Origin of the sequence: Micromonospora sp. NPDC023737 (assembly GCF_040639715.1) — a bacterium.
Lineage (GTDB): Bacteria > Actinomycetota > Actinomycetes > Mycobacteriales > Micromonosporaceae > Micromonospora.
Genome location: NZ_JBFAAL010000012.1, coordinates 113,670 through 169,000 on the forward strand (window position 1 = coordinate 113,670; position 55,331 = coordinate 169,000).

The following is a 55,331-nucleotide window of genomic DNA, read 5'->3' on the forward strand; positions in this document are numbered from 1 at the left end:
CCGCCGCCACCGCGAAGATCTCGGCCGAGTTGCGGTAGTTGGTGGTGAGGGTGAAGTTCTGCCGACGACGCCGGCCCAGCGCCTGGTCCCGGGCGCGCGTCAACTCCGCCGGATCACCGGTCCACGCCGTCTGCGCCGGGTCGCCGACCACCGTCCAGGACGCCAGACGGCCACGGCGGCCGATCATCCGCCACTGCATCGGCGACACGTCCTGCGCCTCGTCCACCACCACGTGCGCGTACTCCCGGTAGTCGGCCGGGCGCTCCCGGGCCGCCTCCCGGGCGGCCCGTTGCCGGTCCGCGTACGTGCTCAGCTCACGTACGCCACCCGCCAGCTGGAACGGATCCCGTTTCCGCCGGGCCGGCTGCACGGGCTTGCCGAGCAGCGCGTCGAGCTCGTCGAGGAGCGCGATGTCGGCGATCGTCAACCCCTCGCTGTCCAGCGTCCGGTACGCGCTCGCCAGCAGCCGGATCTCCGCTCCGGAGAGAACGCCGCCCGCGTACTGGCGCAGCCGCTCGGGGCGCGCCAGCCAACCCAGCACGTGCCGGGGGTGCAGCCTCGGCCACCAGGCCTTGAGGAACTCCCGGAATTCCGGCCGGTCGGCGATCTCGTCCTCGAAGGCGCGCTGCTCCGGCAACCTGCTGATGTTCAGGCGGCGGGCCTGGGCCCAGAGCGCCGCGAAGACCCCGTCGAAGCCGGCCCGGCGCACCTCGTTGCGGCGGGCGCCCCGCGGCAGCGCGCGATCCCGGATCCCGTCCAGGTCCCGCCGGTCCAGCCGCAGCAGTTCGCCGCGGTAGAGCAGACGCAGCTCCGTCGGACCGTCCGGCACGGCGTCCCGGACCGCGCGCTCCAGCACCCGGCGCATACGCAGGGAGCCCTTCACGGCGGCGACCTCGGGCGCGTCTGTCCGGGTCGCGCTCATCCCCGGGAACAGCGTGCCCAGCGAGTGCAGCGTGGCGGTCTCCTCGCCGAGGGAGGGCAGCACCGAGGCGATGTACTCGACGAAGACCGAGGAGGGTCCGACGACCAGGATGCCGCCGCCGGCGTACCGGCTGCGGTCGGAGTAGAGCAGGTACGCGGCCCGGTGCAGGGCGACGGCCGTCTTGCCGGTGCCGGGCCCGCCCGAGACGATCGTGACGCCGGAGCCGGGGGAGCGGATCGCCTCGTCCTGTTCGCGCTGGATCGTGGCCACGATGTCCCGCATGCCCCGCCCGGTCGCGCGGGAGAGCGTGGCGAGCAACGCGCCGTCGCCGACCACTGCCATGTCCGGCGGAGCGGCACCCGGGTCGAGCAGGTCGTCCTCGATCCGTACGACCCGCTCCCGGCTCGACTGGATGGTCCGTCGGCGTACCACGCCGAGCGGCTGGGCCGGAGTCGCCTGGTAGAACGCGGCGGCGGCCGGCGCCCGCCAGTCGACCACGAGACTGACCGCGTTCTCGTCCCGGATGCCGAGCCGGCCGATGTGCAGCACCTGGCGGTCGCGCAGGTCGAGCCGGCCGAAGACCAGTCCCTCGTGCTCGGCGTCCAGGGCGTGCCGCCGCTGTGCCGCGTGGAAGACCATGGCGTCCCGCTCGACCAGCGCGCCGAAGTTCCCGACCCGGGCGAGCCGGTAGCCGTCCCGTTCGGCGCGGACCGCCGACTGCCGCAGCTCGGCGAGTCGGGAGTACACCCGGTCGAGATGCCGCTGCTCGACGGCCATCTCCTGCTCCAGGGTGGTCTGGTCGGTCACGCGTGCTCCTGATCCCTCACCGGCGACGGGCACCGCGGTACGCCGCGGGCCGCACGCCGGGCCAACCGAACGAGGGTACGGCCCCGGCCGGTGGTACCGCTTCGCCAGGTACGGCGTAGCGCCTCGTCAGGCCGGCGAAGCGGGCGTGAGCGGACCGGCGGACAGCGGTCGGCCGAGCACCTGGTGGAGCACTCCGAGCAGGGCGGAGTTCACCTCGTCGGGCCGTTCCATCATGAGCATGTGCCCGGCGCCGGGACAGACGGTCAACTCGGCGGTCGGCAGCGCGGCGGCGATCGACTCGGCGCACGGCGGCGGGGTGAGCCGATCCCGGTCGCCGACGAGGGCGGCGGCCGGTAGGTGGGCCAGTTCGGCGACGGTCGCCAGGCGGTGCTGCGCCCCGATCGAGGCGCGGAACCCGCCGATCGAGCGGAGCGAGGCGCGGGCCACCGCCGACGTGACCAGCCGGATGTCGGCCGGGTCGCACCGGTCGCCGAAGAGCAGCCACCGGATGCTCGGGCGCAGTGCGCGTAGCAGCGCCAGCGGCGGCCGCCATGAGCCGCAGCGGGCGAGTACGCCGGCGCCGGTGGTCTCGGCGAGCCGGATCAGCCGGGTGATGCGGGAGGAGAGCCCGTAGGCGGTGTGCGTGTGCCCCTCGGCGGTGGTCGAGATGAAGGCGAGGCCGGCCGTACGTGCCGAGAAGTGCTCGGGATGCCGGTGCGCGTACTCCATGATCGTCATTCCGCCCAGGGAGTGCCCGACCAGGACGATCCGGCCCGTCGGGGCCAGCGCGTCGACCACTGCGTGGAGATCGTCGCCGAGTTGCGCCAGGGTGGCCGTACGCAGTGGCATGCAGCTGGAGCGTCCGTGACCGCGGGCGTCGTACGCGACCAGTCGCACCGTCGTGCCGACCGTCTCGCTCAGCGTCGTGAGTTGCCGGTGCCAGCTCCGCGCGTCCAGCGTCCAGCCGTGCAGCAGGATCATGGTGACCTCGGCGTCGGCCGGGCCGGACGTCTCGACGTGCAGGCGCACTCCGTCGGCCAGGCGTACCTCCGACTGCTCCGGCATCGCCGCCTCCCCGGGCCGCCCGGATCTTCCCACCGGCGTACCCGGTGGTAACACCGGCTACCCGCCATGACACCACGCCAACCCTGGCGGTGAAAAGATCCCCGCCACAGCCCCGCATCTGCCGATCATGAGGTTTCGGCGATGTCGCTTGCGGCCGATCTCATGATCACGGGGGTGGGGTGGGCCGGGCCGGTTCGGGGTGGGAACGCAGAACCGCCCGCCGGGATGTCCCGGCGGGCGGTTACGTGTTGCTCAGAGAGAGGGCTCAGCCCTCGAAGACGCCGGCCTCGACCAGGCGCTTCTCGGTCGCGTCCCAGCCGTCACCGGGGTGCGCCTCGGCCAGCGTGTTCAGCTCGGCGCGAATCTTGGCGGCGTGCCCGGCGGCGGCCAGCACCCGGATCTCCTCGACGAAGGCCTCGGAGTCGGTGCGCAGGTGCGCGGTCTTGCCGTTGGTCAGGTTCCGCACGTAGGCGTGCTTGCCGCCGTTGAGCGGGATGAGGTACTTAAACTCGCCCAGCACGCTGAGGGCGCCACCCTGGCCAGCCTGGCCGGCCCGGACGGACGCGCGCGCGGTCTTAGAGGTGTTGCTCGCCACGGAGGTACTCCTTGCAAGACGTACGGGAGGACTTGAACGTCCGGGGGCTGTTGCGGACGACTCCGGATGGATAGCCCGCGAAAGACGTGCGCGGCACAAGCCGCCGATGGAACTGTACACGACCACGATCCCTGGCTGGTCATCGCGCCGTCGTGGGTTCCAACGGCGGCCACCCTTCCGGCTATTCCGGCGGTTCTACCCGGTGAATTTTCCGATTCTCTGGCGCACCGTCCGTCACACCAGTCATCATGTGTCGCAGGAGCCACTCGGGTGGTCGAGGTCGTAGGGGAAGACGCACCTCGCTCTCCGGGAGGTCACCGTGCCAACGCGTGGCGTCGTATACGTCCACTCGACCCCGCTCGCCGTGTGCTCGCACGTCGAGTGGGCGATCGCGCGCGTCCTCGCCGCGCCGGTCAACCTGCAGTGGACCGCACAGCCCGTCGACCCCGGCGCACGCCGGGCCGAGTGCGGGTGGACCGGCCGTCCGGGAACGGGCGCCGATCTGGCTGCTGCCCTCCGGCAGTGGCCCATGATCCGTTTCGAGGTGACCGAGGAGCCGAGTCCCGGGGCCGACGGCGAGCGCTTCATGCACGTCCCGGGGCGCGGCCTGTTCCGGGCCACCGTCGGTGCGGCCGGTGACATCCAGCTGGGCGAGGACCGGCTGCGCAGCATCCTGGCGACCGCCCGCGCCCCGGAAGCGATCGCGCACGCTGTCGAGAAGGCCCTCGGCACCGCGTGGGACGCGGAACTGGAGCCGTACCGTTACGCCGGCGACGGCGCCCCGGTGACCCTGCTCACCCGGGTCGGCTGAGCGGAGACGTCGCGGCGTGTCGATCCTCACCGGCGGTCGCGCGGCGCCGACCGGCCGAGTTGCCCCGATACGCGGTGAACTGGTGGGATGGGCGGTGTGTCGATTCGCCCCCACCGCGCCATCGTCGCCGTCGTAGCCCTGACCGCCCTGCTCGCCTCCGGTTGCTCAGGAGCCGAGGAGCGCCCGTCGCCGCCATCGCCGTCGGCCCCGCCGTCCCCGTCGACCGCGCCGTCGGCCAGTGACCCGGCGGCCCGCGCCGCCGCCCTGGTCGGCACGCTCACGGACGAGGACCTCGCCGGCCAGGTGCTGATGCCGTACGCCTACGGCAGCTCGGCGTCCGAGGTCTCATCCGGCTCGGCGGCCGGCAACCAGGCGCTCGCCGGGGTCGACACCCCCGCCGAGATGATCGCCAAGTACCACCTGGGCGGACTGATCCTGGTCGGCTTCAGCGCCGACGACCCGACCCAGGGCAACCAGGAGACCACGAACGTGGACAGCGCGGAGCAGGTCCGTGAGCTGACCACCGGGCTGCGCGACGCCGCGGCCAAGCTGCCCACCGGCGCCGCTCCGTTCCTGATCGGCACCGACCAGGAGTACGGCGTGGTGACCCGGATCACCGACGGGGTGACCGCGCTGCCCAGCGCCCTGGCCGCCGGGGCGGCAGGTGACCCGGCGCTGACCGAGGCGGCCTGGCGGGCCGCCGGCGCCGAGCTGGCCGCGCTGGGGATCAACCTGGACTTCGCGCCCGTCGCCGACGTGCTCGCCACCCGCAGCACGGTGATCGGTTCCCGGTCCTTCGGCTCCGACCAGAAGCGCGTCTCGCCGCAGGTGGGCGCTGCCGTCCGTGGCCTGCAGGGCGCCGGGGTGGCGGCCACCCTCAAGCACTTCCCCGGGCACGGGCACAGCGCGGACGACTCCCACAAGGAGTTGCCGGCCCTGACCCAGTCCCGGGCGACGCTGGAGGCCGACGCCTGGCCGTCCTTCAAGGCGGGCATCGACGCGGGCACCATGGCGGTCATGTCCGCCCACCTCGACGTACGGTCGGTCGACCCGGGCACCCCCGCGACCTTCTCGCACAAGCTCCTCACCGACGTGCTCCGCGGCCAGCTCGGCTTCCAGGGCGTCGTGATCACCGACGGCATGAACATGGAACCGGCCAAGCGCTGGTCGCCGGGGGAGGCTGCCGTGCGCGCGCTGAACGCCGGCAACGACCTCATCCTGATGACCCCCAACGTCAGCCAGGCGTACGACGGACTGCTCGCCGCGCTGCGCGACGGATCGCTGCCCCGGGCCCGGCTCGTCGACGCGGTGACCCGGGTGCTCACCATGAAGTTCCGGCTGGCCGGCACGACCGCCCCGGACATGTCGACGTTGAACGACCCGGAGCACCGCAAGGCGGCGGACGCGCTCGCCGCCGCGGCGGTGACGGTGCTGCGCGGCTCCTGCGACACCGCCCCGATCCCGGGACCGGTGACGGTCACCTCCTCGGACGGGCGGGACAAGACGCGAGCCCTGCTGGCCGACGCCCTGAAGGCAGCCGGGGTGCGGGTGGTGCCCAGCGGCGGAACCGTGGTGCACCTGGTCGGCTACGGCGACGGCACCGGCGACCTGCGCGCCGACGCTGCCGTGACGGTCGCCATGGACACCCCGTACGTGCTGGCCAAGGCCAAGTCGCCGACGTTGCTGGCCACCTACTCGTCCAGCCGGGCGGCCATGAACGGGCTGGCCGCCGTGCTGGCCGGCAAGGCCCGTCCCGGCGGCCGGTCCCCGGTCAAGGTGACCGGCCTGCCCGCCACCACCTGCGACAGCTGACCCGCTCAGGGCTGCGTACGGCCCGGGGCGTCCGGATCGAACTGCTTCGCCGGTACGCCCCGGGCCCGCGGGTCGGGCAGGCACAGCGGCGGTGGCCCGGCCAACCCGGGGGATCGGCGCTGGACGCCGCCCGACCGCGCGTCGCAGGCGGAGGGCGCGACCCCGACGGGGGTCAGCGGTCAGCGCGCAGAGCGGCGATCAGCCACTCCACCGCCGGGACGGCGGGCGGGAACGGCTCCCGGCCGTTGAGCACCCCGATCAGCTGCCAGTACCGCTCGACCCGCCGGTCGGTGAAGGTGTCGAGGGAGTCGGCCAACGCCCGGCGCTGATCCGGGGTGAGCGTGGGACTCACCATCTCGTCGAGCACCGCCCGCCCCTCCGGCGAGGCCGGGTCGGTTCCGGCGGTCACCGCCGCGCGTGCCAGCTCGAGTTTCGCCATCGGCTCCGGCGAGGGTGCCGGCTCGTCGGTCGTACCGGCCACGGCCATCTGGCGTACCCGTCGGCGGAACTCCGGGTCGGCCACCAGTTCGGCCAGCTCCAGCCAGGCGTTCACCTCCTCGTCGGTGGGCTCGTCGGGCAGTTCCGCAGGCAGTGCCCGCATGGCTTGCGCCAGTCCGGCCGGAGGGCCCTCGACGCCGGCGAACACCTCGGCGACGAAACCGTCGATGATCTGCTGCCGCTCCCGTGCGGAGAGGCGGGCCAGGTCGTTCATGAGTCTCAACTCCTCGGTCGTGCTGCCACGTCGTGTGATCGACCGCAGCACCGCCCGGCGCAGCCGCAGCGTACGGATCTCCGCGTCCAGCGCCAGCAGGTGCGCCCGCGCCACGTCCTGCACGTTCGCCTGCCGGTCCAGGATCCGGCGTACGTCGTCCAGGCCGAAGCCCAGTTCACGCAGGCTGCTCAGCAGCTCAAGCCGGGCCACCGCGGCCGCGTCGTAGCGCCGGTAGCCGGCGGCCGAGCGGGCCGTCGGCGGCAGCAGCCCCAGGTCCGACCAGAACCGGATGGTCCGCACGGTGAGGCCGGTCCGGCGGGCGAGCTGCCCGATGCCGAACAGGTCGGTGCTGTCGTTCACAGCGGTGAGCCTCCCGTCTCCAGCCACTGGAGAGTCAACCCGATCGGCGGAGAATCCGGTCGCGCCGTCCCGGGCCGCCCTGACACCCTCGACCACATGGCGAAGGCGGAGGGGTTCGGGTATGTCGAACGGGCCGACGGCACCGTGGTGATCCGGCACCACGGGCGGGCCGCCGTCACCCTGCGCGGTGATCGAGCCGCGAGGTTCCTCACCGAGGTCGACGACGACCCGCAACTGGTGATGGCGCGATGGACCGGCAACTACCGCCGCGGCACCGAGCGGACGGCGCAGCGACACCCGCGCAACCGGGGCTGACAAGCGAAAGGGCCCGCGCTCACGAGCGCGGGCCCTTGTGTGTCAGTCGTTACCGGGGGAGGTTGCCGTGGGCGTTCCGGCCAACCGGGACGGCGGTGGTCACCTGCGCCGCCCGGACTGTGCTCAGGGCCGCGTGAAGACGAGCGCCACGTTGTGCCCACCGAAGCCGAACGCGTTGTTCAGCGCGGCGGGGATCTCCATGTTGCGCGCCTTGTGGGCGGCCACGTCCAGGGTGAGGGCCTCGTCCGGGTCGTCGAGGTTGATCGTCGGCGGAACGACACCATCACGGATGGCGAGGATGGTGGCGATCGACTCGAGCGCGCCGGCCGCGCCGAGCAGGTGCCCGGTCATCGACTTGGTCGCGGAGAGCACCGGGTGGTCGCCGAGCGCCTTGTGCAGCGCGCCGATCTCCAGCATGTCGCCGATCGGGGTGGACGTGGCGTGCGCGTTGACGTGCACGATGTCCTGCTTCGCGACACCCGAGTCGGCGATCGCCTTCGTGATCGCCCGGATCGCACCCTCGCCCTCGTTGTGCGGCTGCACGATGTCGAACGCGTCGGAGGTGATGCCGGCGCCCGCCACCCGTGCGTACACGCGGGCTCCACGCGCGGCCGCGTGATCGGCCCGCTCCAGGATGAGGACACCCGCACCCTCGCCGAGGACGAAGCCGTCCCGGCCCTTGTCCCACGGCCGAGAGGCCTTCTCCGGCTCGTCGTTGCGGGTGGACATCGCCCGCATCGAGGCGAAGCCGGCGATCGGCAGCGGGTGGACGACCGCCTCGGTGCCACCGGCGACCACCACATCGGCCCGGCCGGACCGGATGATGTCCAGGCCGAGCGCGATCGCCTCCGCACCGGTCGCGCAGGCGCTGGCCATCGAGTGCACACCGGCCTTGGCGCCGACCTCGATGCCGACCCAGGCGGCCGGGCCGTTCGGCATCAGCATCGGCACGGTGTGCGGAGACACCCGGCGTGGCCCTGATGCCTCGAGGATGTCGTCCTGGGCGAGAAGGGTGGTCGCGCCGCCGATGCCGGAGCCCAAGCTCACCGCCAGCCGCTCCGGGTCCAGCCCGGAGTCGGCCAGTCCGGCGTCCGCCCATGCCTGCTGCGCCGCGATGAGGGCGATGGCCTCGGAGCGGTCGAGCCGGCGCAGCCGGACGCGGTCCAGCACCTCCGAAGGTTCGACGGCGAGCTGCGCGGCGATCTGGACCGGCAGTTGCGCCGCCCACTCCTGGGTGAGCGGACTCACCCCGGAGCGGCCGGCGACCATGGCGTCCCAGGTCGACGCGACGTCCCCGCCGAGCGGGGTCGTCGCGCCGAGCCCGGTGACGACGACGTCGGGGCGAGTCATGATCAGGACTGCGCCTCGATGTAGCTGACCGCGTCACCGACGGTCTTGAGGTTCTGCACCTCGTTGTCCGGGATCTTGACGCCGAACTTCTCCTCGGCCGCCACGACGACCTCCACCATGGAGAGCGAGTCGACGTCCAGGTCGTCGGTGAACGACTTCCCCTCGGCCACGTCGTCCGGGCTCACCCCGGCAACCTCTTCGAGGATCTCGGCGAGGCCGGCGGTGATCTCGTCACGGGTCATTACGGTTGGTTCCTCTCATCGGGTTGATCTCGTCGGACGGCCTCGCCGCCGACGTACGCCTCGACGCTGCGCGTCGAGTCGGGTCTCAGGGGCAGCGGACGACCTGACCCGCGTAGGTCAGGCCACCGCCGAAGCCGAAGAGCAGCACCGGGGCCCCGGAGGGGATCTCCCGCCGCTCGACGAGCTTGGACAGCGCCAGCGGCACGCTCGCCGCCGAAGTGTTGCCGGACTCGACGATGTCCTTGGCGATGATCGCGTCGGGGATGTCGAGCCGCTTCGCGATGCCGTCGATGATCCGTGCGTTCGCCTGGTGCGGCACGAACGCGGCCAGCTCGGACGGGGCCACCCCGGCCCGCTCGCAGGCCTGGAGGGCCAGCGGGGCGAGCGCGGTGGTCGCCCAGCGGAACACCGTCTGGCCCTCCTGCTGCACGTACGCGCGCCAGCCCTCGATCCGCACCGCGTCGCTCTTCTCGGGCACCGAGCCCCAGAGCACCGGCCCGACCCCGGCGGGCTCGTCCTCGCCGCTGGCGGTGACTACCGCGGCACCCGCGCCGTCGCCGAAGATGATGCAGGTCGAGCGGTCGGTCCAGTCGGTGAAGTCGGAGAGCTTCTCCGCGCCGATGACGATCGCGTTGCGCGCCGCACCGGCCCGGATCGCGTGGTCGACGGTGCCCAGCGCGTACGAGAAGCCCGAGCAGGCGGTGTTGATGTCGTACGCCCCGGGCGCGTTGATGCCGAGCTTGGCCGCCACCCGGCAGGCCACGTTGGGGCTGCGGTCCACCGAGGTGCAAGTGGCGACCACGACCAGGTCGATGTCGGCGGCGGTGAGGCCGGAGTTGGCCAGTGCCTTGCCGGCGGCGGCAGCGGCCATGTCGGCCACCGTCTCGTCACCGGCGATCCGGCGGGTGACGATGCCGACCCGGTCACGGATCCACTCGTCGTTCGTGTCGACCATCCGGGCCAGGTCGTCGTTGGTGACGATCCGGGAGGGCTGGTAGTGCCCCAGGGCGACGATCCGGCTTCCGGCCATCAGTTCATGCCTTTCGTTCGCGACTGCGGGGCCCGCAGGACCGTCTCGTTCCTCGCGCTCACCGTGGTGTCGTTCGTTCGTGACTGCGGGATCTGCAGCCCCGTATCGCTCCTCGCGCTCACCGCTTCCCGCCGACGCGGGCGATCAGGTCGCGCGCGGCCGGAAGGTCGTCCGGGGTGTTCAGGGTGACGATCTCCGGGACGTTGCCGCCCTTGAACTCCCGCTTGACCAGTCCGGCCAGCGTGCCGGCCGGCGGCAGCTCGATCACGCCGGTGACGCCGAGGTCGGCGAGCGTACGCATGCAGAGGTCCCAACGGACCGGGGCGGTGACCTGGCGGACCAGGCGCTGCACCAGCTCGCCGCCGTGGTCGACCGCCGCGCCGTCGAGGTTCGACAGCAGGACGCGGGCCGGATCGCTCGGCGTGATCGCGCCGGCCGCCGCGGCGAGCGCGCTCTCCGCCGGCGCCATGTACGGGGTGTGGAACGCGCCGGCCACCTGGAGGCGGATGATCCGGGCCTTCGTCGGTGGCTCGGCGGCGAGCTTGTCGAGGTTGTCCAGCGCGCCGGCGGCGACGATCTGGCCCGTGCCGTTGCGGTTGGCGGGGTACAGGCCGTGCGCCTCGATCGCGGCGACCACCTCGTCGGGGTCGCCGCCCAGCACGGCGGCCATCCCGGTCGGCTCCAGCGCGCAGGCGGCGGCCATCTCGCGACCGCGTACGCCGGCCAGCGTGATCGCGTCCTCGGGGGTGAGCACGCCGGCCAGGGCGGCCGCGCCCAGTTCGCCGACGCTGTGGCCGGCGGTGACCGACACTTCCTGCATCGGCAGGTGCTCGCCGGCGAGCAGCGCGGCGGCGACCAGCAGCGGCTGGGTGCGGGCGGTGTCCTTGATCTCGTCGGCGTCCGCGGCCGTGCCGAGGTGCACCAGATCGACCCCGGCGAGTGCGGACCACGAACGCAGCCGCGCCTCAGCGCCGGCCAGGTCGAGCCAGGGGGTCAGGAAGCCGGGCTTCTGCGAACCCTGCCCGGGAGAAAGTACGGCGAGCACGACTACGACTCTTCCGGATACGCGCGGGTAGCGCTGTGCCGCCCCCGACCAAACCACACTAGAACCTTTGGAGAGATCCTACAAAGATCGGCGGTGATCATCGCCCGTCTGTGACGTTTTGCCCGCAGCTGGACCCAATGTCTGGGCCGGGACTGGCGGGACCACTGGGTCGAGCCGGCCGACCGCCAGCGCCACCTGGAGCGCGAACGCGTCCCGCGCGGTGAGCGGCGACAGGCCAGTCACCTCGGCGACCCGGCGCAACCGGTAGCGCACCGTGTTCGGATGGACGAAGAGCGCCCGGGCGGCGCTCTCCAACGTACCGCCCGCGGCGATGAAGGCGTCAAGCGTCTCCAGCAGCTCGCCGCCGGCGCGGATCAGCACCCCGTACACGTCGTGCCGCAGCCGCCGGCGGGCCTCCGCGTCCCCGGCGAGGGCGCGTTCCGGAAGCAGGTCGGTGGCGGGCACCGGCCGGGGAGCGCCCGGCCACGCCGGAGCCGCACGGAAGCCGGCCAGCGCGGCCCGTGCCGACTCGGCCGCCGCGTCCAGGCTCGGCACCGGCGGGCCGACCACCACCGGCCCGTCGCCGAACGCGCTGAGCAGTTTCCGGGTGGCCGTCAGTGGATCGTCGGCGCCACCGAGCACGACGACCAGCCGGTCACCGTGCACGCCGCCGATCACCTCGGCGCCGATCCGTCGAGCCTGCCGGTACACCGTGTGCAGCACGGCGGAGACCTCACCGCCCGGGGACCGGCCGACCGCCACCGCGACCGGCGGGGCGTCCGCCCAGCCCAACGCGGCCGCGCGACTGGCCAGTACGTCCGGCGAGTCGCCCCGCAGCAGCGCGTCCACCAGCAGCGCCTGCAACCGGGCGTCCCAGGCGCCGCGCGACTCGGCGGCGCGGGCGTAGACCCGGGCGGCGGCGAAGGCGATCTCCCGCGAGAACCGCAGCACCGCGTCACGGAGCTGCTGCTGCTCGCCATCCGCGGCGAGGTGCGGCACCTGCTCCTCGACGACGTCGATGGTCACCTTGATCAGCGCCACCGTCTGCTGGAGGGTGATCGAGCGCGCCAGCGCCTGCGGGGCGGCCGCGAAGACCTCGTCGGAGACCTCCTGGGTGCTGTCGGCGCTGCCGCCGCCGGAGCGCAGCCACTGCACCAGCGACCGGGTGCCGGCCTGGGCGACCAGCATGACCCAGGACCGTTGATCGGCCGGGAGGGTGCGGAACCACGGCAGCGTCTCGTCCATCCGGGCCACGCTCGCCGTCGCCAGAGCCCCCGCCGACCGCTCGATCCGGCGCAGCGTGGCGCTCAACTCTCCGTCGCCCGGCTGATTCCCCACCCCATCAGCCTGACACATGCGCTGACCAGCCCCGCTGCGCCCGGCGACCGGAGGCTCGTTCAGGACGCACCGGACGGTCGGTGCGGCACCGGCCGGGGCGTCAGCCGGGCGACGGCGCGGGCAGCTCCAGTTCCTGGGCCAGGATGGCCGCCTGCACCCGGCTGCGCAGCTCCAGCTTGGCCAGGATCCGGCTGACGTGGGTCTTGGTGGTGCTCTCCGCCATCGCCAATCGCTCCGCGATCTGCTGGTTGGACAGACCGAGCCCCAGGCAGGCCAGCACATCGCGCTCCCGCCGGGTGAGCGCGTCCAGCACCGCCCCGCTCACGACCGGGGCGGCCGGGGCGGACGACGCGAACGCCCGGATCAGTCGCCGGGTCACCGCCGGCGCGATCATTCCCTCGCCCCGGGCCACCGCCCGCACCGCGGCGAGCAGACCGGCCGCGTCGGTGTCCTTGAGCAGGAAGCCGGCCGCCCCGGCCCGCAGCGCGCCGAAGACGTACTCGTCGAGGTCGAAGGTGGTGAGCACCAGCACGTCGGCGAGCTCGTCGGAGACGATCTCCCGGGTCGCCGCCACACCGTCCCGACGCGGCATACGTACGTCGAGCACCGCGACGTCCGGGCGCAGCTCCCGGCAGAGCCGGACCGCCTCGTCGCCGTCGCCGGCCGCACCGACCACGGCGATGTCCGGTGCGGCGGCCAGGATCAGGCTCAGCCCGGCCCGGACCGCCGGCTGGTCGTCGGCGAGCACCACCCGTACCGTCGTTCCTTCGGCCGCCGGCTCGACACCGCGGGCGTTCACGACGGCTGCCGGGCGGTCGGCAGGGCGGCCCGGACGCGCCAGCGGCCCGACCGCGGGCCGGCGGCGAACCGTCCGTCCAGGAGCGCTGCTCGTTCCCGCATGCCGATCAGACCGGCTCCCGCCCCGGGCAGGCCGGCCCGGTCGGTGCGGACGGGATTGTCGACCGTGACCACGACTTCCGCCGGTCGGTACGCGATGTCCAGTTCAGCCTCACCGCTGCCGTGCTTGAGGGCGTTGGTCAGCGACTCCTGCACGATCCGGTAGGCGGCGAGGTCGACGCCGACCGGCAGGTCGTCAGGCGTTCCCGTCGTGCTGACCCGGACGACGAGCCCTGCGGCCCGGGCGTGCTCCACCAGCCGGTCCAGTTCGCCGAGCCGAGGCGGGACTGGCCCGTCGGGGTCACCATCGTCGGCGCCGGACGGCTCCGCCGGGGCGCGCAGCACGCCGATCATTTGCCGCATCTCCTTCAAGCCCTGCACGCTGTTCTCCCGAATCACCCGCAGCGCCGAGTCGACCTGGGCCCGGTCGAGCCCCGGTACGGAGAGCGCCGCGGTGGCGTGGATGGCAACCGCGCTCAGATGGTTGGCGATCACGTCGTGCAGCTCGCGGGCCATCCGGGCACGTTCCCTGGCGACCGCCTGCCGCCGGTCCAGCTCGGCGAGGCGCGCGGTCTGCTCCGCCCGGGCCCGTTCGGCCGCCGCCTGGTCGCGGTGCTGCCGCACACTTATCCCAGTGAGTACGGGCACCACTGCGGCGAGCACGATCGGTGTGCCGAAGCCCACGCCGCGCCAGCTGCCCACCAGTAGCACGCCGAGTGCCGTGGCCAGCACGCTCAGCGCGACGGTGATGCGCAGCAGCCACCGCCAGGTGCGGGGTGAGCCGTACACGCAGGCGTCGTAGAGGACCTGGGTGTAGACGAGCACGGTCCCCAGGGAGGTGCCGAGCAGCAGGTCGGTCAGGACCGCGACGGTGCCGACGAGCAGGCTGGCCCGGGTGGCGACCCGGCGTAACCCGATCGCTACGCACGCCGCCAGCAGCGGCGGCAGGAACAGCCACTCGGGCAGGTCGGGGTGCCAGGACGTCTGCCAGCGGATGTCCAGACCGAACAGGACCAGCCCGCCGACGAGCGACGCGCCGGCCAGGGCGAGGTCGCGGCCCCGGGTGCCCGAACGGAGCCACGGGGGCAGTCGCATGGCTCGATCCCACCACATCCACGGCCCGTCACCGTCCGCCCTCGGGAGGACTCCGGGCCGGTCCGACTCCACCGAAGGTGCTACGCGAGTCGCGTCCATCCGGCGGGCGACCCCGGTACGCCCCGCGCAGCCCGTCGGGGGCGGCCAGTAAGTTGGCAGGGCGCCCCGGCCGACCACCGAGGTGCGATGGCGAGTGTGAGGAGACCGGGATGGCGCAGGGGGAGGCCGATCACGGCTGCGCCCGGGGCGAGCCGTGCCGGCCGGGCAACGACCAGCAGGCGGCCGCGAAGCCGCGCCGGCTGACCGGTGGACTGCCCCCGTTCCCGACGGATCCGGCCGCAGGCCGGTCCGGGCCGGCGGAGCCGGCGCCCGGGCGGGGCGCCGAGCGGCCCGAGGAGGACGTCGCCGTGCCGCGGCAGCGGTCCGGTGAGCCCGTCCCGCCCGCCGAGCCGGAGCCGACCGAGCCCCGTTCGGGCTGCCGCAGCGAGCTGCCCGGCTGGGCGGGCGCGCACCGGCACGGTGCGGTGCGGCCCCCGTTGCGGGACGTCCGTCGGGAGCGGCCGCCGCGCCGCTGGTGCTGACTTGTCGTGATCTTCGATCGTTGCTGGTCCCGCTGCTTCCGGTTAGGACCAGCGGCGGCGGTCAGCGGGTGCGGCGGCGGATCAGCAGCGCGATCCCGGCGAGGCCGGAGGTGATGACCAGCACCACCGCGACGTTCAGCAGCAGCAGGCGCTGAAGGTCGCTGAGGGCCTGGTCGATGTCCTTGGCCGGGTTGAGCGAGTCCTCAGGGATGACCCGTTCGCCGCCGCCGACGCCGCCGCTGACGGTGTCGTACTCCCGCTCCAGCGGGACGCCCGCGGTCCGCAACGTCTCGGACATGGAGAGCCGGCCGAGGAACCATCCGGCCTGAGTCTTGCGGGCGTCCGGCTGCTTGGCCGGCCGGTAGATCCGCGGCCCGCCGACGGCCTTCGGGTACAGGTCGTAGGTCTGCTTCGGCTTGTCCCCGGCGAGCACGACGACCGTGTACTTCGGACCGAGATCGGCCGGCTTCGGCCCGGTGGCCGTGCCCGTACGGCCGAGGAAGTTGACCTGGTCGATCACGGCGGTCACCTGGGCCTGCTGGGTGTTCGCGCGCAGCCGCAACGGCTCGGCCAGCCCCACTCCGGTGATGTCCACCCCGGGCGGTGGCGGTGGCGGCTTCGGGGCGGCGTGCGCCGGGCCGGCGAAACCGACCGACAGGGCCGCCGTGAGCGCGCCGGCCAACATGGCGACCAGTCGCCTCACCTGTCGGACCATCGCCGCCTCCTCGCCCCGTTCGATGGATGGCTTCGCTGCGCCGGACGCCTCATCGGCGGTGGCGACCCGGATCCGCTGGCCGCACGCCACACTTCAAGACTCCGTGAGAAGTTGATTGGTTGCAGCTCGTGGAACAGTAATTGGAACTATTTGCGATCCCGGATCGACCAACGAGCAGCCGTTGATCAGCGGGCGGATCGTACCTTTACGGAGGCCTTCATGTGGGGCAGGGTCGCACGTTTGCTGCGCTTCGTGCTAGCGGTATCGGGCGTGGCGCTCGGTGTGTCGTTGGCTCTGCCGGCGGTGCCGGCCGCCGCGCACAACTCGTTGACCGGCAGCGATCCACGCGACGGTGCCCGGGTCGCGACGGCGCCGGCCCGGATCGAGCTCAGGTTCCTGTCCCGACTGGATCCGGCTACGACGAAGATCACAATCATCGGTCCGGACAATGTGGCCGCCGCCGGCGGCGCGCCGAGCTTCTCGGGCAGCCGGGTGAGTGTGCCGTTCAAGCCGGGCCGGGCGGGGCTCTACATCGTCGGCTACCAGGTGGCGTCCGGAGATGGGCACCCGATCTCCGGAGAGGTGCGGTTCACGCTCACCACCGGCACCCCGGCTGACCCGTCCGCGTCGCCGGGGGAGCCGTCGCCCACACCGTCGTGGACCGGCGGCACCCCGGCCGCTCCCGTGGCCCCCTCGTCCGGCCCGGCCCTCACGGCGGGGCCGGACGCCGCCAGCCCGAGCGCGGCCACCGTGCCCACGGCGAACGAGAGTGACGATGTCAGCGGTTGGCTGTGGGCGGCCGGCGCGCTGGTGCTGCTCGCCGCCCTGGCGGCCGGTCTGCTGTTCCGTCGGCGCTCCGCCCGCGGCCGTCCGTAACCCCGTCTCACCGGCCGACCGCACGTGGGATCGGCGCGCGGCCGGCCGGACGTTCGGTGGCCCGCGCGATGCCGGTCGGCGTAACCGTGCGTGACGACCGATGCAGCCTGCTGCTACGTAACGGTCGGTGACCGGCGAGGGAGGGCTCAGCTCGTTCGCTCACCGGGCCGGCCGATCACCACCGCCTCGACCTGCGGAGTCGCGCCGTACCTGCGGGGAGCCACGGGTACCCCTGGCCGCCTTTGCTCTGCACCCGCATACGCACCGGACACGAAGCGTGGCTGGCGCGGATCGGGGTGCAGAGCAAAGGCGGTGAGTTGAGGTGGGCGGCGGTCGGGCCGCCGTGACAAACAGTTAAGACGATCATCGCGGAGGCGACCACCGCAGGGGCGGCCACGGCAGGGGCGGCCACCGCGGAGGCGACCGCCCGCAGGGGCGAGTCGCGTGGTCAGACCAGGCGGACCCGGGCGGCGCGCAGCCGGGTGAGGGCGCGGTCCCGACCGAGCACCTCCAGCGACTCGAACAGCGGCAGGCCCACGGTCCGACCGGTGACGGCGACGCGTACCGGTGCCTGGGCCTTGCCCAGCTTGAGTCCCCGCTCGGCGCCCACCGCCTCCAGGGTCGCCTTGATCGACTCGGCCTCCCAGGTCGCAAGCGCCTCGAACGCCGAGATCGCCGCGTCCAGCAGCTCCGCCGAGCCCTCCTTCATCGCCTTCGCCCAGGCGGCCTCGTCGATCGCCGGAGTCGCCAGGAACAGGAAGTCGACGTTCGGCACGATCTCGCTGAGCACCGCGATGCGGGTCTGGGCCAGCGGGGCGACCGCGGCGAAGACCGCCGCGTCGAACTCCTCCGGCTGCCAGGGCGGCGGGGCGATCGTGCTGGTGCCGGTCAGCCACGGCTGGCAGGCCGCGACGAAGTCGTCCACCGACAGCGCCCGGATGTACTCCCCGTTGAAGGCGCGCAGCTTCTTCTCGTCGAAGAAGGCGGGCGACGGGTTGACGTTCTCGAGCCGGAACTCCTCCTCGATCACGGACCACGGGACGATCTCCCGGTCGCCGGAGGGCGCCCAGCCGAGCAGCATGAGGTAGTTGCGCATCGCGTCGGCGAGGTAGCCCTCGTCGCGGTACGCCTCCAGGGCGACCTTGTCCCGCCGCTTGGAGAGTTTCTGCCGCTTCTCGTTGACCACCACCGGCACGTGTGCCCAGACCGGCGGCTTGACCCCGAGAGCGTCCCAGAGCAGCTGCTGCTTCGGGGTGTTCGGCAGGTGTTCCTCAGCCCGGATCACGTGCGTGATCCCCATGGTCATGTCGTCCACGACGTTGGCCAGCAGGAAGACCGGCGAGCCGTCGCCGCGAGCGATGACGAAGTCCTCGATCAGCTTGTTCTCGAACGTCGGCTCGCCACGGATCAGGTCGACCACCACGGTCTCGCCCTCGTCCGGGGTGCGGAAGCGCAACGCCCGTCCCTCGCCCGGGCCGAGCCCCAGCTCCCGGTGGTAGCCGTCGTAGCCGGCGTACTGCGAGCCGGTGCGGGCCTGCACGTCCTCCCGGGTGCAGTCGCAGTAGTACGCCCGGCCCGACTCGTAGAGCCGCTGCGCGGCCGCCCGGTGCTCGTGGGCGTTCTCCGACTGGAAGTGCGGGCCCTCGTAGCTGGTGCGCTCGATGCCGATCCAGTCCAGCGCGGAGAGGATGCCCTCGGTCCATTCGGGCTTGTTACGGGCCGCGTCGGTGTCCTCGATGCGGAGCACGAACACCCCGCCCTGCTGCTTGGCGAAGATCCAGTTCTGCAGGGCCGAGCGGGCACCGCCGACGTGGAACATACCGGTCGGGGAAGGGGCGAAGCGTACACGTACCGTCACGCCCCAAGCCTACGGCGCTGTGCCAGCGGATTCGGCCAGGGGTCCGGTCAGGGCACCGAGCGGATCTTCACCACCAGCACGCTGCCGAGCAGGGTGACAGCGGCAGTGACGGCGTAGAGCGTCGGATATCCGCCCAGGTGTACGACGAGCGGCGCGGAGAGCGCCGGGCCGAGCACCTGCGGCGCCGAGTTCGCGATGTTGATCACTCCGAGGTCCTTGGCCCGATCCGTGGCGCGGGGAAGCACCTGGGTGATGAGCGCCGCGTCCACCGAGAGGTAGACCCCGTAACCGGCGCCGAGCAGCAGCGCCGCGACGACCGCCATCGGCCAGGTCGGGGCGACCGTGAGCAGCACCGCCGCCACCGTCATGATCAGCCCGGACACGATCACGAAGACCTTGCGCCGCCCGGACCGGTCGGAGAGCCGACCCGAGACGACCGCGGTGAGCATCATGCCCAACGTGTAGAGCAGGATCAGCACCAGCAGCGACCCCTCCGGGTCCGCCACCCGTACCCCGTCGGCCAGGAAGTACAGCAGGTAGAGGGTGCCCAGAGCGTTGCCGGTCTGGACGAGGAACCGGGTGAGCCAGGCCCAGGCGAAGTCCGGGTGCCGGCGCGGGCTGACCCACATCGAGATCAGTAGGACCCGCAGCCGCAGCGCCGGCCGATGCGTCCGGGGCAGCGGGTCGTCGCCGGTGAGTAGCGCGAACGGCAGCGCCAGCACCAGTACCGCGAGCGCGATCGCCAGGTAGCCGGCGGCGTTGCCGGTGACCACGGCCGTGACCAGCAGCGCACCGACGACGAGCCCGAGCGCCTGCGGGATGCCCACCCAACCGGAGACGCCCCCGCGCTGGGCCACGGGCACCCGGTCCGGGACGGCCGCGCTGAGACTGGCCAGCATCGCGTTGAAGCAGACCTGGGCGGCGACCCAGCCGAGTGTCACGCCGAGCACGGTGCGCTGCTGAGCGAGCAACACCAGGGCGGCTGCGCCGAGCACGGCCCCGCCGACGGTCCAGACGTGCCGGCGGCCGAACTCGCGCCCGGCCAGGCGCAGGCAGGTCCGGTCGGAGAGGGCGCCGGCCAGCGGATTCACGATCACCGCGGCGAGGGCGCCCAGCCCGGTGACCACGGCCAGCATCTCCTCCTTGCCGTCCGGGGAGATCCGCTCGATCTGCTGCGGCAGCAGCACCTGGATCGGGGTGAAGAAGGCCATCCAGACCCCGAGGTTGGCCGCGAAGATCAGCGCGATCCAGCCCCGCCGGACCGGGGCCGTCGGCTCGGCCAGCGCCGCCGGCAGGGCGACGGGCGACGGGTCGACGGTGGTCACCGTTCCGGCTTCCGGCGCGCCGCCGTGACGACGTCCCGCAGCCAGGCGTACGAGGACTTCGGCGTACGCGTCCGGGTGGCGTAGTCGACGTGCACCAGGCCGAAGCGTTTGGTGAAGCCCTCGGCCCACTCCCAGTTGTCCAGCAGCGACCAGACGAAGTACCCGCGTACGTCGACTCCCTCGTCGAGCGCAGCCCGCACCGCGCGCAGGTGCCCGTCCAGGTACGCGATGCGCTCCGGGTCGTGCACCCGCCCGTCGGGGTCGGGCGTGTCGTCGTACGCGCAGCCGCTCTCGGTGATCTCGACGGGCGGAAGCGCGTCGCCGTACGTGCGGTGCAGCCAGCCGAGCAGCTCGTGCAGCCCGTCCGGGGCGACCGGCCAGTCGAACGCGGTCCGCGGGTAGCCGTCCAACGGCACCAGCTCGAACGGCAGCGGCGAACCCTCCTGCGGAGCGCGTACCCCGGTCGGGTTGTAGTAGTTCACCCCGAGCACGTCGATCGGGGCGGCGATGACGGTGAGGTCCCCGTCGCGCACCACCGACGGGTCGCCGACCGTCCCTTCCGGGTAGCCCCGACCGAGCAGCGGGTCGGTGAAGAGCCGGTTGTGCAACGCCTCGTACGCGGCGGCGGCGGCCCGATCCTCGTCCGTGTCGCCGATCGTCCGTACCGGCGAGTAGTTGTTGGCGATCGCGACCGGGCTGCCGCTGCGCGCACGCAGCGCGGCGACCGCCGTCGCGTGCCCGAGCAGTTGATGATGGGCGACCGGGAAGGCGTCGAAGAGCAGGGTCCGTCCGGGCGCGTGCAGGCCGGTGCCGTAGCCGAGGCTCATGTGGACGAACGGTTCGTTCAGGGTGATCCAGAGCTTGACCCGGTCGCCGAGGCGGGCGGCGACCAGGTCGGCGTACGCCGCGAAACGGGCCGCGGTGTCGCGGGTCAGCCAGCCGCCGGCGTCCTCCAGTGGCTGGGGCAGGTCCCAGTGGTACAGGGTCGCCACCGGGTCGATGTCGTGCGCCAGCAGTTCGTCGACCAGCCGATCGTAGAAGTCCAGCCCGTCGGGGTGAGCCGGCCCGGTGCCGGTGGGCTGGACCCGTGGCCAGGCGACGGAGAAGCGGTACGCGGTGACGCCCAGGCCGGCCAGCAGCGCGATGTCCTCGCGGTAGCGGTGGTAGTGGTCACAGGCGACGTCGCCGGTGCTGCCGTCGGCGATCCGGCCGGGGGAGCGGGCGAAGGTGTCCCAGATGGACGTTCCGCGTCCCTCCGCCTCGGCGGCGCCTTCGATCTGGTACGCCGACGTCGAGACGCCCCAGCGGAATCCGGCGGGGAACTGTGGCAGCGGTGCGGTCGGCATGGCGTCCTCCCGGTCAACGCGAAACGTGTTCGGGACTCTAGGACGCGAGCCGGGATTGCGCTATAGGCCGTCATGACTGTCCGCGCAATGCTTTTCGGCGTGTCTTTTTCCGAACCCGTCCAGGTACGTCCGAATTTGCGCATAGAGTGCCGAATATCGCGGATGTCCTCACTGGAGGAAGACGGAAATGATCCTCGTGGAACGCAGTGCGCACGTGGTTGCGCCGGTGGAAGCGGTCTGGGATGTCGTACAGCGGGCCGAGCAGTTGCCGGCCTGGCTGGCGGGGGTCCGTGCGGCCGAGGTGCTCTCGGGTGAGGGCTTCGGGCGGCGGCAACTGGTCCAGGCCGGGCGTGGCTCGGCGCACGAAGCCGAGGTGATCGCCTACCAGGAGCCGACCCTGATCGGGTGGCGCGAGCGCGCCAAGGGTGCCGGCGCCCGGGCAGAGGCGCGCACCGAGATCTACGTACAGCTCACTCCCGACGAGGAGGAGGGCGGAGGCACGGTCGTGCGGCTGATCGTCGTACGCTGGCCGGCCGGTCCGGTCAAGGCCGCTCTGCTCCGCCTCGGTCTGCGTCGGGTCGGCGCCGATCTGGAGGAGTCGTTGGCCCGGCTGACCGACCTGGCCGCCGTCGGCTGACCGGGTCCGTCCCCGGCGTCACCCGCGATGGTGGTGGCCCGGCGTCCCCGCCAGGGGCACCGGGCCATCGCCGGCTCTCCGCCGGTCGCCCGCACGTCGATCACTCGGCGTGGTGGTCGACCGGTACCCGTCCGGCATCAGGTCGATGACCGACCGGATCGGGAAGCTCCCCGACGAACGGCGAAGGGCCCGCGCGGTGTGCGCGGGCCCTCCTTCGATCGGTACCGCTAGCTGTCGCCGCCGGTCTCGCCGACCGGGGCCGCGCTGACGTCGTCGATCGCGTACTTCTTGGCCGCCTCGGCGGGCACGTTGGCCGGCACCACACCACGCAGCGCGAGCTGGCGCAGCGTGGCGACCGCCACCGACTCGGCGTCCACGTTGAAGTGCCGGCGCAACGCGTGCCGGGTGTCCGACATGCCGAAGCCGTCGGTGCCCAGCGAGGTGTAGTCGCCCGGCACCCAACGAGCGATCAGGTCCGGCACGGCGCGCATGAAGTCACTGACCGCGATCTTCGGACCATCCGCGTCGGCCAGCTTCTGCGCCACGTACGGCACCCGCTGCTCGGCACCCGGGTTGAGGAGGTTGTACTCCTCGCACTCCACCGCGTCGCGGCGCAGTTCGGTCCAGGAGGTCACCGACCACACGTCGGCGGCCACCCCCCAGTCCTGGGCCAGCAGCTGCTGCGCCTTGAGCGCCCACTGCATGCCCGTACCGGACGCCAGGATGTTCGCCTTCGGGGCTCCGCCGTCCAGCTTCGGCGCGGCGGCGTAGCGGTAGACGCCCTTGACGATGCCCTCGACGTCCACGCCCTCCGGCTCGACCGGCTGGAAGATCGGCTCGTTGTAGACGGTGAGGTAGTAGAAGACGTTCTCCTGCGCCTCGCCGTACATCCGGTGCAGGCCGCTCTCGACGATGTGCGCGATCTCGAACGCGAACGCCGGGTCGTACGCGACCACCGCCGGGTTGGTGGCGGCGATCAGGTGCGAGTGGCCGTCCTCGTGCTGGAGACCTTCACCGTTGAGCGTGGTCCGGCCGGCGGTGGCGCCGAGCAGGAAGCCCCGCGCCATCTGGTCGGCGGCCGCCCACAGCCCGTCCGCCGTGCGCTGGAACCCGAACATCGAGTAGAAGATGTACATCGGGATCATCGGCTCGTCGTGCGTGGCGTACGACGAACCGGCGGCGGTGAACGACGCGACCGAGCCGACCTCGTTGATGCCCTCGTGCAGGATCTGCCCGGCGGTCGCCTCCTTGTAGGACAGGAACAGCTCCCGGTCCACCGAGGTGTAGCGCTGGCCGTGCGGCGAGTAGATCTTCGCGGTCGGGAAGAGCGAGTCCATGCCGAAGGTCCGGGCCTCGTCCGGGATGATCGGCACCCAGCGCTTGCCGAACTCCTTGTCCTTCATCAGGTCCTTGAGCAGGCGGACGAAGGCCATCGTGGTGGCGACCTTCTGCTTGCCCGAACCCCGCTTGACGTCGGCGAACCGCTCCGGCCCGGGGATGGTGAGGCGCTTCGAGCTGGTCCGCCGCGAGGGCAGGTAGCCGCCGAGCTGCTGCCGCCGCTCGTGCAGGTACGCGATCTCGTCGGACTTCTCACCCGGGTGGAAGTACGGCGGCAGGTAGGGGTTCTCCTCCAGCGCCGAGTCCGGGATGTCCAGGTAGAGCCGGTCGCGGAAGGTCTTCAGATCCTCCAGCGTCAGCTTCTTCATCTGGTGGGTCGCGTTGCGGGCCTCGAAGTGCGAGCCGAGCGTCCAACCCTTGATCGTCTTGGCGAGGATCACGGTCGGCTGGCCGGTGTGCTCCACCGCCGCCTTGTAGGCCGCGTAGAGCTTGCGGTAGTCGTGGCCACCCCGCTTGAGGTTCCAGATCTCGTCGTCGCTGAGGTGCTCGACCATCTTGCGGGTGCGCGGGTCCCGCCCGAAGAAGTGCTCCCGGACGTACGCGCCGGACTCCGCCTTGTAGGTCTGGTAGTCACCGTCGGGCGTGGTGTTCATGAGGTTGACCAGCGCGCCGTCGGTGTCCGCGGCGAGCAGCGGGTCCCACTCGCGGCCCCAGACAACCTTGATCACGTTCCACCCGGCGCCCCGGAAGAACGCCTCCAGCTCCTGCATCACCTTGCCGTTACCGCGAACCGGGCCGTCCAGCCGCTGCAGGTTGCAGTTGATCACGAAGGTGAGGTTGTCCAGCTCCTCGCGGGCGGCCACGCCGATCGCGCCGAGCGTCTCCGCCTCGTCCATCTCACCGTCGCCGAGGAACGCCCAGACGCGCTGGTCGGAGGTGTCCTTGATGCCGCGGTGGTGCAGGTAGCGGTTGAACCGCGCCTGGTAGATCGCGTTCAGGCCGCCGAGCCCCATCGAGACGGTGGGGAACTCCCAGAACTCGGGCATCAGCCGCGGGTGCGGGTACGACGGCAGCGCGCCACCCGGGTGCGACAGCTCCTGCCGGAACCCGTCCAGCTGGTGCTCGCTCAGCCGCCCCTCGAGGAACGCCCGGGCGTACATGCCGGGGGAGGCGTGACCCTGGTAGTAGATGTGGTCGCCACCGCCCGGGTGGTTCTTGCCGCGGAAGAAGTGGTTGAAGCCCACCTCGTAGAGCGACGCCGAGCTGGCGAAGGTGGAGATGTGGCCACCTACGCCGATCTCGGGACGCTGCGCCCGGTGCACGAGCATCGCCGCGTTCCACCGGATGTAGGCCCGGATCCGCCGTTCGATGTGCTCGTCACCCGGGAACCACGGCTCACGCTCCGGGGGGATCGTGTTGATGTAGTCCGTGGTGGTCAGGGACGGAACCCCGACCTGGCGTTCCCGAGCGCGCTCCAACAGGCGCAGCATCACGTAACGGGCGCGTTTGGTTCCGCGCTCGTCGATGACCCCGTCGAGCGACTCGACCCATTCGCTGGTTTCGTCTGGGTCGATGTCCGGGAGCTGGCTCGGCAGGCCGGCGGTGATCACCGGGCGCTTGCGTTCCGTAGCCACAGGCGGTCCCTCGGTTGTGTGTGGGATAGGTCTCTAGCGCCATCCTGCCCCCTGCTGGCACCCGGCGTCACGTCTAGGTCCCCGCGACGCGACGCTCGACACAGGTACCCGTCGGTAACTTTGGGTGCCGATCGATTTGTCCCAGGCCACTTGTCCGGTCTCAATACCATGCCTGGATGAATTACCGATGGACGGTGTGGGGCGGGATTCTCCTGGCCGCCGGAGTGCTCCTGGCGTTCCCGGTGACGTCCGTGCTGCTGAGGGGTGACCTCGCGGTGTTGCCCGTCGCGCTCGTCGCCGGGCTGGCCGTGGTCCTCGGTGTCTTCCTGATCGCCGCCGGGAAGCGGGCGCCGGCGCCGCGACGGCGTCACGGCAAATCCGGGCCCTCTCGGCGGCACGCCGGCACCCCCATTCCGCACCAGGGTCCCCCCGACGCGTACTCGTGGGGTGAGGTGACCGCCCCCCGACAGGACAGCGGTGGCGATTCGGGCGGCGGCGGTTGGTCCGGCGGTGGCGATTCCGGTGGTGGCTGGTCCGGCGGCGGGGGCGGTGACTCCGGCGGTGGCGGGGGATCCTGACCCCCGGGCTGCGGCAGAATGCGACGTATGCGTAGTGACGTGATCACCGTCCAGACCGGCTCCCGCCCCACCGTCCGGGACATCACGGCCGAGGCGCAAAGCTTCGTCTCCGGCGCGGGGGACGGTCTTCTGCACGTGTTCGTCCCGCACGCCACCGCCGGGCTGGCGCTCATCGAGACCGGGTCGGGCTCCGACGACGACCTGCTGGCCGCGCTGGACGAACTGCTGCCGTCGGACGACCGCTGGCGGCACCGACACGGGTCGCGCGGCCACGGCCGGGATCACGTCCTGCCCGCCTTCGTCCCGCCGTACGCCTCGGTGCCGGTGCTCGGCGGTCGCCTCGCGCTCGGCACCTGGCAGTCGATCTGCCTGGTCGACACCAACGGCGACAACCCCACCCGCCAGGTCCGCTTCTCCTTCCTCCCCGCCTGACCCGCACCCCCACCTCCCACCCCCTCCCATCGAGGGGCCTCGTTCACGGAAAGAGTGGCCATTCCGCACAGAATGGCCACTCTTTCCGTGAATTTGCGGCCTGGCGGGAGGGGTGAGGAGGGGCGGGGTTGGGGGCGTGGCGGGGCAGGGAGGTGAGGATGATCAATTTCTCTCACGCTCCGTAGACTGGGTGGCATGACGTTGGCAGCCGTCCCCACCGCCGGCCCGGATCCGGCTGACCGTTCGGGGCTGGCGGGCGACACCGTGCGCCGGATCATGCACGTCGCCGCGGCCATCCGGCACCAGCAGGACGTCGAGATCGCCGAGCTGGGCCTCACCCCGGCGGTCGCCCGCGCCCTGTACGAACTCGACCCGGACCGGCCACTGCCGGCCCGCGACCTCGCCGAGCAGTTGCAGTGCGACCGGTCCAACGTGACCGCCCTCGTCGACAAGCTGGAGCAGGCCGGCCTGGTGCAGCGCCGGGTCGACCCCACCGACCGCCGGCAGAAGACGCTGGTGGTCACCGAAGCCGGTCGGCGGGTCCGGCAACGCGTACACGAGGTGATGTCGGACTCCCGACTGCTCGACGGGCTCAGCACCGGGGAACTCACCGCCCTGCATGAGCTGGTATGGAAGGTCTCCGACGGGGGCTGCGCCCAGCCCTGCGGGACGTAGCGTCCCCGACCGGGTGTTGTGTGTCCGACTGGGCGCGACGGGCGCTCGTCGGTAATGCTGTCCGACGTGACCACCCCGCAAGATCTCGACGACCGGTTCCGGGAGACCCTGGCCGCGCTGGGTACGCCGCCGCACCGGCGTGATCCGGCCGAACCGGTCACCGACGGTGCGACGCTGACCGGCGCGCAGGCCCTCGACCTCTTCGACGCGCAGGTCACCAGCCGGCAGTTGGACCTGGCCGGGCGCTGGCTGCGCAGCTTCGGCGAGGGCTTCTACACCATCGGGTCGGCCGGCCACGAGGCCAACGCCCTGGTCGCCGCCGTGCTGCAGCCGACCGATCCGGCCCTGCTGCACTACCGCTCCGGAGCCTTCTACTGCGTCCGGGCGGCTCAGGCCGCGTCCGGCCCGGCCCAGGCGGTCGCGTCGGAGCCGGCCGAGGTCACTCCGGCGCAGCCGGCCGGCTCGGCCGCCGGCGCGCTCGGCGCCGTCGAACCGGCGTCCCGACCGCCCGGCGTGCGGCACGACCCGGCGTCGGACCCCTCCGACGTGGGAGTGAGCCTTTTCCAGGCCACGGACGACCCGGCGGACGAGCCGCCTGCCACGTCGACGCGCGACGACGCCGCCCCGGCCGCCACCGATCAGGCCGGCGCAGCGGACGAGGCCCGGGGCGACACCCCGGCGGCCGACGCCGGGTGGGCAGCCGCCGGCGGGGCGGCGTGGCCGGAGCGCCCCTGGGCGTACGCCGAGGCGGCCGGGGACGTGCTGCGCGGCATGGTCGCCTCCACCCGGGAGCCGATCGCCGGTGGCCGGCACAAGGTGTTCGGCCACCCCGACCTGGGAATCGTGCCGACCACATCCACCATCGCCTCGCATCTGCCCCGCGCCGTCGGCATGGGGCTCGCCGTCGAGCGGCTCCGCCGGCTGGAGACCCGGCGAGTCGGCGGGGTGCACCTCGGCGACGACACGAACGTAGCCCCGCCCTGGCCGCCGGACTCGATCGTCGTCTGCTCGTTCGGCGACGCCTCGATCAATCACGCCAGTGCCAGCGCCGCGTTCAACACCGCGGGCTGGTACGACCACACGGGCCTACGCATCCCGGTGCTCTTCGTCTGCGAGGACAACGGCCTCGGCATCAGCGTCCGCACCCCACAGGGCTGGGTGGAGGCCACCCTGCGCTCCAAGCCGGGGATCCGCTACTTCGCCGCCGACGGCGGTGACCCGGTGCAGGCGTACGCCGTGGCGGCGGAGGCGGCCGCCTGGGTACGCCGGCACCGGCGGCCGGCGCTCCTGCACCTGCGTACGGTCCGGCTGATGGGGCACGCGGGCGCGGACGCCGAGACGGCGTACCGCAGCCCGGCGGAGATCGCCGCGGATCTCGACCTGGACCCGGTGGCCGCCATGGCCCGCCTGCTGGTCGAGGCGGGCGTGGCCAGCGGCGAGGAACTGCTGGGCCGGTACGACCACATCGGCTGGCAGGTGCGCCGCATCGCCGAGGAGGTGATCGGTGAGCCGAAGCTCACCGCCGCGGCCGACGTGGTCGCCCCGCTGGCACCCAGGCGGCCGGTACGGGTGGCTCGCGCGGTGGCCGAGGCGGCGACCCGGGCCAGCGGGCCGGGCGCGGCGGCCCGCAACGAGATGTTCGGCGGCAAGCCGCCGGAGTTGGCCGGCCCGTTGACGCTGGCGCAGAGCATCAACGCGGCGCTGACCGACGGGATGCTCGACCACCCGGAGATGGCGGTCTTCGGCGAGGACGTGGCCGCGAAGGGCGGCGTGTACGGGGTCACCAAGGGCCTGCGTGACCGATTCGGGCCGGCCCGGGTGTTCGACACCCTGCTCGACGAGACGTCGGTGCTCGGGCTCGGGCTGGGCGCCGGGCTGGCCGGGATGCTGCCGGTGCCCGAGATCCAGTACCTGGCGTACCTGCACAACGCCGAGGACCAACTCCGCGGCGAGGCGGCCACGATGCAGTTCTTCTCCCAGGGGGCGTACCGCAATCCGATGGTGGTGCGCGTCGCCGGCCTGGCGTACCAGGAGGGCTTCGGCGGGCACTTCCACAACGACAACTCGGTGGCCGTACTCCGGGACGTGCCCGGGCTGGTGATCGCGGTGCCGGCGCGGCCGGACGACGCCGCGCCCATGTTGCGTACCTGCCTGGCCAGCGCGGCGGTGGACGGCAGCGTCTGCGTCTTCCTGGAGCCGATCGCGCTCTACCACACCCGGGATCTCTACGTCGATGGCGACGGCGAGTGGCTCGCCGGATACGCGGAGCCAGGGGCCTGGGCGAGCGGGCACGTGCCGATCGGCCGCGCCCGCGTGTACGGGGTGGGGTCCGCAGAGGATCTGACGATCATCACTTTCGGTAACGGCGTACGTCTGTCGCTGCGCGTGGCGTCGGCGCTCGCCGACGAGGGCGTCGGCACCCGAGTGGTGGATCTGCGGTGGCTGGCCCCCCTGCCGGTGGCGGACATCATCCGGGAGGCGTCGGTGACCGGCCGGGTGCTGGTGGTGGACGAGACGCGCCGGTCCGGAGGGGTCGGCGAGGGAGTGATCGCCGCGCTGGTCGATGCCGGATATGTCGGTGCGGCACGGCGAGTAGCCGGAGTTGACTCATTTGTACCATTAGGTCCGGCCGCGCGTCAGGTACTGGTCTCCGAAGAGGCCATTACCCAGGGTGCCCGCACACTCCTGGCACGGTAAATTCCGTTCCACCCGGTGCGCCACTTGCGCGGGGACGCACAACTGTGTGGACTTTGCCTGACGGCGTCGAACCGGCGTCGAGCAGGGACGAGATGAGGAGGCACGCGACAGTGAGCGCGACCGCTGGTCAGGCCGCCGACGGGGTACGCAGCCTGGCGGACCGGTTCGGGATCGAGCCGGGCATGGTCGTCATGGAGATGGGGTACGACGAAGACGTCGACCACGATCTCCGTGACGCACTGACTGACCGCTGTGGAGATCTGGTCGACGAGGACACCGACGAGGTGGTCGACGCGGTACTGGTCTGGTACCGCGACGGCGACGGCGATCTCTTCGAGCTTCTCGTCGACGCCCTCGGCCCGCTGGCCGACAACGGGGTCGTGTGGCTACTCACGCCCAAGGCAGGGCGCGAGGGGCACGTCGAGCCGAGCGAGATCGCCGAGTCCGCTCCAACCGCCGGCCTCCAGCAGACCTCGACGGTCAACGCCGGCCGGGACTGGAGCGCCGCGCGCCTCGTTCTGCGCCGCGGGGCCAAGAGTAAGAAGTAGTCCTCCGGCGGCCGGACGCCCCGGTGACGACGGGGGCAGCCCGGTACCCCGGCGGTTCCGCCGCCGGGGTGGCTCATGTCGTCACGATTCGAGGAGTTGACGCATGCCGTTGGCCGTCGGCGCGGAGGCGCCGGACTTCGTGCTGAAGGACCAGAACAACCAGGAGGTGCGGCTCTCCGGCTTCCGCGGCCGGCGCACGGTGCTGCTGGTCTTCTACCCGCTCGCCTTCACCGGGGTCTGCCAGGGCGAGCTGGCGGAGGTCCGGGACAACCTCGACGAGTACGTCAACGACGATGTCCAGGTTCTCACCGTCAGCGTCGACTCGGTCTACAGCCACAAGATCTGGGCCGACCGCGAGGGCTACCAGTTCCCGCTGCTCGCCGACTTCTGGCCGCACGGCGCGGTCGCCCAGGCGTACGGCGTCTTCAACGAGGTCGCCGGCGTCGCCAACCGGGGCACCTTCGTGATCGACAAGGCCGGCACCGTCCGGTACGCCGAAATGAATATGCCGGGGGAGCCCCGCGACCAGCAGGCCTGGCGAAAGGCGCTGGCCGAGGCCGCCGGCTGACCCGATCCGGCCACGCCGTGCGACCGGGCCGGCAGCGAGCAGGTAAGCTTGCCAGCCACCGGCCCGCCGCACGGGCGTTCCGGGCGCGTAGCTCAGTGGGAGAGCACTCGCCTTACAAGCGAGGGGTCGCAGGTTCGAAACCTGCCGCGCCCACCCATCAGCATCAGCGCGAATGCCGCCGACAAGATCGACCCCGGCGGCAGTCGCCGAGCTGAGGCGATGTGGCGGTCAGGGGTTGTCGGCACCCAGCTTTCGGGCGAGTGCTGTAACCTGCTCGACCTGCGCCGGAGTCAAGCGCGTAGCCGCGGCTACTAAGCTTCCGATCTCCTGACTCGCCCGCCATGGCCCCGGCCGCTCCGGGTCGTAATCCACGGGTAGTCCGGCGATGACCAGCAGGTCGGCGACACTCATCTCCAGTGTCGCAGCGATGTCCTGAAGTACCTCCGTCGTTGGTTGGAGGGTCCCGGCGAGTAGCTGGTTGATAGTTGACTCAGCTCGTCCGGACGCTCGGCTCAGCGCTTGCCGGTCAAGGCGGCGATTGGCCATCAGCCCTTGGAGGATCGCGGCGAAGGGGGCACTCACCCCGGAGACGGTAGCGACCGTTCCAGCCGGCTGGCTGCCGGCGACGCGGTTCGATCGCCGCCATCTGTAACGGATCGGGCGGAGTACGACAGTCGCGGCCGGCGATGTGGCTGACGCCGGACAACACCGTCCCGGGATCGTCGTTAAAGGTTTCGGTACGCCTCGCTCGCTTCCGGTCAGGGCGGGTCGAGGCACGCGGGACGGTTCGGACCAAGTTGCGGTGGCTTCCTAGCCTGGGATCGATACCCGACCGACCCGATGGAGACAGGACTTGACTAGGCGTCATCCTGGCAGGCCGAAGCAGGGTCGACCCGAAACGCTGCGAACCGGCTCGACAGACCCGGCTCCAAGCAGTGCCGTCGTCTCTATTGCGGCGAGGTTGGACGTGCTTGAGAAGGCTCAGAGCACGCCGCAGCGCCTATGGTATCGGGACGCGTCTGTGGTGGTAGCAATTCTGGCGCTGCTCATATCATTGACTGCTTCGTACTTCAGTTGGAAGCAGAACGGCGATCAGCAAGAGTTGGCAGCGCGGTCGGAGCTGTCGCAGCTCATCCAGCGAATGACCGCTCTGCAGCGCGATGGTTCCGAAGATATTACCGACGCGGACGGCCAGCGAATCGGTGTGACGGAACGTGGGGATGCGGTAACCGAGACCTTGGCGTTGGCTGAGCAGGCGGCCGAGATAATGGATCATCTCGACGACGGTGGAACGGCGTCGGAGTGCTATGCGGTGGCGCTCGCCTTCAAATTCGTGAGTGAAGATGGGCGGACGGCAGAGTTCGCGGAAAAAGGTCTGAGGAAAGATCCGCCACATTTGACGTTGCGCATAGGCCTGCTCCACGTGAAAGCGTACAGCAATTTCAAGTTGGGCAACTACGAGGTCGCCAGAGACGCGATGAGGGCGGCGATTGGCACCAGGGACTCTCAATCGGGGCTCATCAGGGCATATGGCGAACTGCATTCGTACACCTATTGGGCGGACCGGGAGCGCACAACCGGAAGCTGCGATGAATGGGAAATGGCTATCGGCAAAGCCAGATCCTTGCTGGAGGAGTTGGCCGCGAACAAGGCCGCGCGGGAGCGAGCATCGCAGTGGATCAGAGCGGTTGACAGCTGCCCCGAGTGAGGGGCTGGTCTAGGAATCTCACCCAGCTCAGTCAGTGCGAGGCGGCGACCAACTCCGGACGGCACGGGGGCGGTTTGAGCGACCGTGACGGGTCGCGTTGTCGAGATCCAGATCCGATCAGCGCAACCCGCGAAGCTCGCCATGCCGGGACCCATGGTCGCGAGCACGACGTCGCGCGCGTAGAGGCGGTGAATCCAGGTGCCTGCGGATCAGTTGCCGACTCAGTCGATGCGGTCGCTCAGGCCCAGCACCTTCGGGTCGTCACTCGGGAAGCTGCTGGGCATGCCCGGCACATCGATGGTGCGCCCGTACACGCCGGCCAGGAACTCGGCGGCACCGACCGGGAACTCCGACCAGTCGCCGTTGGCTCCGCGGACGACCACCGACCAGGCGTCCGGGTCGGGATAGCTCGTCCTCCAGTAGAAGGCGTCCCCCGAATCGGAATTCGCCCAGCAGACCAGGCCGCCCGGCTCCGGGTAGGGAACATAGTTCTCGGTGTCATCCATCTCGTACAGGTCCTGAAGGATCTCGGACGAGTACCGGACCCCGGACGCCCACGCCGCCTCTGCGCCGGGCCGAGGAATGGACACTGTGAGGAAATCGTCGATGATCAACGTCGGGTACGCCTCTGCCAGGGAGCGGTAGTCGGAGGGCAGAGCCGTCCCGAGGTCCGCCCCGAGCGCGGCCCAGTCCACGCTACGCCGCGCGGGCGCACGCCACTGTGTCATCGACGGAAGCGCGGCCTCCAGCTCTTCGACCCTCAGCATTCCGCCTGCCAATCCGTGCTGCTCTCGCCCATCACGCTCTCGGACGCTACTCCGTCCTCGGTGTAGGCAGGTTGATGCCGGTCTCGCCCTGCCTGCCCGGGGCGGGTGTTCAGAGTCAAGCGGATGTGGCGGTCTGTGCGATCAACGCCGTGCCGGACGCGATGAGGGTGGCCGCGACCATCACCAGGACCAAGCGGGTCAGGATCCGGCCGGAACGTGCCCCGACGATGGGGGCGTACAGCTTCTGTTCGGCTCGGACGAACCGGCCGGGCAGCAGCAGGATGGTCACCCCGGCGAGTAGGAGTGCGGCACCGGCGACAAAAGGCATGAGGGACCTCCTCCACCGATCCTAGTTCCCAGCGCGGGGCTCGCTCGTCGTACAGGAGAGCAGCCGAGTGAGCAGCCGAATCGGCGAGCATGAGCGGACGATCGGGGACGGAGACGCCCTGCCCGGCAAGAGGGACCGCTGACATCTGCGACTGACATCAACGAAGCCGGCTGTCGGCGGACTCGTCCGGATGCGTGCGGCGGTCAGTTGGTCGCTCCGTAGCCCGGTGGTTACGGTACACGCATGTCAATGGTTGGCGCAGATTGGTGGTCAACGCTCCGGGCGCTGGACAAGCCAGTTGCGCCACCGGAGAGCATTGGACGGGAGTCGATCCTGCAGGCCATGGTAGCGGGATCCATGCCGGAGCCGACGCTCGCGGCGTTGAGACAGCGGGTGGCGCGAGGTGAAGGCGATGGCCTGGAGGTGCCACGCGACTTCGACCACGCTGGGACCCAGCGCCGGTTTGAGCGACTCACAGAGCGGTTGAGCGAAACCTACGGTTGCCCGTGCGACTCAGCGCTGCCCCAGGACTCCGCCTGTTTCGGCAGCATCCAGATCCCGGCCGAGGCCAGCCGCAGTCACACGAAGCGCACACGGATTCCGCTGCCCTTGGTCGTGAGCGTGAGCGCGGTGGGTGGCCTCGCCACGTACGCAGCGTCCAGTCCGAGCGACCAGAAACCTTACCTGCACCCCGACGACCGGCGGCGGATCGAACAGGCTCTTGCCGGACTCGGTTATCTCGTCGTGCCCGAGCACATCCTCGCCGCGCCATACGACGGGCCCAACGGCTGGGTCTTCGGCCCGGGAGCCGATGCGACTTGGTTCACTCGGTTCTTCGACCATTTATGAATACGCAGGAATCCCGCCGCACGAACGGGGCGCGCACGTCAGAGCCGATTGGTGCCGTGAGACCTGGCGAGCCCCGTCCCGGCTGGCAACCGGTCCTGGCTGGCATTGGTCTGGCTGGGCTCGGTCACCTGCTGGCCATCGCCGCGATGGGCGTCACTGCGCGGTTGGCCGGTGGCGCTCGCGGAAGCGATGTGGAGCTGGACGCCGGCGGTCGCGAGTTTCGTGGTCTAGGCTGCGTCGCCATGGATGAGCCGCGCGGGTCTGGGGTCCTTCGTCACCAGCCGCTGCACGAGGGGTTCGTGCCGGCCCGGGGGCCGCAGCAGACCTTCGCCGAGGCGATCGATCGACACATCGAGGAGCACTTCGGGCCGGTCGAGTTCGTCTATCACGAGATCGCCTCGCACCTGGTCGGTGTGCACGTCCTGGTCGTGGGACCGACCGAGGAACGCCCGTACCGGACCCTGATCACTACCGGGATGAGTGACCTACCGATGACGGTCCCGGACGGTCACGACATCAGCCCGTACGCCGAACTGATGCTCAGCCTGCCGCCCGACTGGCCGCTGACCGAGAGGACCGGGCTGGGCGAGGACTCGACGGGTTGGCCGGTGCGAGTCCTCAAGGAGATCGCTCGACTGCCGCACGAGTACGGGACCTGGATCGGCGAATGGCACTCGGTGCCGAACGGCGATCCCGCGCAGCCGTACACCGCCGGTACCCCGTTCGCCGGTGTCGTCGTCACACCGATGCTGCGCGTAGCCCCCGACGCTCGGACGATCGAGGTCCCCGACGGCAGCCGGATCGCGTTGCTCGCGCTGATCCCGCTGCACCCCGGCGAGGTGGCGGTCAAGGTCGAACGTGGGACTCCTGCCCTCATCGAGGTGCTCGATCGTGGTCGGGTCACCGAGTTGCTGGACCCTGACCGGCCCTCGTACGCCTGAGGAAGCGACCCGCGCGCGGGCCTTGGCAACTCTCACATGAAGTTGCGGGTGTGCAACGCGGAGAGTGCGGCGGCCTCGTCGGGCGGGAAGCCGATGTATTCGAGCCGCCGGCGGCGGCCCTCGTCCATCGCCTGTTGCAGACGGAGCACCTCCTGCCAGCCGCGGCTGATCGCCGCCGGTGTCCAGGATCCGGCGGCGAGGACGACCAGCGCGTCGAAGACCTGCTTGTTGAGCCCAGCGGTGTCGGCGAGCACCGCGTGGCGCCGTTCGACGGCCGTACGCAGCCGATGCAGGAAGGCGCGATCCGTGCGGACCACGTGCGCGGTGTGAGCGACCCCGAAGGCGACGTGACGAGCCTCGTCGCGGGCGGCGAGCCGGGTGACGTCCGCGGTGACCCGGTCCGGTGCGTGACGGTGCAGGAAGTGCAGCAGATCCAGGAAGCTGCCTTCGCCCAGAACGGAGAGCAGGAACGAGGCGAGGGTGAAGTCGGGCTCCTCCAGCAGGGTCTGCAGGGACGCCCGGCCACCGGCTCCGGAGAGCCCGAGCGTGTCCCGGTGGAGCAGGGCACGGCGGGTGAAGATCTCGACGTGCCGGGCCTCGTCCGCGGCCTGCGCGGCGAGCAGTTGCATGACCTCGCGGAAGTGCGGATGCAGCCGGGACAGCAGCCGGGCCGGGATCATCAACGCCGCCTGCTCGTTCTCCACCAGGTAGGTCATCACCTGGACGACCGCGTCCTCGACGCTGTCCGGCAACGACACGCCCGCCGCCCAGCCCACCGCGGTCGCCGGATCCCACTGGTTGGCCGTGGCCTGGGCGTACAGGCGTGGTGCGAGGTCGGCCCAGACCAGGTCACGGTCGACCCAGTCGACCGCCAGGGCAGGGCCGCCGGGCTCCACCAACGCACCCCGGGCGGCCAGCCCCCACCGGCGGTCGGCGTGTGCGACGACGTCGTCGGCCGTCCGCCCGGCCCGCTGCGCGCCCCGCCAGCGGTCCAGGTCGGCCCGGCCCCGGATGACGGTCGGCGTCTCGGCCGCCGTGTCGAACAGGTGCCCTTCGGTGCGGCACCAGGCAGCCAGGTGCACCCCGAGTGCCGGATGACGGCCGCGCACCACCAGCCGGTCACCGGGCGCCAGCCCGGCCAATGCCCGGTCGATCAGCAGGTGACCACCGGCGTCCAGGCTGAGATCCTCAAGGTCGATAGCCGGCAGCACCGAGTGCTCCCTGTGGATCGTAGAAGTTGGTCTCGGTGACCGCCCGTTCCAGCGCGGCGTAGCGGTCGGTCCGGCCCGGCAGCCACTTCTTGAGTCCTTCGAGGTCCAGCAACGGCCGGGCCGTGTCGTCCGCGTAGGACATGCTGAGCAGCAGTTTGCCGAAGTGGTCGACGAGTGCCGGGTCTGCGGCCGGCCCGGCGGTCAGGTTGCAGTGGTCGTACGGTTCGGTCTCGGCGAGGACGCGCACCGATCCCGCCGGTAGCGTGCCCTCCCGCCCGAACAGCAGCAGGCTCGCGTCGATCAGACAGGCGGCCTCGGCGCGTCCGGCCCGCAGCGCCTGCGCCGCGTCGCGCTCCCCACCGATGTGATCACCGTGCAGACCGACTCCCACGTCGAACCGGAGCAGTTCGAGGTCGGCGTCCGGGTCGAGGCCGGCGGCGCGCAGCAGCGCCAGTGGCAGCAGCGTCGCCTGAGGTGAGTCGATCGCGCCGACGGCCACGGTCCGGCCCCGCAGATCCGCCAGAGTGCGGTGCTCCGAATCGGCCCGAACCACGATGACCGAGGTGAGGTCGCGATCCGTGTCGCGCATCGCGACAGCGCGTACGGTCGTGCCCTGCGCGCGGGCCAGCCGCTGGGCGCGCAGCCAGGCCAGTGGGGAGTTCCAAGCCACATCGATCCGGCCGGCGAGGAGGTCCTCCACCTGCCGTTCGTACTGCGAGTACAGGACGAAGTCGAGGTCGAAACCGCGGTCGCGGAACCAGGAGCGGAAGCCGGCCCAGATGGTCACGACCTTCGGGTCGTAGGCGACGGCGCCGAGCAGCAGGGTGTCGCTCATGCCTCGGGTCCGTCCAGCAGCGGCAGGCCGGTCAACGCCCGCCCGACGAAGTCCAGCAACGCCGATGTGGTGGGGGCCATCACCCGGGCGGCCCGGGAATCCCGGAACCGACGTTCGATACCCAACTCCTTGCGGAACGCGGCCCCGCCGCACGCCGTCATCGCCAGGTCGGCGACCTCGGCGGCACTGCCGTCCGCTGCCGCCTTGACCTCCAGGACGAGCAGTTGGGCGTCGGTGCGTCCCTGCTCGACCGCGGTCAGCGTGCCGTCGAGGAGCGCGGCCGTGCGATCGGTCTCGATCCGCATCCGGGCGAGGATCGCCCGGGACTCCGGCCGCTGCGCCAGCGACCGGTCCAGGTGCTGGAGCCGGGTACGGGTCAGGTGGTCCGCCGTCTCCCGGGTCACGGCCTGCATCAGTCCGACGCTCGCGGCGGCGTTGAGCAGGAGGAAACAGGGCAACACCGCGCTGAGCGCGAGGTCCAGGCCCGCGCCGTCGCCGCCGAGCCGGGCGCTGTGCGGCACCATCAGACCGGCGGCGGTGACCGGACGGGAGTCGTTGCCGCGCAGGCCGAGACCGTCGAACTCCGGGCCGATGGACAGCTCTGCCTCGCCGGTCGTGACCAGCCACAGCGTCATCGGTCCCGGGGCGGCGACGGGGCGGCTCGACCAGACGTAGCTGTCCGCCTGGCCGGCCGAGGTGACCCAACTCTTGCGCGCGTCCAGGCGTACCTGGTCGCCCTCGTCGGTGGCTGTGCTCACCGGCGCCCAGAAGTGGCTGCGTGATCCAGCCTCGGAGAAGGCCAGGGTGCTCAGGTGCCGTCCGGCGGCTATCTCGCGCAACACGTCGCCGGATGCCGCGGCAGTCAACGCAGCCACCGCGCTGTAATGCATCATGACGACCATCGCGGTCGACCCGCAGGCCGTCGAGAGCTGCCGGATCACGTCGGTGGCGGCTCGGAGGTCCTGTCCGCCGCCGCCGTACTCGGTCGGCACCGTGAGTGCGAGCAGGCCCGCGTCGGCGAGCGCGTCGACGGCCTTGCGCGGAAAGGTGGCGGACCGGTCGACGTCCCCGGCCTGCGGTACGACGATCTCCTCGATGATCCGGCTCAACGACTCCTGATGTCCCATGTTTGCTCCCCAGATGCAGGCTGAACTGACCTGTGGCGGCGCGGTGCTGGATCCGTGTGGGATGGGGACTACCTTCCACCGATCCGGTGGACGTCTGGCGTGAAAACGGCCCGAACCTGAGAGGCGGCAGGCAGTGCTTCAGGCCGGGCGGCACGTCGGTGTTGCTGGATTGAGCAACAGCGTAGTTACCGAACGCGACGACTGGAAGGGGGCGGATCCAATCGCCCGTGACCTCACGACCGTCCATTCGCGCTGCGCCCACGGTTACCAGGCGTACGAACTGTTCCAGGCCGTCGAGTTGGCCGACGAGCCGTACGACCCGCACGAGGTCGGCGACGCCGTCTGACGGCCGTGCTCCGATGTCGGCGGTTGCCGGTCATTGGTGAATGTCGGTGGTCATTGGTCCCGGAGGGCGTCGTCGACGCCGGTCTCAGGCGGGCCGAGACGGTCCGGGTCCCTGCCGGAGAGCAGGTCCAGCGCCGCCTTCACGCAGGCGCCGTACTCGCGGGTGGAGCTGACGCGCCAGCGCTGGGCGTTCCGCCTGGCGGTTTCGTCACCCACGCCGTTGGCGTCGATGCCGAGGCGCCGGCACAGTGCCACAGCCCGGGGCAGGTGGAACGACTGGGTCACCACCGTGGCGCGCTCCACTCCGAAGATCCGCTTCGCTCGCGCGCACGAGTCGTACGTGTCGAAACCGGCCCGGTCCAGCACCACCTTCCGCGCCGGCACCCCCCGGTCGACCAGCCACCGCCGCATCGCACCGGGCTCGTTGTAGTCGGCGTTCATGTTGTCGCCGGACACCAGGATCGCGCGTACCTTGCCGGCCTCGAAGAGCCGCTGGGCGATCTCCAGCCGGGCGGTGAGGAACGGTGACGGTCTGCCGTGTGCGTCCACCTTGGTACCCAGCACCAGGGCGACCGGCGCATCCGGTACGAGGGCCTCGTCGTAGATGTGGCCCTCCGCGCCGCCACGGATCCACACCACGCTCGCCACCGTCCCGCCGCCCAGCAGCACCGCGGCGGCAATCGCCGAGAGGAGGGCCCGGCGGACGAACCGCCGATGCTTCCCGCACCACCAACCGGCCGTGACGATCCGTCCCCGCATGGCCCGGAATTATTCCGGTGCCGCCGTGCCGCCGTGCCGCCGTGCCGCCGCGTCGCCCGTGCCGGTGGGTCGCCGGGCGGCGGGCGGCGGCGTGATCAGCAGATAATGGCCCGGTGACCACCGAGTTCCCCTCACCCACCGTGCCGGCCGCCGGTCGTGCCGAGGTCTTCCTGCGGTACCTCGACTACTTCCGCGAGAACGTGGTGGCGAAGCTGTCCGCGTTGCCCGCGGACGAGGCCCGCCGCAGCACGCTGCCGTCGGGGTGGACGCCGCTGGAACTGGTCAAGCATTTGCGATTCGTGGAACTCCGCTGGATCGAGTGGGGTTTCCAGGGGCGCGACGTGGGCGATCCGTGGGGCGACCGGCGTGGGGACCGGTGGTACGTCGCGCCGGAGGAGAGTCGCGAGGAGTTGTTGGCCGCGCTGCGTGCCCAGGGCGCGCACACCCGGGCGGTCGTGGAGCGCAGCGAGCTCAGCGCGCACGGGGCGCCGAGTGAACGCTGGGAGGGCAGCGAACCGCCACCGCTGGAGCGGGTGCTCTTCCACCTCATGCAGGAGTACGCCCGACATCTCGGGCACCTCGACATCGTGACGGAACTGGCAGGCGGCCCGATCGGCGAGTAGCCGGCGGAGTGGCCCGTCGGGTGGTGCCGCCGACCGGTCGGATAATCGCTGGCACCGCCGACACCAAGCCGGAAAGCTGTCGCCTGATGCTGCACGAAAACGAGATCCAGGTCGACGAGGACGTCGTCCGGTCCCTGCTGAAGGACCAGCGGCCGGAGTGGGCCGACCTGCCCGTCGTGTTCGCCGGGTCGGGCACGGACAACACCATGTACCGGTTGGGTGACGCGCTGCTGGTGCGGCTGCCGCGTACCGCGGGCAAGGCGAAGGCGTTGCGCAAGGAACGGACGTGGCTTCCCCGACTGGCGCCGCACCTGCCCTGCCGCGTCCCGGAGCCCGTGCACGCCGGGGAGCCGACGTCCACGTTCCCGGCCGCCTGGTCCGTCTACCGCTGGATCGACGGCGAGGTCGCCGGCCCGGCGACCGTCACCGACTGGGCCACGTTCGGTCGGGACCTGGCGGCGGCCGTGCGGAGCCTGCACTCCACCGACCTCATGGGTGCGGCTCGCGAGGGTGAACTCAGCTGGTACCGCGGCGGCACCCTCGAGCCGTGCGACGAGTCGATCAGCAGGAGTTTCGCGGAGTGCCGGGACATCGACGGCCTCGACCTCGACGTCGCGACGCTGCAACAGCTGTGGCGGGACGCGCTCAGCCTGCCCGAGCCGGCCGGCCGGCACGGGTGGCTGCACGGGGATCTGCGGCCCGCCAATCTCCTGGCCCACGAGGGGAGGCTCCACGCGATCATCGACTTCGGTGGTCTCTCGGTCGGCCACCCCGACGCTGAACACGCCCCCGTGTGGGACCTCCCCGGCGAAGCGAGGCAGGCGTACTGGGACAGCGCGAACCTCGATGAGGTGACCTGGCTTCGCGCCCGGGCCTGGGCCATCGGCGTCGGGATCAGCGGCGTCCCGTACTACTGGGACACCTACCCGTCGTTCGTACGGGAGTGCCTGTCCCGGCTGACGGCGATCCTGGACGACGTCCGGCGTCGCTGACCGGCCGATTGTCGGCGGCCGCCCCGGCCCCGCTCAGTCGATGACGGAGCTGCGGCGTTCGATGAGCGTCACGTCGCGCCAGGCGCCGTGGTGGCGGCCGATGCGGCGGCGGATGCCGACGGTGCGGAAGCCGCAAGCTGCGTGCAGGGCGAGGCTGGCGGTGTTCTCGGGGAAGACCCCGGATTGGATGGTCCAGATCCCGGCCTGCTCGGTGGAGGCGATCAGCGTTTCCAGCAGAAGGCGGCCGACCCCCCGACCATGGGCGTCCGGGTGTACGTACACGGAGTGCTCGACGACTCCGGCGTAGACGCACCGGTCGGACACGGGCGAGCAGGCGACCCAGCCCAGGGTCCGGCCGGCCGGATCGACGGCCACCCAGCGGTGCCCGGGGAGGCGCGTGGCGGTGAAGCGTTCCCACGTGGGCGGCTCGGTCTCGAAGGTGGCGTTGCCGGTGGCGATGCCGAGCCGGTAGATGTCGAGCACGGCGTCGGCATGCCGATCGTCCAACGCGGTGATTGCGATCCTGTCGGCGCTCATCGAGCCTCCTCCCACCGAGCGAGGGTACGTCGCCCGGGCGGGCTCCGGCTGGTCCGTCTCGCGTTCCTGGAGCACCCCGCCATCGCGCCCGCCTGACCCGCCGAGCGGTCGGCGCCGGCGGCACTCGGCTCGGCGCCGCGACACCTGCCCGGTGACGGCCGTCATTCGTCGGGCCTGGGCGCGGCGGCGTTCCCGCCGCGCCCAGCCGTCGATCAACTGGTGAAGCCACCGTCCACGTTGACCACCGCGCCGGTCACGTACCCGGCCTCGGGCGCGGCCAGGTGTGCGACGGTGGCCGCGATGTCGGCGGGCCGGGCGAAGCGGCCCAGCGCGGTGAAGCCGGCGATCGTCGCGGCGTTCGGGCCGTCGGCCGGGTTGGCGTCGGTGTCGGTGGGCCCCGGGTTGACCAGGTTGACCGTGATGCCGCGCGGGCCCAGTTCCCTCGCCAGACCCCGGGTCAGCCCGGCCAGGGCGGTCTTGCTCATCGAGTAGAGCGCGAGCCCGGGAAAGACCGCCCGTTCACCCACGTTGCTGCCGATGCTGATGATTCGTCCACCCTCGCCGAGGTGGCGTGCCGCCGCCTGAGCGGCCACGTACGGGCCGCGGACGTTCACGGCGATCGTCTGCTCCAGCTGGTCCGGGCTCAGCTCGTCGACCGCGCCGACCAGGAACACCGCCGCGTTGTTCACCAGGATGTCCAACCTGCCGAGCACGATCGCCGTCCGGTCGACCGCGCCCTGGACGGCCGCCGGGTCGGCGCTGTCCGCCGGAATGGCGAGCGCCCGCCGGCCCAGTGCCTGGATCTCCTTCACCACCGCGGCGGCCTGGTCGGCGTTCCGCCGGTACGTCAGGGCCACGTCCGCGCCGTCCTGGGCGAGGCGTAGCGCGATACCCGCCCCGATGCCCCGGGCGCCGCCGGTGACCAGGGCGACCTTGCCCTCGAGTGTCGTCGTCATGTGAAGATCCTCGGGCTGCGGGAGGGGTCCGGTCTGGCGGCGATCGGACGCCTCGTTCCCCGGCCACCATCAGGTCCGTTCTCCGCCATCGAAGGTGGCCACGCCCTCGATGTTGGCGAGGTGGTTGTCGCTGATGTGCGCGATCCTCACCCCGCCATCATCGTCAGCCTTCGCTGCCCGAGCCGCCCTCCGGCCGGGCGTAGCGCAGGATCACCACTCCACTGTCGAAGGGCTGGGTGTCGACCAGCGACCACCGTCGCGGGTCGAAATTTCGGGTGACGAGCGGGACGCCGCTACCGACGACGACCGGGTTGAGTTTGAGGATCAGCTCGTCGACCTCGGGCATGAGCTGCCCGGCGAGCCGGCCGCCGCCGGCCAGCCAGATGTCCTTGCCGTCCCGCGCCTTGAGCTCGCGGACGAGGGCGACCGGGTCGCCGGCGACGATCTCCACCTCCGGCTCGGCGGCGGGCGGCAGCGAGCGGGAGAAGACGTACTGTCGCAGGTGGGCGTAGGGACTGGTGATGCCGGCCGCGAGCGCCGGGTCGTAGGTGCCCCGGCCCATCACCACGGTGTCGAACCGGCCTTCGGGCCGGTCGATGCCGAACTGCGCGTGGGCGAAGGTGGGCAGCGTCTGGGGGTAGGTGGCCACCAGGTGGGCAGCCACGTCGGGCTCCAGCGGAAGGAAGTCGTACGACCCGTCGGGTGCTGCGATGAAGCCGTCGAGGGTGCTGGCGACGTAGTACACGAGCTTGCGCAAGCGGGATCTCCCTGCAATCACTACTGATGTCGTGGTTCAACCTACAACAGGTGTAGTGGTTTTTGTTAGAGTCCTGTCATGGCGCGAAACGTGGAGCGGCGGGAGGCCCTGGCGGACGCGGGCCTGCGGGTGCTGGCGGCGACCGGTGCGCGGGGACTGACCCACCGCGCGGTGGACGCCGAGGCGGGAGTGCCCGTCGGCACCGCCTCCAACTACTTCCGCTCGCGGGACGCCCTGCTCGGCGCGCTCGGCGAGCGGATCATGGAGCGGTTCGCGCCGGACGACGAGGTGCTCGCCGCGCTCGGCGCGCGGGAGCCGTCGCTGGAGCTGTTCACCGACTACGTCCGCCACATCGTCGAGCGCACCACCCGCCAGCCCGAGCTGACCCGCGCGCTGTTCGAGCTGCGGCTGGAGGCGGTCCGCCGCCCCGACCTGGCCCGGATCCTCGGCGGTACGCTCCGCCGTGGCTACCGCGACGACGTCGCCTTCCATGTCGCCAACGGGTTACCGGGTGGCGCGTTCGAGGTGGCTCTGCTGCACTACGCCATGGACGGGCTCCTGCTCGACCTGCTCACGACCTCCATCGACGCCGGTTTCGACGCCGACGAGGTGGTGTCCGCGTTCGTGTCCCGCCTGGTCGCCGGGGTGACCCACCCGTCCGGCCGGGCCGACCTCGGAAGGGCTCCTACCCCATGACCCTGACCCTCGCCCTGATGACCGACGAGGAGCTCGCGACGCTGCTCGGACCGCTGCAACGGTCGTACGCCGAGGACTTGACCCGGCACCGGGGGATTCCGGCGGACGCGGCGTTGGACCGGGCCGTCACCCAGACGCGGGACCTGTTGCCCGCCGGGGCGGCCACCGAGGGCGTCCTGCTGCGGATCGCCCGGGTCGACGGCGTCCAGGTCGGCTGGATCTGGGTGACCCTGCCCGGCGCCGCCGGGGCATCCGACGCGCCGACCGGCTCCGGGCGGGCCTGGATCCACAACATCGAGGTGGATCCGGAGCACCGGGGACGGGGGTACGCGCGGCGGATGATCCAGCTCATCGAGGCCGAACTCACCGGGCTCGGCGTGACGGAGCTGGGCTTGAACGTGTTCGGTTCGAACACGGTGGCCATCGGCCTGTATCAGAGTCTCGGCTTCCAGGTCGCCGCCCAGCAGATGACCAAGCAGCTCGCCGCCGCACCGGAGCCTCCGCCGCCGTCGCTGGGCTGAGTTGAGGCGCAGGAGTGTTCACCGGTCCAACGGGAAACCCTCGCCGACGCACCCGGGGAGGAGCGACGGATGAGGCATGGCGCCGGACTGACCATCGGTGTGCTCGGCTCGTACGGCGGTCGGAACCTCGGTGACGAGGCGATCCTCACCGGCCTGCTGGCTGATTTGCGAGAACAAGAGCCGAATGCCCGGATTATCGTTTTCTCCCGAAACCCGGAACACACCCGGGTGGCTCACCCGGACGTCGAGGCGGTGCCCTGGGAAGGTGTCAGCCGCACCGATTCCTCGCTGGTGCTCGCCCAGCTCGACCTGCTGATCCTCGGCGGCGGCGGCATCCTCTACGACAAGGAGGCACGCCGCTACCTGCGGGTGGTCCGGGTCGCTCAGGAGCGCGGCCTGCCGTTGATCACGTACGCGGTGGGGGTCGGGCCGCTCAGCGACGGGGTGGACACCGGCATGGTCCGGGAAACGCTGGCCGGCGCCACCCAGGTCACCGTCCGCGACCAGGAGTCCCGGATGGTGCTGGAGGAGGCCGGACTGGTCAACCCGATCACGGTCACCGCCGACCCGGCGTTCCTGCTCGAGCCGGCGGACTTCCCCGCCGAGCTGCTGCGGGAGGAAGGTGTGCCGGCCGGCAGGAGGCTGGTCGGGATGAGCGTACGGGAGCCGGGCCGGGCCGCTGAGCGGTTGGACGTGGACGGCTACCACCGCCTGCTGGCCCAGATCGGCGACTTCCTGGTGCACCGGATAGACGCGTACGTCCTCTTCGTGCCGATGGAACGTGACGACATCCGGCACTCCCACGGGGTGCTCTCACACATGATCGCAGCCGAGCGAGGCCGGATCCTGCACGGCAAGTACTCGCCCCAGCAGGTGCTCGGCCTGATGCGTCACTTCGATCTGGCCGTCGGCATGCGGCTGCACTTCCTGATCTTCGCCGCGATGGTGGGCACGCCGTTCCTCCCGCTGCCGTACGCGGGCAAGGTCTTCGACCTGGCTCAGCGGCTCGGCGTACCGGCGCTGCGCGGAGTGGAACGTGAGGTGGAGGGCCCGCTGCTCGCCGAGGTCGACCGGCTCTGGGACGAGCGGGGGCGACGCGCGGAGGCCACCGCACGCCGAGTCGCGCAGGTCTGCGACGAGGCGAGGGGCACCTCGCAGGTCACCCGTGCCGTGCTCGACAGCCTGCGAGCCCACACGCTCACCCGCGCCTGAGCAGGCCCGGGGACCACCGCGTCGGCTGGGCTCCGCCTCCCTCGCCGCGGGGTTTCCCGATGGCCGCTCAGGCGGCCGGACCCCGCCAGCGGTAGCGCCAGTCGCGGGCCTCCTCGCCGGCGGACTCCAGCTCGTAGATCTCCGCAGCGGCCAGCCCGCCGGGGCCGAGATGGTGATGGGTCAGCGGCGGGCGGCCGTTGCTGTCCAACTCGACGACGACGCGCTGCCCGGCGGCCGGGCCGTCCTCGATGGGAATCTCTACCGTTGCGGCCATGGGCCCATCCTGCCCTTCCCGGCGGGGCCGCGCAGCGGATAGCGGGCTGGGCGGCGATTCCCGTCGGCGGTTGCCCGGACGTGGACTCTCGCGGCCGCCCACCAGGCCGCCCGGACATGGCGGCGCCGGAGCGGCGGCCCTGTTCGCCTATCCTGGGCCGGGCTGTCGACGAGGGGGAGCACGTGCTGGTCATCCACGGGTCGTGGCTGCCCGGCACACCCGGCGAACCGTCGCTCGCCGTCTGGGGCGAGGAGAGCGCCCTCCCGCCCGCCGCGCCCCGCCGGCCGGGCCGGCCGCCCCGGGAACGCCCGCACCCGTTCGCAGCCGACCACCCGGCGCTGGCCGCCGCGCTCGCCGAGGTGGCCGAGCCGGCCGGGCTCGGCTCCGAGCTGCTCACCCTGCCGACCCACGGCGGCGTACCCGTCGAGTCGCCGGAACTGGTCCGGCCCGCCGTCGAGGAGCCGCCGCGTGGGCGGGTCGCCCTCGCCGGTTGGCGGGTTCCGGTGCTGCGGTACGCCCCGGACGCCGCGCTGTCCCTGCTACGCGCCCTGGACGAGCTGCCGGTGGTGCCGGGGGCGACCCTGCGCCACCTCGCCGAGCTGGCCCGCTTCGCGGTCGACCTGGTGGCCCGCGGCCGGGTGCTGCCCGGCGTGGTCGACGGACGCCCGGCGCGAGCGGTCTGGCGACCGCTGCTCACCGGCACCGACGCCGGCTGGGCGCGCTCCCTCGCGCTCGCCCTGCCGCCGGCCGCCCGTGCCGCCCACCCCGACCGGGCCCAGGGCGACCTGGTCGCCGACGCACTGGACGCGCTGACCGACGCCGCCGCCCGCACCGCGCTCGCGGAGACCGCGTTGCACCGCGGTATGCGCCCCGGCGGCCCCGTGCCGGCCTGGCTGGCCGCCCTCGCCGGACCGCAGCGGGAGTTCACCGCCGACCCGGCCGCGTTGGCCACCCTCCGGGCGGAGCTGGACGCGTGGCAGCGGGACGCCGCCGGCGGCCGCGTCCGGGCCAGCTTCCGGCTGGTCGAACCGGCCCCGGACGAGATCACCGAACCGGTCCTGGTGACCGTGCCCGGCACCGGAGCCGACGACGGGCAAGCTGCCGTCACCGAGGGCCGGTGGCGGCTGGAGTTCGGGCTTCAGGCCGCGGACGAACCGAGCCTGCACGTCGACGCCGGGCAGATCTGGCGGGAACCGGCGGCGGTGGCCGCCCTCGCCGGCCGGGCCGGGAACGTGCAGGAGACACTTCTCGCCGAACTGGGCCGGGCCAGCCGCCTCTGGCCCGACCTGGACGAGGCGCTGCGTACGGCCGCGCCGGAGGCGCTGGAACTGGACGTCGAGGGCGCGCACCGGTTCCTGCGGGAGGGCGCCCCGGTGCTGCACGCCGCCGGGTTCGGTGTGCTGCTGCCGTCCTGGTGGCGACGTCCCTCGGCCCGGCTCGGCGCCCGGCTGCGCGCTCGCGGCCGCACCGCCCCGGGCACCGTCGCCACCACCGGGGGTGGGGTCGGGCTGGACGCCCTGGTCGACTACCGGTGGGAGGTGGCCCTCGGCGACCAGCCGCTCACCGCCGAGGAACTGGCGTCGCTGGCGTCGCTGAAGACCCCGCTGGTGCGGCTGCGCGGTCGCTGGGTCGAGCTGGACCCGAAGCGGCTCGCCGCCGGGCTGCGTCTGCTCCGCTCGTCCGGCGAGCTGACCATCGCGGACCTGCTGCGTCTCGGCCTGACCGCCGGTGACGACGAGGAGACGCTGCCGGTGCTGGAGGTGAGCGCGGACGGGGCGTTGGGCGACCTCCTCGCCGGGGCTGTGGAACGGCGGCTCACCCCGCTGGACCCGCCCGCGTCGTTCCGCGGCGTGCTGCGCCCGTACCAGCGGCGGGGCCTGGCCTGGCTGGCCTTCCTCCAGTCGCTCGGCCTGGGCGGCGTGCTCGCCGACGACATGGGTCTGGGCAAGACGGTGCAGCTGCTCGCGCTGCTCGCCGGGGACCCGCCGGAGGCCGGGCCGACGCTGCTCGTCTGCCCCATGTCGCTGGTCGGCAACTGGCAGCGGGAGGCGGCCCGGTTCACGCCGGAGCTGCGCGTACACGTGCATCACGGCGCCGACCGGGCCCGCGGAGCGGAGTTCACCGAGGCCGTGCAGCGCGCCGACCTCGTGCTCACCACCTACTCGGTGGCGGCCCGCGACGCGGTGGCGCTCGCCGGCATCGACTGGCACCGGGTGGTGGTGGACGAGGCGCAGGCCATCAAGAACGCGGCCACCCGCCAGGCCGAGGCCGTCCGCGCGCTGCCGGCGCGGCAACGGGTGGCCGTCACCGGTACGCCGGTGGAGAACCGGCTCGCCGACCTGTGGTCGATCATGCAGTTCGTCAACCCCGGGCTGCTCGGGCCGGCGGCCACGTTCAAGAAGCGGTACGCCGAGCCGATCGAGCGCCACGGCGACGCCGAGACCGCCGAGCGGCTGCGCCGGATCACCGGCCCCTTCGTGCTGCGCCGGCTCAAGACCGACTCGTCGATCATCTCGGACCTGCCCGAGAAGCTGGAGATGGAGGTGGTCTGCAACCTGACGGCCGAGCAGGCCTCGCTCTACCGGGCGGTGGTCGACGACATGCTCGCCAAGATCGAGTCCAGTGAGGGCATCGAACGGCGCGGCCTGGTGCTGGCCACCATGACCCGGCTCAAACAGGTCTGCAACCACCCCGCCCAGCTGCTGCGCGACGGCTCACCGTTGGACGGCCGCTCCGGCAAGCTGGCCCGGCTCGACGAGATCCTCGACGAGGTGCTCGCGGCGGGGGAGAAGGCGCTGCTCTTCACCCAGTACGCCGAGTTCGGCGGCATGCTGCGCGGCCACCTCTCGGCCCGCTTCGGCCGCGAGGTGCTGTTCCTGCACGGTGGCGTCGGCAAGGCCGACCGGGACGCCATGGTCACCCGGTTCCAGTCCCCGGACGGCCCGGCGATCTTCATCCTGTCGTTGAAGGCGGGCGGCACCGGGCTCACCCTGACCGCCGCGAACCATGTCGTGCACGTCGACCGCTGGTGGAACCCGGCAGTCGAGGACCAGGCCACGGACCGGGCGTTCCGGATCGGTCAGCGCCGCCGGGTGCAGGTACGCAAGTTCGTCTGCGCCGGAACGGTGGAGGAGAAGGTGGCCGCTCTGATCGCCGACAAGCGCAGCCTCGCGGCCCGGGTGGTGGGTACCGGTGAGCAGTGGGTCACCGAACTGTCGACGGCGCAGCTGCGGGAGCTGTTCGCGCTGGAGGCCGGGGCGGTGGTCGAGTGAGCGAGGGGACAACCAACGGCCGCTTCGCCGACTACGGCCGTCCGCGAAAAGTGGCGGGCGGCCTGCGGGCGCGCAGCACCCGCGGCGCGATCGGCCAGTCCTGGTGGTCACGCCGGTTCCTGGAGGTGCTGGAGTCCTTCGCTCTCGGCACGCGGCTCACCCGCGGCCGGTCGTACGCGCGGGCCGGCCAGGTCGTGCGGCTGGACATCGCTCCCGGCGTGGTGAGCGCCGTGGTGCAGGGCTCCCGGCCCCGTCCGTACGACGTCCACATCGGGCTTGCCCCGTTCCCGGCCGAACTCTGGAACCGGATCGAGGCGGAGCTGGCCGCCCAGGCGTTCTTCAGCGCCCGGCTGCTCGCCGGCGACCTGCCGTCCGAACTGGAGGAGCTTTTCGCCTCGGCGGGCGCGCCACTCTTCCCGGCCGGCATCGACGAGTTGACCCAGCGGTGCAACTGCCCGGACTTCGCCGTGCCGTGCAAACATCTCGCGGCCACGTTCTACCTGCTCGCCGAGGCGTTCGACGCGGACCCGTTCGAGCTGCTGCACTGGCGTGGCCGCAGTCGTACCGAGCTGCTCGACCGGCTCCGGGCGCTCCGGGCGACCAGCGACGGCGCGGTGGCCCCGGCATCGTCCGAAGAGGACGAGGCGACAGTCGCCACCGAGCCGGTCGACGCCCTGCCGGCCGGGGCCGCGCGGGCCCTGGCCACCCTGCCTGCGACGCCGATGGCCGAGGCGACCGACCGGTTCTGGTCGCCACCGGTGCCCCTGCCCGACCGGCCGCCGATCCTGGCCACCGGCCCGGACCTGCTGCTGCGACAGCTGGGACCGCCGGCTCCCGCCATCGGCGGGCCAGGTCTGCTGGAACGTCTCCGGCGGGCCTACCGCGCCTTCGGCGGCTGAGGCCGATGCCGGCGCGCCGACCCGCTCGCGGTGCGGGTCTTCCCGAAGCCGCGGGCCGGCCGGCGCGGACGGTCATAGCCAGCGGCGCCGGAAGCGCCACATCAGCACCGCGTTGGCCACCAGTACCACTGCGCAGATGGCGCCGGCCAGCCGCCCGGCGAGTACGGTCATCGCCGGCAGCGCGGCCCACAGCACGATGGTCAACAGCAGCAGGTAGCGGCCGCGGCGGCCGCGTGCCCGGTTGTCGAGCCGGGCGAAGAACGCCGGGTCGCTCTCGCGGAGCTGCCGGGTGATCTGTTCGAACCTGCGCTGATCCTCTTTGCTGAGCATGGCGGTGCCTTCCCCTCACGCGGTTCAGCGGTCCGGCGGCATACCCGCTGGGGCGGTGGCTCACGCCGCCCCCTGCCGGTCCTTTTGCCCTTGCCCGGCCCTGCCGCGCGACCGTGTTACGCGCCCCGCCCGGGCGTGCCACGGCGGGCCGTACGGACGTGCCACGCGCTGGTCCGTACGGACGTGCCACGAGGCCGACGCGCACGCTGGCACCACTCTCACCCAGACGTCCACCGAGGGATCTGTGCGGCCCCGTGCGCCACACCGGCAGATGCGGACACGTCCGGTGCCCACTGGCAGGCTGGGCGTGTCGCGCGGAGCGGCCCCATCGGTGTCTCGCACTGATACCTCTGAGTCATATATATGCCTCTGAGGTATCACGCTCTATCCCAGATACCGGAAGCAGCCGGAAACGTCGCAGGAAGTCGTAGCCGCCGCGACTTGTCCGTCCGAACGCTTACGGCGCCTCTTGTCCGGGCCTGCGGCCGTCGCGGTCGAATCGCCCATCAGGCGAGGCGCACGGCGGGGTGTGCGGGTGCCGTACGTCCCGCGCACACCGACGGGCAGGAATGCCGGAGGCGGGCCGACCACCTCTGCGGCGATGCCGGTGAGGTCGTGGGGGGCCGCCGCAGGCACCCGCCTCGGCCTCCCTTGTGGTCGGCAACCTCCGCTGAAAGACCGCCTACCGCCAGGACCGCCACCGGGAAGAACGGCACCGGGAGGAACAGCTACCAGGGGGACCTGTCATCAGGGCCGCTAACTGGGCGCCGGGCGGTGGGTCGGTCGGGTCAGCGCACCGGGCGGTGCGTGCCGGCCGGGCGGGAGCCCATCGGCCGGGGACGACCGGGACGTGAACCCGCCGGGCGGGTGCCGGCCCAGCGACGCCGGGGGCGGCTGCGGTAGGGCGGCTCACTGCCGCCGGTGTACGGCGCGGTGTTGTCGGTGGACATTGTTCCCCCGCTCCCGGCGCGGGTCCGCGCCGTCGCCCTGCTCAACGAGGACAGGCACCTACACGACGCTGCCGTTTTCAGGGTCCCGCAGGCCCCGCGGCCTCGCCCGTGTCGCTGTCCGGTTGCCGCTGGAGGCAGCGGCCACCCCGACGTCCCGGCCCCGTCCCGCCGGGTCACATGCCGCGACGGGGGAGGGGTAGATGACCGGGGAGCAGATCCGAGGTGAGCGTGATGCCGGTCGCCCGGAGCGCGTCGATGAGGGTGTTCTGCACGAGGTAGGAGTCGGGCAGTTGCCAGCGGGCCTGCTCGGGCGCGACCGCCCAGCGCACGGCACCCTCGGGCAGCCGGGTGGGGGGCGCCGGGATCCACGAGCCCGGCCCGTGCCGTACCACGTGGAAGCAGTGCTCCAGTTCGGGCCGGAGCGGGTCGCCGGGGCGTACCAGGAACATCCAGCGGCCGGTCGGCGTGACCAGCACCGGCCCACGTACGCCGGCGCCGGCCGGGTGAACCTGAACCGCGTCCAGCACCAGCCGACCGAGGTGGGCGGGGACTTCGAGCACGTCGAACGCGCGGCCGGTGGGCAGCAGCACGCCGTGTGGCCGGGTACGCCACCAGGTCGCCACCCGGGCCGGGTCGGCGCTGGCCGCGTGCTCCCAGTTCTCCAGCGCGGGGTGGCAGCCGACCGTGGGACAGCCGGCCCGCCCACAGACGAAACGGCTACGGGCCAGGCAGGCCCCGGGGGTCACCTCCCAGCCGTGGACGGCGTAGCGCACCGCGACCCGGCGCAGCCGGACCCGCTCCAAAGGCGACAGTTGCGCGACCCGCGGGCCGACGTTCCCCCACATTTGTGCCATCTCCCCTCGTCGGCCCGACGGACCCCGTCTATTACGTCGAGCACCGTCACTGCCGTAACCCGCGATCGTTGAGTTGACGAACGGCTGATGCAAGTTGCACGAAAACTATGAGGACTGGCTGTACGGCTGACGCACAGACTGTGCGACCAGCGGAAATCTGAGACGTGCCCGCGCCCGCAACCGCGAGGAGTCGGACCGGCCATCGGCCCGCGTCTCAGCAGGGGAGGGATCGGTAGATGGACGAGCTACCCATAGGTCGACGGGTCGCCTACTGGCGAGGCCGGCGCAAGATGTCGCAGCAGGTCTTCGCCGACCGGCTGGGCAAGTCGAAGAGCTGGGTGGACAAGGTCGAGCGGGGTGTCCGCCGGCTGGACAAGTTCTCCGTCCTGTACGAGATCGCCGACATCCTCCAGGTCGACGTGCAGTTGTTGCTGGGCAAGGACCCGGAGCGGCGCACCGACGCGCTCAACTGCATCGACCAGGTCGAGGTGGAGGAGATCCGGGCGGCCCTCGAGCGGTACGACTCGATGAGTGCCTACTTCGACGCCGCGCCGTACCCGCGGCCGCTGGCCGACATGCGCAAGGCCGTCAACCACGCCTGGCTCACCTACCAGTACGGCCGCTACGGGATGCTCACCCGCGCCCTGCCGAAGCTGCTGCGCGATGCGCAGGCGGCGGACGCCGGTTACAGCGGCGACGAGGCCCGCGAGGCGGCCCACCTGCTCGGGCAGGTCTACCAGATCGCCTCCTCGGTGCTGCGCAAGCTCGGCGAGTGCGACCTGGCCTGGCTCGCCGCCGACCGGTCGATGGCGGTCGCCCAACGGGCCGACGACCAACTCCTGGCCGGTATCGCCACCACCCGGGTCTGCAACGCGCTGGTCGCCATGGGCCGGCCACGGCCGGCGCTGGAGCTCAACGTCACGATCGCCAACCGGCTCGCGCCGGGCGGCGCCAACGACGCCTCCCCGGAACGGCTCAGCGTCTACGGCATGCTCCTGCTCCAGGGTGCGATGGCGGCCGCCCGGATCGGTGACTCGGCCACCGTCGGCGACCTGATCAGCGGCGCCGAGGAGGCGGCCATCCTGCTCGGTGGCGACCAGAACCACTACTGGACCTCGTTCGGCCCGACCAACCTCGAACTGCACCGGGCCGCCGCCGCCGTCGAGCTGGGCGACGGGGGCCGGGCCGTGGAGGTGCACCAGCTCCGCATCCAGGAGCCGCCGTTCAACGCGCTGCTGCCCGAGCGGCGGGCGCATCACCTCCTCGACATCGCCCGGGGCTACGCGCAGATGGGCGACGTCGCCAACGCCGGGGAGATGCTGCTACGCGGCGACCGGCTCGCGCCGTCGGAGATCCGGTGCCGGCCGATCGCGCACGAGGTGATGTCCGACATCCTCCGTCGCACACGTGGTGCGCCGCCTTCTCCGATTGCGGAGTTGGCTGAGCACATGGGAGTAGGAGTATGAGCACGGAGTCGGCCTGATGACCGGCCCCGGATCCGTCAACGGGCGCCGTGAGGTGCTCTACGTCATCGCCTGCGGTTCGCCGCTCGCTCGGCACGTCGGCCGGCTGGTTAGCCTGGCTCAGCAGGACGGCTGGGACGTCTGCGTGATCGCGACGCCGGACGGCGCCAAGTTCGTCGACCGGCCCGCCGTGGCCCGGCAGACCGGCCATCCGGTCCGTACGCACTACAAGCAGCCGAGCGACCCGGACCTGTTGCCGCCCGCGGACGCGATGATCGTCTGCCCGGCGACGGTCAACACGGTCAACAAGTGGGCGGCCGGGATCACCGACACCCTCGCGCTGGGGCTGCTGGTGGAGGCGCAGGGCCTCGGCAAGCCGATCGTGGCCGTCCCGTTCACCAACGCGGCCATGGCCGCCCACCCGGCGTTCCGGGCCGGCCTCGCCCGGCTGGACGAGTGGGGCGTGACCGTGCTCTTCGGCGACGACGTCTTCCCGCTGCACGCACCCGGCACCGGCGAACGGCACCTGCACGCCTTCCCGTGGGAGATCGGGCTCGTCGCGCTGCGCAGCCGGCTCTGCCCAGTGGTCTGACCCGCCCGGGCAGACGCCGACCGCCTGGTCCGGCGGGGGAGGCGGCCGGGCACGGCCCACGCCGGTAAGCTGGCCCGCCGTGAGCACAACCGGATCAGGGCCGACGGTGACCGAGGTGGTCGCCGAGTTGGAACGGCGCTACCCGCCGGTCTGGGCCGAGGACTGGGACCGGGTCGGTCTGGTGCTCGGTGAGCCGTCCGCCCCCGTACGCCGGGTGCTCTGTGTGGTCGACGTGGTCCCGGAGACCGTCGCCGAGGCGCTCGATGCCGCCGTCGACATGATCGTCGCCCATCATCCGCTGCTGCTGCGCGGTGTCTCCTCGGTCGCGCCGACGACGTACAAGGGGCGGATCGTCCACCAGCTGATCCGGGCCGGAGTGGCGCTCTACGTGGCGCACACGAACGCCGACGTGGCGGCCCCCGGGGTGTCCGACGCCCTCGCCGCCCGGTTCGGGTTGACCGATCTGCGCCCACTCCGCCCGGCCACGCCCGGCTCGCCCGCGTACGGGCCGGGTCGGGGCTTCGGCCGGGTCGGTGAGCTGCCCAGCCCGATGACCCTCGCCGAGCTGACCCGGCACGCCGCCGCAGTGCTCCCCGCCACATCCTGGGGCGTACGCGCGGCTGGCGACCCGGGGCGGATGGTGCGTACGCTCGCGGTCAGCGGTGGCTCCGGCGACGCCTTCCTCGGTGACGCGACCGCGGCCGGGGCGGACGCCTACCTCACCGCCGACCTGCGGCACCACCCGGCCGGCGAGCACCTCGCCGCCGAGGGGACCGCCCTGCTCGACGCCGCCCACTGGGCGACCGAGCGACCCTGGCTCGACGACCTGGCGGCGCTCCTACGGGAGACCACGGGCGTCGAGACGCTGGTGTCCGACCTGGACACCGACCCGTGGACCATGCACGCTTGCGCCCCCGCCCTGGACGACAAGGAGCTCCGAACGTGAAGGCTGACCCGAAGGTCCAGCGCCGCCTGCTCGATCTCCAGGCGATCGACACCGCCCTCGCCCAGCTCGCTCACCGCCGGCGCGCGTTGCCCGAGCGGGCCGAGCTGGAGGCGCTGGCGCGGGAGCTCTCCGCGCTGGAGGACGAGCGGGTACGCGCCCAGGTGGCCGTCGACGACCTGGACCGGGACATCACCCGGATGGAGAAGGACGTCGAGCAGGTCCGGGCCCGCAAGGAGAAGGACGAGGCCCGGCTCGCCACCGGCAGCGGCCCGGCCCGGGAGCTGGAGGCGCTCCAGCACGAGCTGGTGTCGTTGAACCGGCGGCAGAGTGACCTGGAGGACTCCGAACTCGAACTGATGGAGCAGCGGGAGACCGCCCAGAGC

Annotated in this window: 56 protein-coding genes and 1 tRNA gene (2 of these 57 cut by a window edge); 28 read left to right on the forward strand and 29 right to left on the reverse strand. The window is 71.9% G+C overall.

What is annotated here, in order from left to right:
• The 3 genes from AB0F98_RS23390 to AB0F98_RS23400 form a co-directional block, all read right to left on the reverse strand.
• A protein-coding gene (locus tag AB0F98_RS23390) for an AAA family ATPase (RefSeq protein WP_357738718.1) crosses the window boundary here: on the reverse strand, positions 1–1,729 show its 5' portion. 389 nt of this gene lie to the left of the window's left edge; only the first 1,729 of its 2,118 coding nucleotides appear in the window; it begins with the start codon at positions 1,727–1,729; its stop codon lies off the left edge, out of view.
• Between the two features lie 126 nt (positions 1,730–1,855).
• Positions 1,856–2,794 carry an alpha/beta hydrolase gene (locus AB0F98_RS23395; protein ID WP_357738721.1) on the reverse strand — a complete coding sequence of 313 codons (939 nt, stop codon included), beginning with the start codon at positions 2,792–2,794 and terminating at the stop codon, positions 1,856–1,858.
• 265 nt (positions 2,795–3,059) lie between these two features.
• Positions 3,060–3,389, reverse strand: coding sequence for a hypothetical protein (locus AB0F98_RS23400; protein WP_076473997.1), 330 nt, complete (start codon positions 3,387–3,389; stop codon positions 3,060–3,062).
• Positions 3,390–3,708: 319 nt separating this feature from the next.
• Here AB0F98_RS23400 and AB0F98_RS23405 point away from each other — a divergent pair, with 319 nt between their 5' ends.
• Both AB0F98_RS23405 and AB0F98_RS23410 read left to right on the forward strand, forming a co-directional pair.
• The gene (locus tag AB0F98_RS23405) at positions 3,709–4,200 is read left to right on the forward strand and encodes a DUF3145 domain-containing protein (protein WP_357738724.1); all 492 of its coding nucleotides are present in this window, start codon (positions 3,709–3,711) and stop codon (positions 4,198–4,200) included.
• An 87-nt stretch (positions 4,201–4,287) separates the two neighbouring features.
• Complete coding sequence (locus AB0F98_RS23410; RefSeq protein ID WP_357738727.1) at positions 4,288–6,012, forward strand: glycoside hydrolase family 3 N-terminal domain-containing protein; 1,725 nt, start codon at positions 4,288–4,290, stop codon at positions 6,010–6,012.
• A gap of 172 nt (positions 6,013–6,184) precedes the next feature.
• On the opposite strand, the gene AB0F98_RS23415 is transcribed toward AB0F98_RS23410, so the two are convergent.
• Positions 6,185–7,084, reverse strand: coding sequence for a MerR family transcriptional regulator (locus AB0F98_RS23415; protein WP_357738730.1), 900 nt, complete (start codon positions 7,082–7,084; stop codon positions 6,185–6,187).
• 96 nt (positions 7,085–7,180) lie between these two features.
• Here AB0F98_RS23415 and AB0F98_RS23420 point away from each other — a divergent pair, with 96 nt between their 5' ends.
• Positions 7,181–7,399 (forward strand): hypothetical protein, encoded by a 219-nt coding sequence (locus tag AB0F98_RS23420; RefSeq protein WP_357738733.1) that lies wholly within the window; start codon positions 7,181–7,183, stop codon positions 7,397–7,399.
• A 123-nt stretch (positions 7,400–7,522) separates the two neighbouring features.
• Here AB0F98_RS23420 and fabF read toward each other — a convergent pair whose 3' ends face one another.
• From fabF to AB0F98_RS23455, 7 genes are all read right to left on the reverse strand, one after another.
• A complete protein-coding gene (gene fabF / locus AB0F98_RS23425; RefSeq protein WP_357738736.1) occupies positions 7,523–8,749 on the reverse strand; it encodes a beta-ketoacyl-ACP synthase II in 1,227 nt (408 codons plus the stop codon).
• Between the two features lie 2 nt (positions 8,750–8,751).
• Positions 8,752–8,991 (reverse strand): acyl carrier protein, encoded by a 240-nt coding sequence (locus tag AB0F98_RS23430; protein ID WP_013735281.1) that lies wholly within the window; start codon positions 8,989–8,991, stop codon positions 8,752–8,754.
• A gap of 85 nt (positions 8,992–9,076) precedes the next feature.
• Complete coding sequence (locus tag AB0F98_RS23435; protein WP_357738741.1) at positions 9,077–10,021, reverse strand: beta-ketoacyl-ACP synthase III; 945 nt, start codon at positions 10,019–10,021, stop codon at positions 9,077–9,079.
• A 118-nt stretch (positions 10,022–10,139) separates the two neighbouring features.
• Positions 10,140–11,066, reverse strand: a complete 927-nt coding sequence (locus AB0F98_RS23440) for an ACP S-malonyltransferase (protein WP_357738744.1) — start codon at positions 11,064–11,066, stop codon at positions 10,140–10,142.
• A gap of 78 nt (positions 11,067–11,144) precedes the next feature.
• On the reverse strand, positions 11,145–12,422 hold the full coding sequence (locus AB0F98_RS23445) for a helix-turn-helix domain-containing protein (protein WP_357738747.1): 1,278 nt from the start codon (positions 12,420–12,422) through the stop codon (positions 11,145–11,147).
• Positions 12,423–12,504: 82 nt separating this feature from the next.
• Positions 12,505–13,203, reverse strand: a complete 699-nt coding sequence (locus AB0F98_RS23450; RefSeq protein ID WP_357738750.1) for a response regulator transcription factor — start codon at positions 13,201–13,203, stop codon at positions 12,505–12,507.
• Positions 13,200–14,396 (reverse strand): histidine kinase, encoded by a 1,197-nt coding sequence (locus tag AB0F98_RS23455; RefSeq protein WP_357738752.1) that lies wholly within the window; start codon positions 14,394–14,396, stop codon positions 13,200–13,202. The genes AB0F98_RS23450 and AB0F98_RS23455 overlap by 4 nt, the downstream gene beginning before the upstream one ends.
• Before the next feature lie 209 nt (positions 14,397–14,605).
• Here AB0F98_RS23455 and AB0F98_RS23460 point away from each other — a divergent pair, with 209 nt between their 5' ends.
• Positions 14,606–14,977, forward strand: a complete 372-nt coding sequence (locus AB0F98_RS23460; protein ID WP_357738755.1) for a hypothetical protein — start codon at positions 14,606–14,608, stop codon at positions 14,975–14,977.
• A gap of 61 nt (positions 14,978–15,038) precedes the next feature.
• Here the strand turns inward: AB0F98_RS23460 and AB0F98_RS23465 are convergent, their stop codons facing one another.
• Positions 15,039–15,692, reverse strand: coding sequence for a hypothetical protein (locus AB0F98_RS23465; RefSeq protein WP_357738758.1), 654 nt, complete (start codon positions 15,690–15,692; stop codon positions 15,039–15,041).
• A 219-nt stretch (positions 15,693–15,911) separates the two neighbouring features.
• On the opposite strand from AB0F98_RS23465, the gene AB0F98_RS23470 reads away from it, so the two are divergent.
• On the forward strand, positions 15,912–16,568 hold the full coding sequence (locus AB0F98_RS23470) for a copper resistance protein CopC (RefSeq protein WP_357738761.1): 657 nt from the start codon (positions 15,912–15,914) through the stop codon (positions 16,566–16,568).
• 448 nt (positions 16,569–17,016) lie between these two features.
• Here AB0F98_RS23470 and gltX read toward each other — a convergent pair whose 3' ends face one another.
• Genes gltX through AB0F98_RS23485 form a run of 3 tightly spaced genes read right to left on the reverse strand, consistent with a single transcriptional unit; the run spans position 17,017 to position 21,097 of the window.
• Positions 17,017–18,426: a glutamate--tRNA ligase gene (gltX, locus tag AB0F98_RS23475; protein ID WP_357738763.1), complete on the reverse strand. Its 1,410-nt coding sequence runs from the start codon at positions 18,424–18,426 to the stop codon at positions 17,017–17,019.
• A gap of 47 nt (positions 18,427–18,473) precedes the next feature.
• Positions 18,474–19,751, reverse strand: a complete 1,278-nt coding sequence (locus AB0F98_RS23480) for an MFS transporter (protein WP_357738766.1) — start codon at positions 19,749–19,751, stop codon at positions 18,474–18,476.
• On the reverse strand, positions 19,748–21,097 hold the full coding sequence (locus tag AB0F98_RS23485; RefSeq protein ID WP_357738769.1) for a GH1 family beta-glucosidase: 1,350 nt from the start codon (positions 21,095–21,097) through the stop codon (positions 19,748–19,750). The genes AB0F98_RS23480 and AB0F98_RS23485 overlap by 4 nt, the downstream gene beginning before the upstream one ends.
• Before the next feature lie 187 nt (positions 21,098–21,284).
• On the opposite strand from AB0F98_RS23485, the gene AB0F98_RS23490 reads away from it, so the two are divergent.
• Positions 21,285–21,734, forward strand: a complete 450-nt coding sequence (locus AB0F98_RS23490; RefSeq protein ID WP_357738772.1) for an SRPBCC family protein — start codon at positions 21,285–21,287, stop codon at positions 21,732–21,734.
• Positions 21,735–21,961: 227 nt separating this feature from the next.
• On the opposite strand, the gene aceE is transcribed toward AB0F98_RS23490, so the two are convergent.
• Positions 21,962–24,706, reverse strand: a complete 2,745-nt coding sequence (aceE, locus tag AB0F98_RS23495) for a pyruvate dehydrogenase (acetyl-transferring), homodimeric type (protein ID WP_357738775.1) — start codon at positions 24,704–24,706, stop codon at positions 21,962–21,964.
• 176 nt (positions 24,707–24,882) lie between these two features.
• Between aceE and AB0F98_RS23500 the strand changes: the two genes are divergently transcribed.
• From AB0F98_RS23500 to AB0F98_RS23530, 7 genes are all read left to right on the forward strand, one after another.
• The gene (locus AB0F98_RS23500; protein WP_357738789.1) at positions 24,883–25,284 is read left to right on the forward strand and encodes a hypothetical protein; all 402 of its coding nucleotides are present in this window, start codon (positions 24,883–24,885) and stop codon (positions 25,282–25,284) included.
• A 27-nt stretch (positions 25,285–25,311) separates the two neighbouring features.
• Entirely contained in the window at positions 25,312–25,716 is a 405-nt protein-coding gene (locus AB0F98_RS23505) for a YjbQ family protein (RefSeq protein ID WP_175649338.1), read from the forward strand.
• A gap of 195 nt (positions 25,717–25,911) precedes the next feature.
• Positions 25,912–26,391 carry a MarR family transcriptional regulator gene (locus tag AB0F98_RS23510; protein WP_357738793.1) on the forward strand — a complete coding sequence of 160 codons (480 nt, stop codon included), beginning with the start codon at positions 25,912–25,914 and terminating at the stop codon, positions 26,389–26,391.
• A gap of 54 nt (positions 26,392–26,445) precedes the next feature.
• On the forward strand, positions 26,446–29,088 hold the full coding sequence (locus tag AB0F98_RS23515; RefSeq protein ID WP_357738796.1) for a thiamine pyrophosphate-dependent enzyme: 2,643 nt from the start codon (positions 26,446–26,448) through the stop codon (positions 29,086–29,088).
• 110 nt (positions 29,089–29,198) lie between these two features.
• On the forward strand, positions 29,199–29,636 hold the full coding sequence (locus AB0F98_RS23520; protein WP_357738799.1) for a DUF3052 domain-containing protein: 438 nt from the start codon (positions 29,199–29,201) through the stop codon (positions 29,634–29,636).
• A gap of 103 nt (positions 29,637–29,739) precedes the next feature.
• Positions 29,740–30,204, forward strand: a complete 465-nt coding sequence (locus AB0F98_RS23525; protein ID WP_357738802.1) for a peroxiredoxin — start codon at positions 29,740–29,742, stop codon at positions 30,202–30,204.
• Positions 30,205–30,285: 81 nt separating this feature from the next.
• Positions 30,286–30,357 (forward strand) — tRNA-Val (locus AB0F98_RS23530).
• Positions 30,358–30,432: 75 nt separating this feature from the next.
• Here the strand turns inward: AB0F98_RS23530 and AB0F98_RS23535 are convergent.
• Positions 30,433–30,786, reverse strand: a complete 354-nt coding sequence (locus AB0F98_RS23535) for a helix-turn-helix transcriptional regulator (RefSeq protein ID WP_357738805.1) — start codon at positions 30,784–30,786, stop codon at positions 30,433–30,435.
• A 385-nt stretch (positions 30,787–31,171) separates the two neighbouring features.
• Between AB0F98_RS23535 and AB0F98_RS23540 the strand changes: the two genes are divergently transcribed.
• Positions 31,172–31,912 carry a hypothetical protein gene (locus AB0F98_RS23540; RefSeq protein WP_357738808.1) on the forward strand — a complete coding sequence of 247 codons (741 nt, stop codon included), beginning with the start codon at positions 31,172–31,174 and terminating at the stop codon, positions 31,910–31,912.
• 221 nt (positions 31,913–32,133) lie between these two features.
• Here the strand turns inward: AB0F98_RS23540 and AB0F98_RS23545 are convergent, their stop codons facing one another.
• Together AB0F98_RS23545 and AB0F98_RS23550 are read right to left on the reverse strand one after the other, a co-directional pair.
• Positions 32,134–32,679, reverse strand: a complete 546-nt coding sequence (locus tag AB0F98_RS23545) for a hypothetical protein (protein ID WP_357738811.1) — start codon at positions 32,677–32,679, stop codon at positions 32,134–32,136.
• 115 nt (positions 32,680–32,794) lie between these two features.
• Positions 32,795–33,007: a hypothetical protein gene (locus AB0F98_RS23550; protein ID WP_357738814.1), complete on the reverse strand. Its 213-nt coding sequence runs from the start codon at positions 33,005–33,007 to the stop codon at positions 32,795–32,797.
• Between the two features lie 243 nt (positions 33,008–33,250).
• Here AB0F98_RS23550 and AB0F98_RS23555 point away from each other — a divergent pair, with 243 nt between their 5' ends.
• Complete coding sequence (locus tag AB0F98_RS23555) at positions 33,251–33,856, forward strand: hypothetical protein (RefSeq protein ID WP_357738817.1); 606 nt, start codon at positions 33,251–33,253, stop codon at positions 33,854–33,856.
• A 242-nt stretch (positions 33,857–34,098) separates the two neighbouring features.
• Complete coding sequence (locus AB0F98_RS23560) at positions 34,099–34,797, forward strand: suppressor of fused domain protein (RefSeq protein WP_357738820.1); 699 nt, start codon at positions 34,099–34,101, stop codon at positions 34,795–34,797.
• A 32-nt stretch (positions 34,798–34,829) separates the two neighbouring features.
• On the opposite strand, the gene AB0F98_RS23565 is transcribed toward AB0F98_RS23560, so the two are convergent.
• The 3 genes from AB0F98_RS23565 to AB0F98_RS23575 are packed head-to-tail and all read right to left on the reverse strand — an operon-like array spanning position 34,830 to position 37,970.
• Complete coding sequence (locus AB0F98_RS23565) at positions 34,830–36,008, reverse strand: ferritin-like domain-containing protein (protein WP_357738823.1); 1,179 nt, start codon at positions 36,006–36,008, stop codon at positions 34,830–34,832.
• Complete coding sequence (locus AB0F98_RS23570; protein ID WP_357738826.1) at positions 35,986–36,843, reverse strand: PhnD/SsuA/transferrin family substrate-binding protein; 858 nt, start codon at positions 36,841–36,843, stop codon at positions 35,986–35,988. Before AB0F98_RS23570 ends, AB0F98_RS23565 begins: the two co-directional genes overlap by 23 nt.
• On the reverse strand, positions 36,840–37,970 hold the full coding sequence (locus AB0F98_RS23575; protein WP_357738829.1) for an acyl-CoA dehydrogenase family protein: 1,131 nt from the start codon (positions 37,968–37,970) through the stop codon (positions 36,840–36,842). The genes AB0F98_RS23570 and AB0F98_RS23575 overlap by 4 nt, the downstream gene beginning before the upstream one ends.
• Positions 37,971–38,139: 169 nt before the next feature.
• On the opposite strand from AB0F98_RS23575, the gene AB0F98_RS23580 reads away from it, so the two are divergent.
• Complete coding sequence (locus AB0F98_RS23580) at positions 38,140–38,316, forward strand: hypothetical protein (RefSeq protein ID WP_357738832.1); 177 nt, start codon at positions 38,140–38,142, stop codon at positions 38,314–38,316.
• Positions 38,317–38,366: 50 nt separating this feature from the next.
• Here AB0F98_RS23580 and AB0F98_RS23585 read toward each other — a convergent pair whose 3' ends face one another.
• On the reverse strand, positions 38,367–39,074 hold the full coding sequence (locus tag AB0F98_RS23585; RefSeq protein ID WP_357738835.1) for an ElyC/SanA/YdcF family protein: 708 nt from the start codon (positions 39,072–39,074) through the stop codon (positions 38,367–38,369).
• Between the two features lie 113 nt (positions 39,075–39,187).
• Between AB0F98_RS23585 and AB0F98_RS23590 the strand changes: the two genes are divergently transcribed.
• Together AB0F98_RS23590 and AB0F98_RS23595 are read left to right on the forward strand one after the other, a co-directional pair.
• Complete coding sequence (locus tag AB0F98_RS23590) at positions 39,188–39,697, forward strand: DinB family protein (RefSeq protein ID WP_357738837.1); 510 nt, start codon at positions 39,188–39,190, stop codon at positions 39,695–39,697.
• 86 nt (positions 39,698–39,783) lie between these two features.
• Positions 39,784–40,689 (forward strand): aminoglycoside phosphotransferase family protein, encoded by a 906-nt coding sequence (locus AB0F98_RS23595; protein ID WP_357738840.1) that lies wholly within the window; start codon positions 39,784–39,786, stop codon positions 40,687–40,689.
• A gap of 33 nt (positions 40,690–40,722) precedes the next feature.
• Here AB0F98_RS23595 and AB0F98_RS23600 read toward each other — a convergent pair whose 3' ends face one another.
• The 3 genes from AB0F98_RS23600 to AB0F98_RS23610 all read right to left on the reverse strand — a co-directional run bounded on the left by AB0F98_RS23600 (position 40,723) and on the right by AB0F98_RS23610 (position 42,939).
• Positions 40,723–41,226: an N-acetyltransferase family protein gene (locus tag AB0F98_RS23600; protein WP_357738843.1), complete on the reverse strand. Its 504-nt coding sequence runs from the start codon at positions 41,224–41,226 to the stop codon at positions 40,723–40,725.
• A gap of 212 nt (positions 41,227–41,438) precedes the next feature.
• On the reverse strand, positions 41,439–42,182 hold the full coding sequence (locus tag AB0F98_RS23605) for an SDR family oxidoreductase (protein WP_357738846.1): 744 nt from the start codon (positions 42,180–42,182) through the stop codon (positions 41,439–41,441).
• Positions 42,183–42,345: 163 nt separating this feature from the next.
• Positions 42,346–42,939, reverse strand: a complete 594-nt coding sequence (locus tag AB0F98_RS23610) for a dihydrofolate reductase family protein (RefSeq protein ID WP_357738849.1) — start codon at positions 42,937–42,939, stop codon at positions 42,346–42,348.
• 78 nt (positions 42,940–43,017) lie between these two features.
• Between AB0F98_RS23610 and AB0F98_RS23615 the strand changes: the two genes are divergently transcribed.
• The 3 genes from AB0F98_RS23615 (at position 43,018) to AB0F98_RS23625 (ending at position 45,368) form a co-directional block, all read left to right on the forward strand.
• The gene (locus AB0F98_RS23615; protein WP_357738852.1) at positions 43,018–43,635 is read left to right on the forward strand and encodes a TetR family transcriptional regulator; all 618 of its coding nucleotides are present in this window, start codon (positions 43,018–43,020) and stop codon (positions 43,633–43,635) included.
• The gene (locus tag AB0F98_RS23620; RefSeq protein WP_357738855.1) at positions 43,632–44,156 is read left to right on the forward strand and encodes a GNAT family N-acetyltransferase; all 525 of its coding nucleotides are present in this window, start codon (positions 43,632–43,634) and stop codon (positions 44,154–44,156) included. Before AB0F98_RS23615 ends, AB0F98_RS23620 begins: the two co-directional genes overlap by 4 nt.
• Before the next feature lie 69 nt (positions 44,157–44,225).
• Complete coding sequence (locus AB0F98_RS23625) at positions 44,226–45,368, forward strand: polysaccharide pyruvyl transferase family protein (protein WP_357738858.1); 1,143 nt, start codon at positions 44,226–44,228, stop codon at positions 45,366–45,368.
• A gap of 67 nt (positions 45,369–45,435) precedes the next feature.
• Here the strand turns inward: AB0F98_RS23625 and AB0F98_RS23630 are convergent, their stop codons facing one another.
• Positions 45,436–45,642, reverse strand: coding sequence for a hypothetical protein (locus AB0F98_RS23630; RefSeq protein WP_357738861.1), 207 nt, complete (start codon positions 45,640–45,642; stop codon positions 45,436–45,438).
• Between the two features lie 182 nt (positions 45,643–45,824).
• On the opposite strand from AB0F98_RS23630, the gene AB0F98_RS23635 reads away from it, so the two are divergent.
• The gene (locus AB0F98_RS23635; protein ID WP_357738864.1) at positions 45,825–48,914 is read left to right on the forward strand and encodes a DEAD/DEAH box helicase; all 3,090 of its coding nucleotides are present in this window, start codon (positions 45,825–45,827) and stop codon (positions 48,912–48,914) included.
• Entirely contained in the window at positions 48,911–49,813 is a 903-nt protein-coding gene (locus tag AB0F98_RS23640; RefSeq protein ID WP_357738867.1) for an SWIM zinc finger family protein, read from the forward strand. The genes AB0F98_RS23635 and AB0F98_RS23640 overlap by 4 nt, the downstream gene beginning before the upstream one ends.
• Positions 49,814–49,885: 72 nt before the next feature.
• Here the strand turns inward: AB0F98_RS23640 and AB0F98_RS23645 are convergent, their stop codons facing one another.
• A complete protein-coding gene (locus AB0F98_RS23645; protein WP_076468156.1) occupies positions 49,886–50,143 on the reverse strand; it encodes a DUF3040 domain-containing protein in 258 nt (85 codons plus the stop codon).
• Between the two features lie 1,123 nt (positions 50,144–51,266).
• Complete coding sequence (locus AB0F98_RS23650; protein ID WP_357738998.1) at positions 51,267–51,938, reverse strand: bifunctional DNA primase/polymerase; 672 nt, start codon at positions 51,936–51,938, stop codon at positions 51,267–51,269.
• Between the two features lie 245 nt (positions 51,939–52,183).
• Here AB0F98_RS23650 and AB0F98_RS23655 point away from each other — a divergent pair, with 245 nt between their 5' ends.
• The 4 genes from AB0F98_RS23655 to AB0F98_RS23670 form a co-directional block, all read left to right on the forward strand.
• The gene (locus tag AB0F98_RS23655) at positions 52,184–53,413 is read left to right on the forward strand and encodes a helix-turn-helix domain-containing protein (RefSeq protein WP_357738870.1); all 1,230 of its coding nucleotides are present in this window, start codon (positions 52,184–52,186) and stop codon (positions 53,411–53,413) included.
• A 16-nt stretch (positions 53,414–53,429) separates the two neighbouring features.
• Positions 53,430–54,002: a flavoprotein gene (locus AB0F98_RS23660; protein ID WP_357738873.1), complete on the forward strand. Its 573-nt coding sequence runs from the start codon at positions 53,430–53,432 to the stop codon at positions 54,000–54,002.
• Positions 54,003–54,081: 79 nt separating this feature from the next.
• Positions 54,082–54,948, forward strand: coding sequence for a Nif3-like dinuclear metal center hexameric protein (locus AB0F98_RS23665; RefSeq protein WP_357738876.1), 867 nt, complete (start codon positions 54,082–54,084; stop codon positions 54,946–54,948).
• Positions 54,945–55,331, forward strand: the 5' portion of a protein-coding gene (locus AB0F98_RS23670) for a C4-type zinc ribbon domain-containing protein (RefSeq protein WP_357738879.1). 351 nt of this gene lie beyond the right edge of the window; 387 of the gene's 738 nt are visible here — the first part of the coding sequence; it begins with the start codon at positions 54,945–54,947; its stop codon lies off the right edge, out of view. Before AB0F98_RS23665 ends, AB0F98_RS23670 begins: the two co-directional genes overlap by 4 nt.

Excerpts from the sequence above, each read along its gene's own strand:
- AB0F98_RS23585 (WP_357738835.1), bottom strand. The coding sequence starts at position 39,074 with ATGCGGGGACGGATCGTCACGGCCGGTTGGTGGTGCGGGAAGCATCGG.
- AB0F98_RS23645 (WP_076468156.1), bottom strand. The coding sequence starts at position 50,143 with ATGCTCAGCAAAGAGGATCAGCGCAGGTTCGAACAGATCACCCGGCAG.
- AB0F98_RS23490 (WP_357738772.1), top strand. The coding sequence starts at position 21,285 with ATGATCCTCGTGGAACGCAGTGCGCACGTGGTTGCGCCGGTGGAAGCG.
- AB0F98_RS23630 (WP_357738861.1), bottom strand. The coding sequence starts at position 45,642 with ATGGCCGCAACGGTAGAGATTCCCATCGAGGACGGCCCGGCCGCCGGG.
- AB0F98_RS23545 (WP_357738811.1), bottom strand. The coding sequence starts at position 32,679 with ATGCTGAGGGTCGAAGAGCTGGAGGCCGCGCTTCCGTCGATGACACAG.
- AB0F98_RS23620 (WP_357738855.1), top strand. The coding sequence starts at position 43,632 with ATGACCCTGACCCTCGCCCTGATGACCGACGAGGAGCTCGCGACGCTG.
- AB0F98_RS23660 (WP_357738873.1), top strand. The coding sequence starts at position 53,430 with ATGACCGGCCCCGGATCCGTCAACGGGCGCCGTGAGGTGCTCTACGTC.
- AB0F98_RS23420 (WP_357738733.1), top strand. The coding sequence starts at position 7,181 with ATGGCGAAGGCGGAGGGGTTCGGGTATGTCGAACGGGCCGACGGCACC.
- AB0F98_RS23455 (WP_357738752.1), bottom strand. The coding sequence starts at position 14,396 with ATGCGACTGCCCCCGTGGCTCCGTTCGGGCACCCGGGGCCGCGACCTC.
- AB0F98_RS23570 (WP_357738826.1), bottom strand. The coding sequence starts at position 36,843 with ATGAGCGACACCCTGCTGCTCGGCGCCGTCGCCTACGACCCGAAGGTC.
- AB0F98_RS23510 (WP_357738793.1), top strand. The coding sequence starts at position 25,912 with ATGACGTTGGCAGCCGTCCCCACCGCCGGCCCGGATCCGGCTGACCGT.
- AB0F98_RS23625 (WP_357738858.1), top strand. The coding sequence starts at position 44,226 with ATGAGGCATGGCGCCGGACTGACCATCGGTGTGCTCGGCTCGTACGGC.
- AB0F98_RS23595 (WP_357738840.1), top strand. The coding sequence starts at position 39,784 with ATGCTGCACGAAAACGAGATCCAGGTCGACGAGGACGTCGTCCGGTCC.
- AB0F98_RS23460 (WP_357738755.1), top strand. The coding sequence starts at position 14,606 with ATGGCGCAGGGGGAGGCCGATCACGGCTGCGCCCGGGGCGAGCCGTGC.
- AB0F98_RS23435 (WP_357738741.1), bottom strand. The coding sequence starts at position 10,021 with ATGGCCGGAAGCCGGATCGTCGCCCTGGGGCACTACCAGCCCTCCCGG.
- AB0F98_RS23615 (WP_357738852.1), top strand. The coding sequence starts at position 43,018 with ATGGCGCGAAACGTGGAGCGGCGGGAGGCCCTGGCGGACGCGGGCCTG.
- fabF (WP_357738736.1), bottom strand. The coding sequence starts at position 8,749 with ATGACTCGCCCCGACGTCGTCGTCACCGGGCTCGGCGCGACGACCCCG.
- AB0F98_RS23655 (WP_357738870.1), top strand. The coding sequence starts at position 52,184 with ATGGACGAGCTACCCATAGGTCGACGGGTCGCCTACTGGCGAGGCCGG.
- AB0F98_RS23485 (WP_357738769.1), bottom strand. The coding sequence starts at position 21,097 with ATGCCGACCGCACCGCTGCCACAGTTCCCCGCCGGATTCCGCTGGGGC.
- AB0F98_RS23515 (WP_357738796.1), top strand. The coding sequence starts at position 26,446 with ATGCTGTCCGACGTGACCACCCCGCAAGATCTCGACGACCGGTTCCGG.
- AB0F98_RS23445 (WP_357738747.1), bottom strand. The coding sequence starts at position 12,422 with ATGTGTCAGGCTGATGGGGTGGGGAATCAGCCGGGCGACGGAGAGTTG.
- AB0F98_RS23470 (WP_357738761.1), top strand. The coding sequence starts at position 15,912 with ATGTGGGGCAGGGTCGCACGTTTGCTGCGCTTCGTGCTAGCGGTATCG.
- AB0F98_RS23600 (WP_357738843.1), bottom strand. The coding sequence starts at position 41,226 with ATGAGCGCCGACAGGATCGCAATCACCGCGTTGGACGATCGGCATGCC.
- AB0F98_RS23525 (WP_357738802.1), top strand. The coding sequence starts at position 29,740 with ATGCCGTTGGCCGTCGGCGCGGAGGCGCCGGACTTCGTGCTGAAGGAC.
- AB0F98_RS23465 (WP_357738758.1), bottom strand. The coding sequence starts at position 15,692 with ATGGTCCGACAGGTGAGGCGACTGGTCGCCATGTTGGCCGGCGCGCTC.
- AB0F98_RS23395 (WP_357738721.1), bottom strand. The coding sequence starts at position 2,794 with ATGCCGGAGCAGTCGGAGGTACGCCTGGCCGACGGAGTGCGCCTGCAC.
- AB0F98_RS23575 (WP_357738829.1), bottom strand. The coding sequence starts at position 37,970 with ATGGGACATCAGGAGTCGTTGAGCCGGATCATCGAGGAGATCGTCGTA.
- AB0F98_RS23430 (WP_013735281.1), bottom strand. The coding sequence starts at position 8,991 with ATGACCCGTGACGAGATCACCGCCGGCCTCGCCGAGATCCTCGAAGAG.
- AB0F98_RS23650 (WP_357738998.1), bottom strand. The coding sequence starts at position 51,938 with ATGTGGGGGAACGTCGGCCCGCGGGTCGCGCAACTGTCGCCTTTGGAG.
- AB0F98_RS23505 (WP_175649338.1), top strand. The coding sequence starts at position 25,312 with ATGCGTAGTGACGTGATCACCGTCCAGACCGGCTCCCGCCCCACCGTC.
- AB0F98_RS23500 (WP_357738789.1), top strand. The coding sequence starts at position 24,883 with ATGAATTACCGATGGACGGTGTGGGGCGGGATTCTCCTGGCCGCCGGA.
- AB0F98_RS23410 (WP_357738727.1), top strand. The coding sequence starts at position 4,288 with ATGGGCGGTGTGTCGATTCGCCCCCACCGCGCCATCGTCGCCGTCGTA.
- AB0F98_RS23550 (WP_357738814.1), bottom strand. The coding sequence starts at position 33,007 with ATGCCTTTTGTCGCCGGTGCCGCACTCCTACTCGCCGGGGTGACCATC.
- AB0F98_RS23560 (WP_357738820.1), top strand. The coding sequence starts at position 34,099 with ATGGATGAGCCGCGCGGGTCTGGGGTCCTTCGTCACCAGCCGCTGCAC.
- AB0F98_RS23555 (WP_357738817.1), top strand. The coding sequence starts at position 33,251 with ATGTCAATGGTTGGCGCAGATTGGTGGTCAACGCTCCGGGCGCTGGAC.
- AB0F98_RS23605 (WP_357738846.1), bottom strand. The coding sequence starts at position 42,182 with ATGACGACGACACTCGAGGGCAAGGTCGCCCTGGTCACCGGCGGCGCC.